The sequence below is a fragment of the Proteus sp. fly-1089 genome (genome assembly GCF_040138965.1).
Classification (GTDB): domain Bacteria; phylum Pseudomonadota; class Gammaproteobacteria; order Enterobacterales; family Enterobacteriaceae; genus Proteus; species Proteus vulgaris_B.
Genome location: NZ_JBEETS010000002.1, coordinates 539,670 through 597,340 on the forward strand (window position 1 = coordinate 539,670; position 57,671 = coordinate 597,340).

The window sequence follows — 57,671 nt, forward strand, 5'->3', positions numbered from 1 at the left end:
GCTTCTTCTTGCGCTAAACGTTGAGTTTCGGCTTCTTGAGCTAGACGCTCTTGTTCGATACGTTGTGCTTCTAAACGTTCTTGCTCTGCTTGGCGCTGGGCTTCGGCTTCTTGCGCTAGACGTTGAGCTTGTGCTTCTTGAACCAGACGCTCTTGTTCGATACGTTGTGCTTCTAAACGCTCTTGCTCTGCTTTCAGCTCCGCTTGGCGCTGGGCTTCGGCTTCTTGCGCAAGACGTTGAGCTTGTGCTTCTTGAACCAGACGTGCTTGTTCTGCATGCTCAGCTTCTAGACGCACTTGTTCTGCATCTATTTCTGCTTGGCGTTGTGCTTTTTCTTGTGCTAAACGTTGTTTTTCGGCTTCCTGTGCCAATCTATCTTGCACAACACGTTGCGCTTCTTGGCGCTCTACTTCTAAACGTTCTTGCTCCGCTTTTAGTTCTGCTTGGCGAACAGCTTCTTCTTGTGCTTCTTTTGCCAAACGTTCTTTTTCTAAACGCTCTTCTTCTAAGCGTTGCTGTTCTTTCTCTTGCTCAATATTTTCTTCTTTGTTACGCCCAAAACCGAGCCACGAGAAAAAACCTTTTTTTTCTTTTGCCATTAGCTACTAAACTCCTCGCACTAAATCATGGCGCGATTACATTGACGATATTGAAAATAATAATGAAGTCTATCATTTGATCATGGATAAACGCATCTTTTATACGAATTTTATGGTAAATTATTCCGGATTAAATCAAGGGAAGTCATCAAGATATCAATAGACACATATCCCTTATTCAAAAAGACACTCCAGAAATCACGTTTAAACGATATAAATCAAAATAATATGGCCAAAAAACCACAAAAAGCCCCAATGGGACAAATTAGAATAATTGGGGGTAAATGGCGTGGTCGTAAACTTCCTGTTCTCGATAGTCAAGGATTACGACCAACAACCGATAGAGTGAAAGAAACGCTCTTTAATTGGCTTATGCCCATCATCCAAGATGCTCGCTGTCTCGACTGCTTTGCAGGTAGTGGTGGCTTGGGAATTGAGGCCCTTTCTCGCTATGCTCGTGAAACGACTTTTATCGAATATGAGCGCCCTGTTGCTCAACAAATTACTGCAAATTTAGCCTTACTAAATGCTGATAATGGACATGTTATTCAAGACAGCGCATTATCCTTTCTCGCAAAACAAGGCACGCCTTATAATGTGGTTTTTTTAGATCCTCCTTTTCATAAAGGCATGTTGTCTGACACTGTCCAATTATTAGAAAATAACGGTTGGTTAGCACAAGATTGCTATATTTATATTGAGGAAGAAGTTAAAGCACAGACTTATACACTGCCAATCAATTGGACATTGCATAGAGAGAAGATCGCTGGGCAAGTTGCGTATCGCCTTTATATTCGCAGTTTATCTGCTTAATTTTTTATGGAGTTGTTATGTTAATCTTTTTTGGCCGACTTTTAATGGTCGGTGTTTGGGGCTTTCTATTTTTAAATATTATTTCCCCTTTTCCTAAGCCATTAAAATACTTTATGGATATTGCATTGATTTTTATGGTAATTATGCATGGTTTACAAATTGTCATGTATAAAGCAGGTCAACCTAAAGATCAAAAACCTTCCACTGGATTACAATTTCGTATTTTCTTCTTTGGTATTTTTGAATTATTAAAAATACAAAAAGAGCTACGAAAAGAATACGAAGAAAAACAGAAAAATAAAACGAAACAATAACTGTCATCTTCGTATATCCTCGCAATTATCTGGGGTTACCCATCAACCCCAGAGGTTGCCAATCTTATAAACACTTTCGCTTATTTATTATTTTGCTCATCGATTGGCATATCTGTTTCAAATTGTACAAAACGACTGCCCTGCATAAACAAACGTCCTTTCATTTCAGGTTCTATATTTTGATAAGATGATTTATCAATATTCAAGACCAAATCTTTACGTTCATCAGTGGTTAAACGAAAGGTTACTTGATAATAATAAATTGTTTCTGGGCCATTCACGTCATTTTCTCTTGAGCGTCGTTCATTTGCCGCAATTTCTTTTTTATCAATGACTTCAACCATATAAAGTTTTACAGGTGAGTTATCGTCACTTATTCGTTGTTTTCGCTGCTCAAAAAAACGATAAGTTGCCGATGCGATAATAATGATCAGTACTGCAATACCGATAATCGCTACTTTATTCATTACATTAATTCCTATCGTTATATGGATTAAAAAACAATGTGTTTTATATTATTTTAATAAGTCTGTCAGTTTCGTCATTAACCGCTATTCTTAAATTAAGCTTTCTGTTATGAATAATAAAACAGTTCTGAATATAAGGAAGATATTATGAGTTGGCCTTTTCTCGCAGTATTATTCTCAGGATGGCTTTATATTGATGCAGCATATCGTGGGCCGAATTGGCAACGATGGTTATTCCGTCCTATCACGCTACTTCTTTTGTTACTTTGGGCATGGCAAGTTCCTGAACACAATATTAATAGTTACCTGATTGTCGGTGCGTTATTAGCAACACTACTTTCTGATGTCCTAAGAATATTTGATGGTAAGTATTTACTACCGTCTTTCGCATTGATTTTTCTAAGCTACATACTTTATATGGTGAGTTTTTTACTACCATTACAGCTCTCGTTTTATCTTCCTTTGCTTGGATTCGTTATTCTTGCTTTCATTATCATTCTAGCTATTGTTTGGACTAAGCTCGATAAATTAGCCATTCCAGCCTCTCTAACTTTATTAGCTGCATTTGCTATGTTTTGGATTGCTGGTGAAAAATTTTTCTACTTAAGCAATGATTACAACTTATCAGTGATGATAGGTTCATTATTGTTAGTGATTGCTTACTCAATATGGCTAATCAACCGCTTCCGCTTCTCATTTTCGGCTTCTAAAGGGCTTGTCAGTGCCTGTTATTTTATTGGGCATTTCTTTATTGTTAGAGCCTTATTCCTTTAGTTTTCATCAACCCCTTGATTTAAATCTTTAAATCAAGGGGTTAGATTTCTAATTTAATTCGCACTTTTTGCCAATTATTTTCTGTCACATACCTTGACTCTGGACTCTACTCCAAGCTGTAAAGTGCTTATCAAATAAATGTCTTTAGAACTTTACTTCGTTGAACAAGGAGAGCCAGTTATGTCTAAACATGCTCATCAACACGATAATCATAAACATACCGATGCTTGTTGCTCAAGTTCTCAATGCTGTTCAGGCCACTCAGAGAATAGTACGCACTCACATACTGAAAGCGGGCATTCTCATACCAAGATAGATAAAAGTGATCCTGAATGCGAGGATGAGCATCACCACGGACACTCCCACGAACATGATCATAGCCATGATGGGCATAACCATGCTCATGGAAGCTGTGATATCAACGCCCCTGTTTCTAACATTGAGCCAGAAAAAGTTGCACAGCAACGCTTTAGCTGGAAAGTACAAGGAATGGATTGCCCAAGTTGCGCTCAAAAAATTGAAACCGCGGCACTCAAAGTCACAGGTGTAAAACAAGCAAAAGTGCTTTTTGCCACTGAAAAACTGGTTGTTGATGCGGATAGTGATTTACGTGCTGATGTCATTGCTGCAATTAACAGTGCAGGCTTTGAGCTTTTTGACCTCTCCTCACCCCAATCTCAAAAAGTCGCTAAACAAAGCTTCTTAAAAGAAAGTTCATTTGTCATTGTCTTGGCACTTTTAATGGTGATTAGCTGGGGTACTGAATTTATTGATCCTCAAGCAGGTCGCGCAGCCTTTATTGCAACAACCTTAATTGGTTTATTCCCCATTGTGAAAAAGTCCTTACAACTTATTCGCAGTGGCACACCATTTGCTATCGAAACATTAATGAGCGTTGCTGCAATTGGTGCACTATTTATTAATGCTACCGAAGAAGCAGCAATGGTTATTTTGCTGTTTATGATTGGCGAAATGTTAGAGTCTTACGCTGCAGGCCGAGCTCGTCGTGGTGTAAGTGCATTAATGGCACTAGTGCCAGAAGAAGCAACATTAGTCAAAGACGGCAAAAAACAAACAGTTCCTGTTGCGCAACTTCGCCCTGGCGATATTATCGAAATTGCCCCAGGTTCTCGGTTGCCAACGGATGCAGAATTAGTCAGTCCATTTGCAAGTTTTGATGAAAGTGCATTAACGGGTGAATCCGTACCAGTAGAGCGTTTACAAGGCGAAAAAGTGGCAGCTGGTTGTTTATCTGTTGATAGATCCGTCCAAATGAAAGTGGTATCTGAACAAGGGCAAAATGCTATTGACCGTATTTTGCAATTGATTGAAGAAGCTGAAGAGCGCAGAGCCCCAATTGAACGCTTTATTGACCGCTTTAGCCGTTACTATACACCTGCGATTATGCTGTTCTCTGCGCTGGTTATTATTGTTCCACCACTGTTGTTCTCACAACCTTGGGAAACATGGATTTATCGCGGCTTAACGCTATTACTGATTGGTTGTCCTTGTGCTTTAGTTATCTCAACACCCGCAGCAATTACTTCAGCATTAGCGGCAGCAACTAAGCGCGGAGCACTGATCAAAGGTGGCGCAGCATTAGAACAATTAGGTACAGTTAATACTGTCGCACTAGATAAAACTGGCACATTAACAGAAGGGAAACCTCAAGTTACTGATGTTGTAGCTGAAACCGGATTTAATGAAAAAGATATCCTAACTTTTGCATCATCCGTAGAAATTGGCTCTCATCACCCATTAGCAAAAGCTATTATCAATAAGGCGCAAGAAAACGGTGTACTTGTTGTTGAAGCTGAAGATCGCAAAGCTTTAGCGGGCAAAGGAATTGAAGGTTATTTAAATAGCCAACATATTCTAGTGAGTGCGCCTTCGCAGTTATCAGAAGCCACGTCACTCTCTTCTCAGTGGCAACAAGAAGTTGCACGTCTTGAAGACGAAGGCAAAACCGTTGTTGTTGTATTAAAAGAGAGTCAGCTTATTGGTGTTATTGCTATGCAAGATACCTTACGCAATGATGCTGTCGAATCAATGAAGTTATTGAAAGAGATGAATATCAATGCCGTAATGCTAACGGGTGATAATCCAAGAGCAGCCGCGGCTATTGCGAAAAAACTAGGTATGGATTTCCGAGCAGGATTACTACCTGAAGATAAAGTCACTTCAGTAATGGAAATCAGCAAAACACATAACACCATGATGGTGGGCGATGGTATCAATGACGCACCCGCAATGAAGGCGGCAACCATTGGTGTTGCAATGGGAAGCGGTACTGACGTTGCGCTTGAAACTGCTGATGCTGCTTTGACGCATAACCGTTTAACGGGCTTGCCTGAAATTATTAAACTATCTCGTGCTACTCGTAAAATTATTCGTGAAAATATTACAATAGCACTGGGCTTAAAAGCCATATTCTTAGTGACCAGCTTATTAGGTATAACTGGGCTTTGGGTTGCAGTTCTTGCAGATTCAGGCGCAACAGCACTTGTTACCGCTAATGCGGTAAGGCTGTTAAGAGTAAAAATTAACGCCTCAAATAAAGAGTAAGCTCGCTAAAATAACAAAACCCAAACCTCAGTTAATCTGGAGTTTGGGTTATTTTTTAGCGTGAAGTTAAGCAACATTTACGGCATAAATTACAGATTGCTCTCTTTTTTACGGATCAAATAGCGATAAGGTGCAGATTCAGTCTCTTGATTTAATAAATCATGTTCCATAAAACGGCAAAAGCCGGGAATATCACGCACTGTGGCAGGATCATCCGCAATCACTAAAAGTGTCTCACCTAATGCCATATTTCTTATGGTTTTACGCACTAACATTACTGGCTCAGGGCAACGTAGGCCTAGCGTATCTAATGTTTTAGTTGCATCGTCAAATTGAGCATTCATTCTATTAACCATTTTTCTTACACTGACAGATGCCATTATTATATCTCTCTTTCGTGTTCACATCACGGCACATTAAGCACAAAGGTATTCCCTCTAACCTTTGCTTTTGTTGCGCAACAGGCGTATTATGCGCATCCTCTCATTGAAGAGATAAATCACTGTTTTATTGGGTTCCCTCACCCCAATCACTAAAAAGGTACAATTTATGTATACGTTTACTCCCCGCCAAAAAGCGGTGGCGCTATTATGGCTTTCTTTGTTCCACATCCTGATAATTACATCCAGTAACTATCTTGTGCAGTTACCTATCTCCATTTTTGGTTTCCATACCACTTGGGGTGCCTTTACTTTTCCGTTTATTTTTCTGGCAACAGATTTAACGGTTCGTATTTATGGCGCACCACTTGCCAGACGCATTATTACCGCTGTTATGCTCCCTGCATTAGCGATTTCTTACCTGATCTCAACGCTCTTTTTCCAAGGAAGTTGGCAAGGCTTTGCCTCACTCACTGATTTCAACATCATGGTGGCAAGGATCGCAACAGCAAGCTTTATGGCTTATGTGTTAGGTCAAATAATGGATGTGTCTGTCTTTAATCGTTTAAGACAACAACAAAAATGGTGGGTTGCACCTAGTGCAGCCATGTTCTTTGGTAATTTACTCGACACTCTCGCCTTCTTCTTTATTGCCTTTTACCGTAGTACAGACGCATTTATGGCGGCGAATTGGGTAGAAATTGCATTGGTTGACTATGTGTTTAAATTGACCATTTGTATGCTGTTCTTCTTGCCTGCATATGGTGTTTTGTTGAATTTTATTTTGCGTCACTTTTTCGCACAAGAAAATCAAAAACAAGATTACGTGGAAGTTCACTAATAAATCCTCTCATTCTCTCTATTGAGAATGAGAGGATAAGTTAATCATCTGCTTATTTGATTTTTTAAATACAATCGACATTTTGTGTATGTATATCCCACCTTATAACCAATTGATGTAATAGCTTTTGCTAACAATGATGTTTGAGGTGTGAATGTTTTACTTTCACTGTCACAGGATAATGTCGCCGTTCTTGTTTTATTTACTTTACCTTTAAATCCAATCACTTTTGTATTCAAACGATCTGCCATATATTGCGCACTGGAATATCGTCCGCCCTTAGCACTATAACAAGATATCATTGTCAAAATGGAAGACGTATTAGATATTGTAGATATATGTTTATTTATTACGATAGCATGATCTTTCATCGAACCAGTTAAAACAGATCGCGGAGAATATTGAATATCTATTTTACTATTATTAATAGTAGTAGTTAACTTATCTAAATGAGCAAAAAATGGAGCGCCATGTCCTTGAACAGTTATTGATTCATAAAACCTTCTAATATAAATATTGACGAATACGCCAATATTATTTTTTATTTAAAATAATTTTTCATACAAAAAAAGCCTATTTTTCAATGAACGTACTATTTTTATTAAAATATTTATATTCTTAATTAATATCACAGCATATCAAGTATGATGGAGAGACAATAAGAGTATTATTGTCACTCACGCATTAATACATCACATACAGATTTTCTCTCGTTTCACCAATAAACAGTAGGAGTCTATTATGTTAAAAGTTATTCAATCTCCCTCTAAATATATTCAAGGGCCTGATGCGTTGTACCATATTGGTAAATATGCGAAACCTTTTGGCGATAGAGCACTGATTATTGCCGATAAATTTGTCATGGAGTTAGTCGGGAGTACCGTTAAAGACAGTCTGTCTCAATACGAAGTAAATGGGCATTTCGAACTGTTTAATGGTGAATGCACACACAACGAAATCAATCGGTTATCTGAACTCGCAAAAGCACAAGCCTCGCTTGTGATCATCGGCGTTGGTGGTGGTAAAACACTCGATACCGCCAAGGCTGTTGCTTATAAATGCCAGCTCCCTGTCGTGATATCCCCTACCATTGCCTCCACTGATGCGCCAACCAGTGCCCTTTCTGTCATTTATACAGAGCTCGGTGCATTCGATAGCTATCTATTTTACCCAACCAACCCTGATGTGGTTGTTATGGATACCAATGTTATCGCTTCTGCGCCTGCCCGTTTATTAGTTGCAGGTATGGGTGATGCTTTAGCAACTTACTTTGAAGCAAGAGCCTGTAGCAACGCACAAAAACAAACCATGGCAGGTGGTAAATCAACACTTGCAGCGCTTGCTTTAGCTGAACTTTGCTATAACACCCTTTTAGAGGATGGCTATAAAGCAAAACTTGCAGTAAGCCGAGGTGTTTGTACAACGGCAGTCGAAAATATTATCGAAGCCAATACATTTCTAAGTGGTATTGGTTTCGAAAGTGCAGGCCTTGCTGCTGCTCATGCTATTCATAATGGATTTACTGCGCTAGAAGAGTGTCACCATATGTATCATGGCGAAAAAGTTGCCTTTGGTACATTAGTGCAATTAGTGTTAGAAAATAGCCCATTAGAAGAGTTAGAAGAATTTCTCGACTTTTGTATTTTAGTGGGATTACCGGTCACTTTAGAAGAGTTGGGTATCAACGCAACAGGCGATGAATTAAATGAAAAAATTATGGCGGTTGCTGAGTTAAGTTGTGCTGAAGGTGAGACAATTTACAACATGCCATTTGATGTTGATTCAGATAAAGTTTACGCTGCAATTTTAACTGCCGACCAATTAGGACGGGAATGGCTTTATTAAAGCCTGAGTAAACAGGGAGTGTTTATCTCCCTGTTTGCATTTACAAAAAAGGGTGCTTTATGGTCAGTATCGTATTAGTTTCAAAGAGCCTTACGCTTGCCAATGGTATTAAAGAACTCGTTAATCAGACTGTAGATCGCCAAGTAAAAATTGCCATTGCGACCAATTATCAAACACCTTTAGATCTCACAAATGAAGTATCTCCAGAAACTATACTCACAGCAATCAAAAAGTGTTATAGCGAACAAGGTGTACTCGTTTTACTTGATACTTATCATTCAGCGCAAAATGCCGCACTTGCAATCGCGAATCTAGAGCATGCCATTGCAGCTAACGTCGCATTAAGCTCTGCCCCTATTGTTGAGGGAACACTAGCTGCAGCCAATAGCATTGCGCTCGGCGCTTCTCTTGAAGAAGCAGAAAAAGCAGCACATAAAACCATTACAATAAAGAAACTTCAATTAGGAGAAAATCTCCCTAACTTTAACATTCACCCCAAAAATACTAATTACGAACCTGTCAGAACTATAACCGCACCTGTTTGGCTATACCCTTATCATCGTTTCGTGATCCCTCGTAAAGAAATATCCGCTCACTTATTACTTGAAGAGCAAAAACGTCTCGTAAAAGCCATTGAGCGCTCCAAAAAGGATATAGACTGGTTAACCGAAGAAACCTATCGCAAGATTGGCGAGCAATATACTCATATTTTTTCTAGTCATCGTTTCTTATTAGAAAATGCAGAATTACAACTAACAGTGTGTAGCATGATAAGTAAACATCACTGTAATGCTGAGTTTGCCCTACAACAGACATTTATTGATTTAATAGATACTTATGCGCAAATGGATGATGATAATATGCGTGCCAGAGAAAGTGATTTAGATGATATTTTATCTCGATTACTGCGCTATTTGACGTCAGCACCACCACCAATGACGCCGCCTCCCTATCCAAATGCTATTCTAGTGACAAAACAACTTCATCCCTCCACATTAATTGCACTTGATACCCATAGAATTAAAGGAATTTTATTAAGCCATGGGAATCCACTATCTAACACAACTTTATTAGCAAATGCATTAGATATCCCCATTATTAATGAGGCCGGAAAACAGGCATTATCGCTGACTAATGGGCAAAATATCACACTTAAAAAAGTCCAAAATATTTGGCTTTACCAAAATACCTATATCTCTCATTAAAAAATAAAAATATTTAAATAACCTGTGCTCCACAATATCAGGTTATTTAATTTCCTTATTTTCTTATATTCTTATATTTCACATGTTTTTTTATTAAAAATAAAAAAAGGGAATAAAAGATCCTCTTTTACTCCCTAGTTGCTTGTTATCTTAGTAATCAATTACTTTTTTATTATCGGATAGGCAATACTTATAATGCTCTTGCCAATAAACTAATGGGGTGCTCACATTTTTTCGTTGTTGACATCTCAATTTGCCATTTACAGGTTTCGCAGTCTGTAATAACGATATCACATCCACTCTCTTCAATTTGACGGAATAAGCCCGCCCCAATACCTTGAGCAACATCGTAGTTTTCAGATTTAAAACCATAAGTTCCGGCGATACCACAGCATTGAGAATCAAGAACAATCACCTCAACACCAGGGATACGTTTAATTAAATCAATGGAATATGCCGTCCATCCCATTTTTTCCATATGACAAGGCGTGTGATATGCCACTTTTAACGGGGTATGTTTCAGTGGTAATTCACGGCCATCTTCCAGTAAGCGATAAATATAACGTGTCGCTAATTCGATATTTTCACGTACTTTTGATGTATCAACATCAAGGATATGTTCATACTCATCACGAATAGTGAAAGTACAGGTTGATGATGTTGCAACAACAGGAATATTGTTTTCAACAATTTTTTCTGTCAGAGATTCAAGGTTCACAGCGGCTTGTTTTTTGGCTTGTTTAACAAAACCATTCGCAATTAATGCAACACCACAGCATTTTTCACGTTTTAATAACTGAACACCAATATCCATTTTGTTGAATACTTTAACTAAATCTTTCCCTAATTGTGGGTGGTTATAGTTAGCATAACAACCATGGAAGAAAGCAACTTGATCTTTAAAGCGTGCCTGCTCTTCAACTTGTTTTTTCATCCATGTTCTAAATGTACCAAAAGAGTATTTTGGTAATTCACGACGATGGTCGATTTTAAGCGCTTTATCCAAGATTTTACGGACTGGTTTTAATCCGGTAATAGTATTTACTATCGGCGCCATTGGCGTGGATAATGTTCCCATTAAATCCGTATGACTTAAAATAGCATCACGAATTTTAGGTGTTTTGGTATTGTAGTTCAGTTTCGCTCGCGAAATGATATCACCAATTTTTACATCTGACGGACATGCGACTTCACAACGCTTACAGTTAGTGCAATATTTCAATGCTTCATCATAAAGCATCGGATCTTTTAAGCGTAAACGCTCACCATCAGGGCCTGCTTGTTTAGGACCAGGATAAAGTGGATTCACTTTTGCAACTGGGCAGTAAGTTGTACAAACTGTACACTTAATGCAAGCTTCAAAACTGTTATCTTGTAAACTCATTGTGCTGCCTCCACAACCGCAGATGTGGTCTGTTCTGATTTATGATGCTGTAAAATTTGTTGCGCGGCATAAAGAGCACTAATCATTGAAACACCAGCACCACAACCTTCATTTAGTGGATCAAATCCACCTAACACAGCACCCACAGCATAGACATTGTCTAATACTTCACCATATTTCATGGGCCTTAATTGGCTATCGGTATTAACACCAAAGCGCATATAGGGCTGTTTCGCAAAGACATTCTCTTGCGTCCACTCATTACGAGGTAATGCCTCTAACAAATCCAGCTCCATTAAAGGCTCATAAACACGATCGAACTCGGCAATTAAGCCATTATTGAAAAAACTACCCGTTGCTAATACCACATGCTCACTACGAATAGGAATATCAGTGTGATTTCTAGTGTGAACGCCTGTAACAGTGTTACCCACTAAGTCAACTTCCTCTGCGCGATCACCTGGCATAATTAAACCGCCCGCTTTTTGAAAACGCAGTTTTAATGCTTGATGTAGACGAATTCCTAATAGAGAAGGTGGCAATGTTGGTAATAGACAAATCGGTTTACCTACTAACTGTTGCAGTAATGTCACAGGCTCTTCAGCATCAAGCCCAATACATGCAGGTAAAATAATCGCCTCAGCACTGTCATCAACATGTTTTTTCAGTTCGTCAGCTAACGCTTGTGTGTTTTCAGGTTTATCTAAATAACGCGCAATATTAACTGCTCTAAATTCACTTGGATTATCACGCAATCTATCTAATAACGGTAAGTGGATATGATAAGGAATTGCTTCAACACCTTGCTCATTAAGCGTATTGCTTGCAAATTGAGGTTGAAAATCTAAGAAACCTTCAATTCCTACCACGGCCAACTTTTTCCATGGTAATGCTTTATCAATACCATGAATAGGAACTCGCTTTGGACTCATCCAACTCATACGAGAGCGCCCTACTGGCGTAATACGATAATGGTTTTCATCACCACTACCTTGATACTCAAGACCACTTGTACTTGCCAACAATGCCTGAGCTTGTTCAATTAAAGTTGAAACTTGAATTTCACCAATACGGCTATAAGGGTGTTTTGGCGCTAACTCTGCTAACGTTGCCAGAGCTTTTTTAGGCTGAGTCACCGCTGTTCCATCAGGAAGATGAGTTAATAAATCCAGTGAACCTGATGAAAAATGCAACGCACTTTGACCATTACTAATGATTGCACAAGACTTACCGGCTTCGGCAAGACGAATACCCGCAGTTAACCCTGCCAGTCCGCTACCTATAATGATGACGTCAAATTTCATTATCTGCCTCCGCTGAAGCTGTTTTTTCAATCATATCTGCATCTAAACCACATAAACCTTGATAAACCCAACTGGTAAACTCACTTTCACGTAATGCATTGCCCCAAGCAATTGGTCGAATACCTTTCCAACGCTCATTCAAGAAATGAGCAAGTTGCTGCTCTGATTCGTGAGGAGTAGTAACTTGTAAACGGTTTAATAATCCAGCAGCACGACAAGCACAAAGTTCACCTTGGCAAGTTCCCATACCCACACGAGTACGACGACGCAAATCAAGTAAGTTATTAACTGTTAAAGAGTTAACCGCATAGCGAACTTCGGCCGCTGTTACCGCTTCACATTCGCATACTAAGCTTTTATCAATACGTTCATTGCTCAGTAATTTATTCGCTAAATCACCATGGCGATAAACCGCTGAACCACGAATTGGTGCAGGTAATGAAACAACGCTACGTAATGCTTGCTCCGCAGATTGGCGAGAGCCAGGTAATGCCTCTTCTGCAGTGGTACATTTCGCAGAGACATTTAATTTCTCACATATTTTATCTGTCGCCCATTCGGCCATTAAACGGTAAGTCATTAATTTACCGCCCGTAATGGTAATAAAGCCCTCTAATCCATCACGTTGCGCATGGTCGAGTAAAACAATACCACGGCTAACATTACGGCCTGATGGATCATCATCACTTGCCACTAAAGGGCGTACACCAGCATAAGCACGTAGAATTCGAGTTTGAGCCAGTTTTGGCGCTAACATTGAACCTTCACGAATAAGAATATCGACTTCTTCAGGAGTGACATACATATTGTCAATTTCATCGTAAGGTACACGTGTTGAAGTTGTACCAATTAATGAAATCGTATCGCCAGGTACTAAAATATCGGCATCTGCAGGTTTACGACAACGATTGATCACCATATTGTTAATGCGATGACCTAAAATCAGTAATGCACCTTTTGCTGGGAACATTCGAACTTTTAATTCACCGTATTCAGCAATTTTTTGTCCCCAAATACCGCCAGCATTCGCCACAATTTGTGCGCGAATTTCATACATTCTTTTCGTTTGATGATCGTAAACTTTGACACCTTTAACACGGTCACCTTCACGAATAAGGCCAACGACTTCATGATAAGTCAGGACTTGTGCGCCATGTTCGCGAGCATCTAACATATTTGCCGCGGTTAAACGAAAAGGATCGACTGTGCCATCAGGTACTTTAACTGCACCGATTAAATTCGGGTTAACAGAAGGCTCTAAGCGAATAGCTTCTTCGGGTGAAATCGCTTGAGCATCAATACCTGCTGCTTGGCAAGATTGAATAAAAGTCTGTTGAAACTCTAAAGAATCTTCAGGTAGGGTAATAAAAAGGCCATCCGTCTTTTCTACACAATGACGAGCGACCCGTTTTAAGATCATATTCTCTTCAATACACTCACGCGCTGACTCAGGATCGGTTACTGCATAACGCGCACCACTGTGTAACAACCCATGATTTCGACCGGTTGCACCGGTTGCAATATCGTGTCTTTCTAGCAGAACGCAACGTAATCCACGGCGTGCACAGTCTCTTGCCATGCCTGCACCGGTTGCTCCTCCGCCAATAATAATGACATCTGTTTCTGTCACTGGTGAACCGCTCATCATAGAGATGCCCTCTCACATTACATTCAGCAAACGCTTAATTATTCTTTAGCGTTAATTATAGTGTATAAGATACACAAAAAGTGTGGTTAATGTTTGATAATGAGCAAAAACGAAAGAGAAACGCTCACGAGTGAAAAATTAAAACCACATATGTGATACTAATCACAAATTATTTAACAAAAAGTATTTGATAAAGTTAACATATCACTCAAAATTGCACATCTTGAAAAATTATTCGACAACTGAGTAATACCTCACAGTAAATTTGATTGTATAAGTTTACTATTAAGTTCGTTAAAGAAAATTTTTTGATAATTTCACTGTTCGTTTTGTCATTATTTAATATCAACATATTAAAATAAAAGCCATCGGAGGCTAATATGTTAAGTCTGTTTAGACCTGCGCCACATAAAGCGCGTTTGCCAAAAGAGCAGATAGATCCTGTCTATCGTCGCCTACGTTGGCAGATCTTTATGGGGATTTTCTTCGGTTATGCTGCTTATTATTTAGTAAGAAAAAACTTTGCGTTAGCAATGCCTTACCTCGTAGAAGAAGGGTTTTCTAAAGGTGACCTAGGTTTTGCTTTATCAGGGATCTCGATTGCTTACGGTTTCTCTAAGTTTATCATGGGCTCATTCTCTGACCGTGCTAACCCTCGTTATTTCTTACCAGCAGGTCTTATTTTAGCGTCTCTAGTGATGCTATTTATGGGCTTTGTACCATGGGCAACTTCGAGCATTATGATAATGTTCGTTCTGTTGTTCCTTTGTGGTTGGTTCCAAGGTATGGGTTGGCCTCCTTGTGGACGTACCATGGTGCACTGGTGGTCACAGAAAGAACGTGGCGGTATCGTTTCGATTTGGAACTGTGCACATAACGTTGGCGGTGGCTTACCTCCATTACTGTTCTTATTAGGTATGGCGTGGTTTAACGACTGGAAAGCAGCGTTATATATGCCAGCATTTGCCGCGATCTTAGTTGCTATGATTGCATTCGCATTAATGCGCGATACCCCTCAATCATGTGGTTTACCTTCAATTGAAGAGTACAAAAACGACTATCCACCTGATTATAAAGAAACTGACGAACAAGAACTGACTGCAAAAGAAATCTTTATGAAGTATGTGTTCCCTAACAAACTTCTGTGGATGATTGCGATTGCGAACGTGTTCGTTTACTTGCTGCGCTACGGCGTGCTGGACTGGTCACCGACTTATCTGCGTGAAGTAAAACACTTTGCAATGGATAAATCATCATGGGCTTACTTCTTATACGAATACGCAGGTATTCCGGGCACACTGCTGTGTGGTTGGATGTCGGATAAAGTGTTTAAAGGTAACCGTGGTGCGACAGGTGTATTCTTCATGACCTTAGTAACTATCGCAACTATCGTATTCTGGATGAACCCAGCGGGTAACCCGAATGTTGATATGGCGTGTATGTTAATCATCGGTTTCTTAATCTACGGCCCTGTTATGTTGATTGGTCTACATGCCCTTGAGCTCGCACCGAAAAAAGCAGCAGGTACAGCAGCAGGCTTTACTGGACTATTCGGTTACTTAGGTGGTTCTGTTGCAGCGAGTGCTATCGTAGGTTACACCGTTGACTACTTCGGCTGGGATGGCGGCTTTATGGTCATGATCGGCGGTAGTGCACTGTCTGTTGTGTTATTACTTATCGTGATGGTTACTGAAACCAAACACAAACGTGAAATGCTTCAGAAGTACGAATAATCGCTAACTGATTATTTATGAAATTGATTAAATCTCATCTCTAAAAACCAAGCCACATCCGTTATTTGATGTGGCTTTTTTATTGCCAACTGTACATAACATTATTGTACGTAGAATTAAAATGGAGCAGCTTTATGAGTACATCTTTTAGACTAAAACCGTTAGTTGCAGGCGTTCTTTTAACTCTATCTTTAAGTGCAATCGCACAAGCGGCAAGTGATAAAGTCGTTATCGCTCACCGTGGTGCAAGTGGTTACTTGCCTGAACATACGCTTCCTGCTAAAGCATTAGCGTATGCGCAAGGTGCAGATTATCTAGAACAAGACTTGGTGATGACCAAAGATAATGAATTGGTTGTCTTACATGACCACTATCTTGATCGTGTAACAGATGTGGCTGAGCGTTACCCTGATAGAGCAAGAAAAGACGGTCGCTACTATGCTATCGACTTTACGCTTGAAGAGATCAAAGGACTGAAATTTACCGAAGGCTTCGATATCGTTGACGGTAAAAAAGTCCAAAGTTATCCAAATCGTTTCCCGATGGGGAAATCTGATTTTCGTGTGCATACCTTCCAAGAAGAAATTGAATTTATTCAAGGTTTAAATAAATCTACGGGTCAAGACATTGGTATTTACCCTGAAATTAAAGCCCCTTGGTTCCATGAACAAGAAGGTAAAGACATTACCACTAAAGTACTGGAAGTGCTTAAACAGTACGGTTATACGAAAAAAACCGATAATGTTTATCTGCAATCATTCGATGCTAACGACCTAAAACGCATCAAAACAGAATTGATGCCAAAAATGGGCATGGACTTAAAACTTGTTCAGTTAATTGCTTATACCGACTGGAATGAGACTTATGAGAAACAGCCCGACGGCACATGGACAAACTACAGCTATGAATGGATGTTTAAGCCGGGTGCAATGAAAGAGATTGCCACTTATGCTGATGGAATTGGTCCTGATTACCATATGTTAGTGGAAGAAAACTCAACGCCAGAAAAAATCACCTTAACCGGTATGTCTGCTGATGCCCATGCTAATAAACTGACCATTCATCCATTTACTGTTCGTATTGATAAACTTCCTAAATACGCAAAAGATGGTGACCAGCTTTACGACATTATTTATAACCAAGCAGGCGCTGAAGGTGTCTTTACAGACTTCCCTGATTTAGGGGTTAAGTTCTTACAAAAACAAGCCAAATAATTCATCGTATTTTATTTGCGTCCTAAATAATTCAAGGTGCAGCTAGGCGACAAGTGAACGAAACGCTAGGAGCATACATGAGTATGTGACTAGCGCGAGTAAACGGCGTCAACAACGCTGCAACTTGAAGTATGACAAGTATTTTACTCTTTCTTTTGAAAGAGTAGGCTATTTGCGCCCTTTCTGATTGTATATTTCTTCATCTTTCTTTAAGTTACTCTAATAATTTAATTAAAAAACCAAAATAACTTTTTGAGTTAGCTATTATCATTTCTTAAATATTGATTAAAAGAAGGGATCACAATGACAATAATGGCCATTATTTTACTCGTTCTTATCGTTCTTTTTATTAGTTGGGGTATTTCAATTTATAATCGTCTTATTGCGACGCGTAACCAAGTCAGTAATCAATTTGCGAATATTGACGTTATTTTAAAACAACGAGCAGACCAAATTCCTCAATTAATGGCTGTAGCTGAAAAAGCCATGGAGCACGAAAAAAGTGTATTTATTGCATTAAGCGACGCAAGACAACGCTACTTTAAAGCACAAAATATTAATGAAAAAATCAGCGCATCAAATGAGATGAATACCGCATTGCGTGGCATGATTGCCCTTGCTGAAAATTATCCTACGTTAATTTCAGGTGAACAATTAGCATTACTTCAAACGGGTGTTAGTGATGTAGAAAATAAAATTGCTCAACGCCGTGAAGGCTTTAATGATGCAACTACCAACTACAACACCGCAATAGAGATGTTTCCTGATAGCTTAATTGCTGGCCTTTTCCGCTTTGAACGTATGCAATTGCTAGAAATACCAAAAGAAGAAATGAAATTTGATGGTATTCATTTTAAATGACAGCAATTTAAATAACCGCATTAAGGATAGGTTACAGTGTTAATTTATTTTTTTATCGGCTGTGCTGTAGGCGTATTAATCTATTTTTTACGCAGCAAACGTACTCAAAAAAAGAAGAACAGTTTGAGTATTATTCCTTTTTTAGGGATCGCTTTTGCTGCCGGGAAATACCTGTTTTTTTCGCGAGAAGCCAACTTATATCCTAGTGGCGAAGACTCCGTTGTTAATCTTATTTCTGGTATTGCGTTCTCTGTTATTTTGCTATTTGCCTATGGCATTTCAACCCATATTGCTAATATCGGTGAAAAAGCGATAAAGAATTATCATCAATTGCAAAATGAAGGAAACTCTAAATTTTCGGCACTGATAAACACTGTATTTATTAGCCTTTTATTGTTGAGTTTAAGCTTCAGCTTGTTTATTGACCAAAGATTATTCTTTTTAAGTTTCGTTTTAATGTTCGTTTACCAAATCGTCAAAAGAACACCTGAAAAACGTTTTTTACGCTTTCAAAAAATTCTAGCAACATCAAAGATCCGCTCTTTGGCCATTGGGCTTGTTGAAATTGAAGGTAAGATAACCGCAGGGAAAATCTTAAGTAGTCGATTAGGCCAAAAAGAGTGTTATGGCTACTTCTATTATGAATATGATATATCCACAGACAAAGAAGGCAAAAAAAGCTATCACCAAACACTCTGTGAAAAGAAGATCCATAATTTCACGATGAGCGATGATACGGGATCAATCCAAGTGCTCGCAGAAGATACTCCTTTTGTTCACCTTGGTATCAAGCCTCATCAGGATCTTGAATATAATAATAAACGTTTTAAAGAGTACATCTTAGGAGCAAACACAACGTATTTATTAATTGGTCATGCAGAGTCTATCAATGGCGAAGTGGTTATCACACGTAAAGCACCTCATTACCTACTGGGTTTATCGCCACAAGATTATGTTGTTAGTTGGAACAAAGCGCGCCCTTTTCGTCGCAACGCGACCACTATCGTTATCATTGCTCTTTTTGTTATCCTTTCCATTCTAGTGATACCAATGGATTATCAAAACGGCATACTAACGCTTTATTTTAATAATACTTCTCTTCCTTGGTAATTAATTATATGGAATGGCTTATTTTCATCATTTTTATTCTCACTTTGGTTTATTTCTTAATACGCCAATTAGTGATGATTTATAACAACATGGTGATGTTAAAGAATAATTGTTATAAAGCCTTTGCAAATATTGATGTTTTATTAAAAAAACAAGCTGATTTGATCCCCATGCTGATAGTGATTACACAAAAAGCGATGGAGCATGAGAAGGCCTTATTTGAAAAATTAGCTGAAAATAGAGATCACTATTTACGCGCAGATGTATTAGACCAAAAAGTTGATTTAGCTAATCAGTTATTACCTCAAATAAAAAAATCACTCATCATTGCTGAAAATTACCCTGAGCTTATCAGTGGAAAAAACTTACACCTATTACAAATACAAGCGAAAGAACTAGAAGAATGCATAGCTGACAGACGAGAATTCTTCAATCAATCCGTGACTCTCTATAATACTGAAATACATATTTTCCCTAATGTGTTATTTACATTTATTTTTAAATTTAAAGATATCCCTCTTTTTTACCCTAGTAGGGAGGTAATATCATGATAGAAATTCCTTTTTCTTTTTTTGGCATAACGGATTGGTTTCTAAGCTTTGATGAACCTATTTCGATTATTATGTTTGCCACATTTGGCGTGCTGTTTTCTATGGCCATTATTTTGCCATTAATAAGTATCACTCCTTTAAAAAAATATATGTCACAAATTGCTGGTGGACTATTTAGCTCAATCTTCGTCAGCTTAATGGTCTTAATTAGCTTTAATTTAATGCTAGGCGTTAATTCTTCATTAAAACTACTTTTAATTTGGTGGGTTATTTTATTTTCGTGCATTACGTTTTGGTTTATTAATTATCGCTATATGAAAGACGTAACAGGAGATAAGTTTGCAAAGTTTCAAGAAAAGGCACTTGAAGCAGAAGAAAAACGAAGACAAAGCCGAAAATCTAAAAAATAAAAAGAGAGCCTTGGCTCTCTTTTTTAATCTTCATCGATAGGTGAGCTTATGCTCTGTAAACAGGGAATGCAATCACATCACTAAGACGATCGACACCAAGCGCCAACATAATGAGACGATCAACACCCAAAGCAACACCAGAACACTCTGGTAATCCTGCTTCAAGGGCAGCTAAAAAGCGCTCATCAATAGGTTGCTCAGGTAATCCCATTGCCACTCGCTGGCGATTATCACGTTCAAAGCGATGGCGTTGTTCTTGCGCATCCGTTAGCTCACGGAATCCATTTGCTAACTCCACACCTTTAAAATAGACTTCAAAGCGCTCTGCAACACGGTGATCTTCTGAACTAATCTCAGCCAATGACGCTTGTGACGCAGGGAAATGATAGATAAAGGTTGGTTTTTCTAAACCGATATGTGGCTCAACTCCAGAGACAAATAACAACTGAAGCAGTGTATCTTTATCTTCCTCAGTATCTGCAATATTTGATAAATCTAGTTTTGCTGCCACTTCTCGTAATTTTTCTTTATCAACTGATAAAGGATCGATATCAAGATAGCGCAAGAATGCTTGTTGATAAGAGAGTGATTCTGACGCTTCACAATCTAACACTTCTTGCAATAAATCATCGACTTCATTCATCAACCGGTACATATCAAAACAAGGACGATACCATTCTAGCATCGTAAATTCCGGATTATGATATCTACCGGCTTCCTCATTACGGAAGCAACGCCCCATTTGATAAATAGGCCCACTGTTTGCCGCTAATAAACGCTTCATGTGATATTCAGGGCTTGTCATCAAATAAAGTTTTAGCCCTTGTGAAGCACCTGGCCCGACAAATTGAGTTTCAAATGGGAAAAGATGAACATCGGTAACGGTAGCCTGACTCATCATAGGTGTTTCAACTTCTAACACACCACGATCAGCGAAAAAACGCCTAATATTACTGACTATTTTCGCCTTTTTCAGTAAGTTGGCGATTGAGGCGCTTGGCTGCCAATCCGCGATATCACTCATGAACAAAAAACTCCAACAGAAAACAAAGCGTGCAGTTTACTCGCATCCTCCTCAACAGACAAATTTCTCCCTAATAAAGAGGCGTTTCATTTTATGTTTATTCATTGTCTTTATGGTTTTTTAAGTAAAAAAACATAAGACAAATAAATGTAATTCTACAAAACATCTACTTTAAGGTACTTTTTATCGTCGAAATAAACATCAATCCAATGCACCAGAGGCAACTCTTTAGCTATTATTTTATAATAAAAGTAAATTGTAATAATTCTTTTTCTCAATTGAGAATAACAATAATCTAACACAATGCTTATATTTTAATAGCCAATCTCATTTTAACTTCAACGTTAACTTTCTATTTAAATTTGCGTATTTTGACGAGCATTAAAAACCTTTAGAAATATTATTAATATTTTATTAACAATTAACAAGACAAACCGATTTGTTTTAGATAAATAGTAAAAAATTTATTTTAATTTTCAGAATGACTTTTTATTAATTTTAATTATCCAAATGAAAGGTAAAAACATTTACTCTTTAAAATCAACAAATAACAAAAAAACCTTGTCATTTTTAATTAAAGTTATCTATACTTTAAAAACGGATTATTCATTACTATTTATAATTTTCAATTTAAAAAAATATATTCTATTTTATCTTCAAGTTTCTCTGGGCTCTTATTATCAAAACCCAGAATTCTTGGCGTGGATCACACTTTTTTTGCGAAATACGGGAAAACCATCATTCATATCAAATTTCGGTGCCCTACATTTCGTTATACTAAAATTACAGTCAATGATAATAAAGATGTTATCAAGCGCAGTCACAAGGCAGTGAAACAATTTCGTTACGGATAGCTTAAAAAAATAGCATTACAAATTAATAATGTCAGTGAATTGAATTCTAGACAATTATTCCAATTTTCACTTGAACAATGGAGAAGCGCAGTGCAAACCTTTAATGCCGATATAGCGATAATCGGAGCCGGGGGCGCAGGCTTACGAGCAGCAATAGCTGCCGCGGAAGCGAATCCTCAACTGAAAATTGCTCTGATCTCAAAAGTTTACCCAATGCGTAGCCACACCGTGGCAGCAGAAGGTGGATCAGCAGCAGTGACTCAGGCTCACGACTCCTATGATTTCCACTTCAATGATACCGTTTCAGGCGGTGACTGGTTGTGTGAACAGGATGTCGTAGATTACTTCGTTGAGCATTGTCCAACAGAGATGACTCAACTAGAACTCTGGGGCTGTCCTTGGAGCCGTAAAGAAGACGGGTCAGTCAACGTCCGACGTTTTGGTGGGATGAAGATCGAACGGACCTGGTTCGCAGCCGATAAAACCGGCTTCCATATGCTACATACCCTGTTCCAAACATCCTTAAAATATCCACAGATTCAACGTTTTGACGAACACTTTGTTCTCGATATCCTTGTTGATGAAGGTCACGCTCGTGGTCTTGTTGCTATCAATATGATGGAAGGTACGAAAGTTCAAATTCGTGCAAATGCTGTCATTATGGCAACGGGTGGTGCTGGACGTGTTTATCGTTACAATACCAATGGTGGTATTGTTACGGGTGATGGTATGGGTATCGCTTTACGCCATGGCGTTCCACTGCGTGATATGGAATTTGTTCAATATCACCCAACCGGCTTACCAGGCTCAGGTATTCTGATGACTGAAGGTTGTCGTGGTGAAGGTGGTATTCTGGTCAATAAAGATGGCTATCGTTATCTGCAAGATTACGGCCTAGGACCAGAAACACCATTAGGTAAACCAGAAAATAAATACATGGAATTAGGCCCTCGCGATAAAGTCTCTCAAGCATTCTGGCATGAGTGGCGTGCTGGCCGTACTATCAAAACTCACCGTGGTGATGTTGTTTATCTTGACTTACGTCATCTGGGTGCGAAGAAACTTCATGAACGTCTGCCATTTATTTGTGAACTGGCAAAAGCGTATGTGGGTGTTGACCCAGTTAATGAACCAATCCCTGTTCGCCCTACTGCTCACTACACTATGGGTGGTATCGAAACCAACCAACAAACAGAAACGCGTATTAAAGGTCTGTTTGCAGTAGGTGAATGTTCATCTGTTGGCTTACACGGCGCTAACCGTTTAGGCTCTAACTCACTGGCAGAACTAGTTGTATTTGGTCGTCTTGCAGGTGAAGAAGCGGTTCGTTGTGCACAAGAAGCAGCACCTGCTAACGCATCAGCATTAGATGCTCGTACTCGTGACATTGAAGATGGCCTGAAAAAACTAATGAACCAAAAAGGTTCTGAAAGCTGGTCACAAATTCGCGATGAAATGGGTGAATCAATGGAAGAAGGTTGCGGTATCTACCGTACACCTGAGTTAATGCAAAAAACCGTTGATAAACTGGCTGAATTAAAAGAACGTTTCAAACGTGTTGAAATTAAAGACACCAGTAGTGTCTTTAATACAGATTTACTGTACAAAATTGAGCTTGGCTTTGGTTTAGATGTCGCTGAATGTATGGCTCATTCTGCAATCAATCGTAAAGAGTCTCGTGGTGCACACCAACGTCTTGACGAAGGTTGTACTGAGCGTGATGACGTGAACTTCCTGAAACATACTCTGGCGTTCTATAACCCAGAAGGTGCCCCTCGTTTAGAATATAGCGATGTGAAGATCACTAAGTCTGCTCCTGCTAAACGTGTCTATGGTGGTGAAGCGACTGCACAAGACAAGCAGAATAAGGAGAAAGCGAATGGCTGATGACATGAAGCACATTAAAATGGAAGTCATGCGCTATAACCCAGAAACTGACGAAGCACCTCATTTCGTCACTTATGATGTTCCTTATGATGAGCAAACCTCATTACTGGATGCATTGGGTTATATTAAAGACAATTTAGCGCCTGATCTTTCTTACCGTTGGTCTTGCCGTATGGCGATTTGTGGCTCTTGCGGCATGATGGTCAATAAAGTGCCTAAATTGGCTTGTAAAACCTTTATTCGTGAATATCCAGACGGCGTAAGAGTTGAAGCACTAGGTAACTTCCCAGTTGAGCGCGACCTCGTTGTTGATATGACTCACTTTATCGAAAGCTTAGAAGCGATTAAACCTTATATCATCGGTAATGATCGTAAGCCTTCAGAAGGTCCGAATAAACAGACTCCTGCTCAAATGGCAAAATACCACCAGTTCTCTGGTTGTATCAACTGTGGTCTTTGCTATGCAGCATGTCCTCAGTTTGGTTTGAACCCAGAGTTTATTGGCCCAGCAGCGATTACGTTAGCTCAACGTTATAACACAGATAGTCGCGACCATGGGGCAAAAGAGCGTATGCCTCAGTTAAATGGTGAGAACGGTGTCTGGTCTTGTACCTTTGTTGGCTACTGTTCTGAAGTCTGTCCAAAACATGTGGACCCTGCTGCTGCTATTCAGCAAGGTAAAGCAGCCAGCGCGCAAGACTTTGTCATTGCGATGCTGAAACCACGTTAAGGAGGAAACAAGACATGACAACAAAACGTAAGCCTTATGTTCGTGGCATGCAACCAAACTGGTGGACGAAACTCGGTTTCTATCGTTTCTATATCACCCGTGAAGGTACTTGTCTTCCACAACTTTGGTTCAGTCTGGTTGTACTGTTTGGTGTATTTGCACTGAAAAATGGACCAGAAAGTTGGGCAGGTTTCGTTGGATTCCTGAGCAACCCAATTGTAATGCTGATTAACATTGTGACTCTTATTGCAACAGTATTCCACACTGCAACTTGGTTTAAGCTTGCACCAAAAGCTGTGGTTATCGTTGTTAAAGATGAAAAAATGCCTCAAGAACCTATTGTTCGTGGTTTTTGGGCTGTCACTATCGTTGTTACTGCCGCTATTCTGGCAGTGGCGTTAATGTAACCCAGGAGGAAATAATGAATCAGAATCAACTTCCTAAGCGCTCTGATGAACCTATTTTCTGGGGATTATTTGGTGCAGGTGGTATGTGGAGTGCGATTGTTTCTCCAGCAATCATCATCCTGCTCGGTATCCTAATCCCTATGGGTATTGCGCCAGAAGCATTTACTTATGAACGTATTATGGCATTTAGCCAAAGCATTATTGGCCGTCTGTTCTTACTATTGATGATCATTCTGCCAGTTTGGTGTGCATTACACCGTATTCACCATACTTTGCATGATTTTAAAGTGCATGTACCTGCAAGCAAATGGGTATTTTATGGTGGTGCTGCTATTATCAGTGTTCTCGCTATCATTGGCGTATTTACACTGTAATTGATTAGTACGTAAGATAAAAAGCCACTCAATGTGAACTGCACCCCAAAAGTTGGACACCAACTTTGGGGTGTTTTTTTATGGGTAAAATTCAGGTTTAACTGGCTAGATCTCATTTTATATTTACTAGGATTTGGTCTTTTTAACTCAGTCTTAATTCGTTAGGTATTGAAATACATTATATATTCTTCTATCCCTCCGAAATCCTTAGCCACACAATAGGCTATATCACAGTTATATCACCACAATACCGTAGGCAAAAATTTTTTAATTACATCTATCTTATTAAAGCATGCTTTAATAACTTAAATCTTATTAAAAAATTTTTTAATAAGTTATGTGTTATTAAAGTATACTTTAATAACACTAACCACAATAAAAGGATTTTTTAATGAAACGCACATCAGGACAATTTATCGAAACGCATAGCTATGATGAAACAGTTAAAGCTTTTATACCAGCGCCTTTACCACCCAAGATAGATCCCACATCATATTTAGAATCAAATAAAAAAGCTGAAAATTCTTTAGCAAAACTATCTGGTATGTCTGGACTCGTTGCTTCTAGTCAATGGCTAGTATATAGCGCTATTCGTAAAGAAGCTCTACTAACTTCGCAGTTGGAAGGTACACAAGCAACGTTAACTGATATCTTTGATGAAGAAGCAGGACTTACTGTTGTAAATATTGATGATGTTGAAGAAGTGACTAATTATCTGCAATCATATAAATTTGTTAATAATGAGCTTAACTCACCATCAGGTTTACCTGTTTGTATCCGCCTACTTAAACAAGCCCATCGGATCCTATTATCAAGTTCTCGTGGCGCAACAAAACAACCTGGAGAAATAAGGACAACACAGAACTGGATTGGAGGAACTAGACCCGGTAATGCTTCTTATGTCCCTCCTCCACCAGAAAAAGTGGATGATTTACTGTCTGATCTGGAAAAATTTATTCATAATTCTTCTCCATCATTACCGCCATTAGTGCGTATTGCATTAGTACATGCTCAGTTTGAAACTATTCACCCATTCCTTGATGGTAACGGACGCATTGGCCGCTTGTTAATTGCCATGCTTCTTGAAGAATGGCAATTACTGAAAGAACCTCTTTTGTATGTATCAGGCTATTTAAAAAGGCATCAGCAATACTACTATCAGTGCTTAACAGATATCAGAAACGATGGTAATTGGGAAAAATGGGTAACATTTTTTCTTGAAGCCGTATGTTTTTCAGCAGATGAAGCACAACAAAATATTATAAAAATTGCGACATTATTTGCTAATGATAGAAAAAAGCTCCTCTCAATGCATTCAACATCCGTGCATACTATTCGCCTATTTGAATATTTGCCAACAATGCCAAAACTCACTGTAGAGCGAGCCGTTGAGCTTCTTGATGTGACTTATCCAACAGCAAATACCGCAGTGAAAAATCTGGTTGAAGCAGAAATTTTGACTGAAACATCAGGTAAAGCACGACATAGAAGTTATACCTATAATCGCTATGTGGAACTTCTTCGAGATTAATAAATATTGTGGCTATATTTAACAGTGATACATCTTATTTTCGGCCAAAAGCCACTCAATGAGTGGCTTTTTTTATATCGGATATTCAGGGTTTAACTCGCTAGTTTCAGCCCAATAATACCGAAAATAATCATCGCTAAACTCAACAAGCGATAGATATTCGCAGACTCACCAAAGACCAAAATACCAAAGATTGCAGTACCGACAGCACCAATACCCGTCCAAATTGCATAAGCAGTACCCGCAGGTAAACCTTTCATGGCATAAGATAACATTCCCATGCTCACAACCATGGCACTAATCGTGATAATACTTGGCGTTAAGCGTGTAAAACCGTGTGTATATTTAAGACCAACGGCCCAAACGATTTCCAATAAACCCGCAACAAAAAGAATAATCCAAGACATAACGTCCCCTATCGATAAATTGGGGTCGTCCCCTGAATACAAAGACAAAAAGCTGGGTCGTCCCAGCTTTTAAAAGATGAAGGTGTAGAGCATATTGATCTTTTCTGCTTGTTTTATAGCAAGAAAAGATCAATTCGACCTAGTATAAGAAAAAGAAATTAATCATGCAATAGCATAAAATTAACTCAATTTTTTTTAGGTGCGCCGTCTTCACCATAAAGAAAAGCAGAGACATCATCTTCCACTTCTCCCATTGCCATCAAGGCATCCAGAGTCTCTTTTGCTTCTTCTTCATTGACGATACTCATGGCAAAACCCACGTGTACTAATACCCACTTTCCAATCATCGTATGAGGCTCTCCCTCACAGACTAGTGCAATATTCACTTCACGTTTTACACCACAAACATCGACCATTGCATTTTCAGTGATTGTTTTTCCTACTTCAACAACCTGACCTGGAATACCAAGACACATAACAACCCCTATTCGATCTCTATTTGCTTTATTCGCATTGCATCATCATTCTCAACACGCATATTTTGGCTACCACAAGACGGGCACCCCGCGTTAAACGTTGAAACCGTCACGACTTGATGACAATCCCAGCACCACGCTTTTGCAGGAATAACTTCTATATGTAATTCACAGCCTTGTGCAATAGTGTCTCTGCAAACAATATCAAAACAAAACTCAAGCGCACTCACTTCAACACAAGATAATGCACCAATTTCCATCCATACGCTTTTTACTTTTTTTGCATTATTTAATTTTGCCTGAGAATCTATTATCTCAAATGCACTTTGGCAAAGTGTGATTTCATGCATGTCGATACCTTATTGAAGCAGGATAAATAATAGCAACTATAGTATCAGTACATAGTTGCTTTATTATTGATCTTAAAACAACAATTCAGCACCGGTTTCAAAAGCTGCTTTACGACGACGCTCTTTCACCATATCTTCAAGTGCGTCTCTATCAATACACACTAAAGCATGTGTTGGGCAAACTTCAATACATGCAGGCCCCGCTTCTCGGTGATGGCATAAATCACATTTATTTGCTTCAGCCTTAAATGCATCAATAGTATTGAGCGCAGTTAATTTGCGCATAATAGGGCGTGAAACCACCTCCATAGTGCCATAAGGGCAAGCCAACACACAGGTTTTACAGCCGATACATTTATCCTGATCGACATAGTAATAATCTTTATTATGAATAATGGCACCATTCGGGCACACATTTGCACAAGGGGCATCTTCACATTGGTGACAGACAACTGCTGTACTAATTGAGAATCCTTTAACCACATGAATTCGTGGTTGAAAATTTTGCTCACTAATTTGCTCAATAGCTAAATTATCTTGATCAGCTTGTTGATGTGAAACCACACAAGCTACCTCACAAGTATGGCAACCAATACATTTTTTAGGGTCTGCAATGATGAAACGGTTCATCATATTCTCCTGCTTTTTGTTATATATAGCTGTTATATATAGCCGTTATATATGGCGATAAATGCAACGAGTTATTCTAATTAAGAGTAATAATTAGAGTATCTATAGAATGAATCTAGCACGGTTCATGCCAATATATTTTTGATATAACTATTCCTTATTTTTCAATTAAATAATTTTTAAATAAAAATGATTATTAATTAATAAATAAGTCACTTCGTCAAATTATTCGACATTTTTGACGATAAATTAAAACGCTATATAACAAACTATATAACAGTTTGATAAGTTTATATTTTTAAGTTTCATTACAGATACAAAAATAGCGGGTTGGATCAAAAATGATTCAGTCATTGATATAAATTTATTATAAACCTACTACAATATAGCTAATTTTTTAGGGCAATCGGTGGTGTCATGAAATTAAGCAGTAACAATGCTGAAACTATGGAGAGCCTTCGTAATGAGCGTAACCAATATCGAATATTGGTTGATATCACAAACTCTGTATTAGCTCATCTAGACATGGATGGTCTTATTTCTGAAGTCTCTAAAGAAATACATCGTTTTTTTGGACTAAATCATATTAGTCTAATGTTATGCCGTACTTCATCACAAAATAGTCATGAAGGTATTCTTTATTCTAGCCGTTATCAGACTGGAAAATCAGTCATCCGTCAACAACGTAAGTTTAGTAGCGCGAATAACAAAGCAGAAGAAATTATTAATCAAAACAAACCTGTCTTAATTGATATTAATAATGAAGATCAAGAAGATGTTTTGATTAAACGTCTAGTTAAGCAAAATATGCAGACGGCTTTGTTATTGCCACTGGCTTTTAATCATAAACCACTAGGTTTATTAATTTTAGCACATGAAATCGGTAGTGTTTTTACCGACGATACCTGCCAATTGCTACAACAGATTGCGGCTCGTATTGGTATCGCTATTGAAAACGCAGCCGCATATGAAGAAATAACGCATCTAAAAGACAGTTTAAAGAATGAGAATATTTGGCTTAATGAGCAAATAGATAAAAATGGGTGCTTTAGTGAGATTATTTACCAAAGCGACGCTATGCATAATGTGCTCGAACAAATTGAATTAGTGGCACAAAGTGATAGCACTGTACTTATTTTAGGTGAAACAGGTACAGGTAAAGAATTAATTGCACGAGCGATTCATCGTCTTAGTCAGCGCAAAGATAAGTCGATGATAAAGATGAACTGTGCTGCTGTACCTTCTGGCCTATTAGAAAGCGATCTTTTTGGCCATGACAAAGGCGCATTTACGGGTGCAACCAATACACATATTGGTCGATTTGAAATGGCGGATAAAAGCACTCTATTTCTTGATGAAATTGGTGATATGCCAATTGAATTACAACCTAAACTGCTTCGTGTTCTTCAAGAGCGAGAAATAGAAAGACTGGGTGGTAATAAAGTTATTCCTGTTGATGTTAGGCTGATTGCAGCAACCAATAAAGATCTTCATGAATTAACAGATGAAGGTGAATTTAGAGAAGATCTCTATTATCGCCTTAATGTCTTCCCTATTATTATTCCGCCGTTAAGAGAACGACCAGAAGATATTCCACTTTTGGTTAAACATTTTACACAAAAAATTGCCCGTAGAATGGATAGAAAAATAGATTGTATTCCGGCCAATGCATTGGAACAATTAACACTTTATCCATGGCCAGGTAATGTCCGTGAGCTTGAAAATATTATTGAGCGTGCTGTTATTTTAACTCGAGGTTCAACATTAAACCTTCAATTAAAAGAGCTTCACATTAATAAGCCCTCTCGTTTAAAACAGGTACTGACTCAACCATCATCAATTGAAAAACGCATGCAAACTAATGCGCCAGAAAGTGATGATGAGGAGCGAGAAAGGATAATTCAAGCGTTAAGAGAAACCAATGGTGTTGTTGCTGGAGCCAGAGGTGCAGCTTTAAAACTAGGATTAAAACGAACAACGTTATTATCACGGATGCAACGTTTAGGTATTTCAATTCCAGAAATACTTTAATCTTGAAATAATTTCTTATTTATATAAAGAGAGTGTAATAATTTTATTACACTCTCTTTTTTTATTCATTTGAAACTTATTAATCTCTATCTATAATAAAAGTGATTATATCTTACTTATTATTCCTCTAATTAATTATTAATAATATAAATCATAAATGGAGCATATTATATATGAACAGCCTGCTTACAAATAAAATTAATGAGATAAAAAAAGAATATAAAAATAATAAATATGTCTTTATTCCTCAAAATGTTGTTATTGATTTAATAAAACAATTAGGTGCTGAAGAAAAAGATATTAATACTCTGATAGAGTACGGCGATTATTTAGCACAAGATCCCACCCTTTCGTTTCGTCACTCTCGAACAGGGCGCTACCTTTTTGATAATGACATAGAAACTATCTCCAGATTAGAGTACCAACCTTTTGTTCTCACTGAGGAAGATGGATTTATTCGTGAAGACAGTGGTGCACAAAGACATTTTAGAGCACTTGATGATCGCTGGCAGAGCAATACAGCCTATCAAGCCTTATTAAAGTTAAAAATGCTATTAATTCAAGGCAATACATTTACTCCTCGCCACTTAACAGATCAACAATCGCCAAAATCAATATCGACTGTTTTTCATTTAAGATTAATTGCTCAACCGGATTCTTTAAGCGAACTTTCAATTGAAGGAGTGCATAAGGATGGAGTTGACCACACCATGATTGTTACGATGAATAAGCATAATGTTAAGGACAATACAGGTGCTTTACGTGTTCATTCACCACAAGAAGCCATAGGAACACCTTGGCAAGAAATTAATCCTGAAAATGTGCTGTATGAACACAATAATGCACAATATCTTGATGTTTTATTAATTGCAGATAATGAGTTAAATCATAGCGGTACACCTATTTTTACTCATGATAATAAAAATCAGGCTTACCAAGATTTTATGGTTTTATTATCTCGTTATCCTACCGTTGATGCTCACCCGTCACATAAATTTGATTCAATGAATGCACACCCTGATTTACCCTTAACGCTTTATTTAAATCAGTCAGTTGCTTAGTCATAAAGCGTTATTATATAAATTAAAATCGTTGAGCTCGGCTAAGTAATAAATCAATAATCAAGACAAGGTTCGATTCAAAAGATGAGCTTTCGATAGTATCACAATGATAATTCACTGCATCGTCATAAATGGGAAAATGAATATCAGCAAGTTCTGCCAATGGATTGGCACTTGCACGAGTAAATGCAACAATCTTCATACCAATACTTTTTGCTATTCTCACCTTTTCAACTACTTGCTCTGTCTCTCCACTACGAGATATCGCAATAAAAACGGTATAGCGTGAAGCATTATTAATAAAGATATTCTTACTGTCGCTCAATCCTGAGAGAAATGCATCCTTGCCAATCAGTTGTAATCGCTTACTGATATATTCTGAGAATATATGAGAAAATCCTGCACCATAAATAAAAAATGAATTCTTACTGTTAATTAAATTAACAAAAGCGTGTCTTTTTTCATCTGAAATTAACGTGAAGGTTTTTAAATAATTTGCCAAAAACTGATCAAAAAGAGGCTCCGTTACCTCGTTTTCATCACTTTTTAATTGATGAGATTTTTCAGCCGTGGATAACAACTGCTTGCAATAATAAACCAACTCGCTATAACCAGAAAAACCTAATTTCTGGCAAAGTCGCATAATGGTCGTTGTCGAAACAAAATTGGCTTGTGCTAGTGCTCTGATCGTAAGTTTTCCAACTTGTGCTGGGTTATCAATTAAATAAGAGAGAATACGATATTCTGCGCGTGTTAATTCTGTTGCTCTTGAGAGTAAAGATGATAATCGTGCCGACATACCGGTTACCTTCATTGATACATCGTCCTTACCAACATAAAAGGAAAATGCTGTTCTGGTGATAGAACAGCATTTTTATTCAATTACTCGTTAACAGCAAGTGTTGAGATCAAACACGCTTGCCCTTTACATAAGCTTTACGTAATTCAGGCCAATATTCACGATTTGCTTCGATCATATCATCAAGGATCTTCTTCGCGTGGATCACACTTGGAACTGTTTTATTCAGTGTGAACGCCTCTAGTGCTTTTTCATAGCTACCTTCTAATGTTGCTTCCACCAATAATTGCTCTGATGCCAGTTGTTGTTCCAGTAAAGTCCGATGGAAACGAGGAATATCGCCGACACGAATAGGCTCAGGACCATGAGACGTAATATAAGCGGGTACTTCAACCATCGCATCATAAGGCAAATCAGAAATTGCGCCTTTATTTTCAACAATCACCAAGTGACGCTGACGTAAATCAAAAGCTAAAGAGCAAGCAACATCAACAATAAAGGCACCATGAACACCGACATGGAATGCATCTGGTAAAATCCCCGTCTCTTTATATTCTCGAGCAGCTTCAAACAGGCGTTTTTCACGACCATCCATCACTTCGTTTGCACGAGTGTAGTCAGGATCTTGATGTTCCACGATATAATTTGGCATCAAGTAGTACTGTAAATATGGGTTTGGAATATATTCAGGGAATGCTTCCATTAATGGCTGAATATGACGCCACGTTTTTACCCATGATGGATCAGAATGTTGTGGGTCAGTTTGTGCCGCATCTTCTGTTAAAAGACCAAATTTAGCGATATGTTCACGTAATTCAGGCAGTTTTTCTTCGCCTTTTACGCGCACTGAAGTAAACCAACCAAAGTGATTTAAGCCAAAATAATCCACATCTAAATCATGACGATCCACTTTTAATACAGCTGCCATATTACGCATTGCCGCAACAGGCATATCACAGATATTCAATACTCGAGCATTAGGACGTAAACGACGCACACCTTCAGCAACAATCGCCGCTGGATTAGAATAGTTTACAATCCATGCTTTAGGAGAAGCATGTTGTTCAACTAAATCAATTAGCTCAACCATTGGTAAAATAGTGCGTAAGCCATAAGCAAGTCCTCCGGGTCCACAGGTTTCTTGCCCAACAACACCATGACGTAATGGAATTTTTTCATCCTGTTCACGCATTTTGTATTGACCCACACGCATTTGGGCAAATACAAAGTGGGCACCATCAAATGCTGTTTCTGGATCTGTCGTCACCGTAAATTTAATGGTATCACTATGATCACGGATTACTTTTTCAACCACGGGTGCAATAGTATCTTGGCGATCTTTATCAATGTCGTATAAACGAATTTCACTCAGTGGAAAATCCTCTAAACGTACCATTAAACTTTTTACAATTCCCGGTGTATAGGTGCTTCCGCCGCCTGCAATACTTAAGATAAAAGGTGATTTCGTCATCTTACTTTCTCCTATTAAAGTGCGGCTTCGACCGCTTCACGCATTTTTTTTACATGTAATCCATAAACCACTTGAACATTATTACCGTGGCGAACAACGCCTTTAGCTCCGGTTTTTTTCAGTAGATCTTCATGAATTGCATCGACATTTTTAACAATGACTCGTAAGCGTGTATAACAATTATCAACGACTTCAATATTGTCACGCCCACCTAGCCCTTCAATAATGTTTTCACCTAAGCTATTAATTATTTTAGTGTTTTGTTCCTCGTCAGTGACTACTTCTGCTTTTTTCTTATAGTCTTCTTTGCTGTATAGACGCGTTTCTTCATCATCATCCTCTCGCCCAGGAGTTTTAAGATCTAGTTTTAAAATCAAGGTTCTAAAGATAACGAAATAGAGAACTGACATAATCAAACCCACCACGATATACATTGGCCAATTTGATTTTTCAGTCCCTAACGGCAAGTTATATAAAATAAAGTCAATGACACCATTTGCACCAATCGCATGAACTCCTAATAGGTAGAACAGCATCATGCCAATACCCGTCAATACGGCGTGAACTAAAAATAGAACAGGAGCAACAAAAAGGAAGGAAAACTCAAGAGGCTCTGTCACCCCTAGCAAGAAAGAAGTTGCAGCCGCAGGAATTAAAATCGCCTTTGCTATCTGCTTTTTCTCTTTTTTAGCTACAGAGATCATGGCTACAGCTGCTGCTGTTAGACCGAACATTTTAGCAATACCACGAGCATCCCAAATTACAGTACTACTGAGTTGTTTCACGTCAGGACAAGCCATTTCAGCAAAATAGATATTTCTTGCACCTTGGTAAGTTGTGCCACAAACATCAGCAACACCGCCTAGTTCGGTATACAAGAATGGGGTATAGACTAAATGGTGTAATCCTGTTGGGATAAGAATGCGTTCTAAGAATCCATAAATCAGCGCACCAAAAGCACCAGAGTCATGAATAACAAGTGCCATTTTAGTAATACCTGCCTGAGCAAAAGGCCAGATTTCACACATTAAAACGGCCAATGCAATGGTGAAGGGAATAGCAATAATGGCGACAAAACAATGACCAGAATAGATAGCCATAATGCCACTAAATTGACGACCTGAATAACGATTATAAAGCCATCCAGATATTGCCCCTGTTAAAATACCGGCAAATACCCCCATCTCAAGGACTTGAACACCTAACACCATGCCTTGACCTGCGGCTCGCATCTCTTCTGCGCTAACCAACTTCCCTTGCAGTGTTAGCGTAATATTCATCGCATTCGTGAAAATAACAAACACGACTAAGCCAATTAGCCCTGCATAACCTTTATCTTTTTTTGCTAAGCCAACAGGAATACCTACAGCAAAAATCAGCGCCAAATTGACTAAAATAGCAACCGATGATTTTGCGAGTAATTGTCCAATACTTTGAATAACCGGGTGATTTAAAAACGGAATATATTCCGCAAGATTGCCATTACCAAAGACGTTACCTAAAGCGATATATAAACCGATAATAGGCAATATCAAGACGGGTCCATATAAGGATTTACCAAACGCTTGTAGGGCATTAATGAGTTTTTTCATACAGTATCTCGTTGTTGTTTTCTTACACTCATTTCCATGACAGCATCCTGCGCTGGCCTTAAATAAAAAGCAATTTATCCACTTGATTTAGAAACGGATTACGTCAAAAGTAACATGTTACTTTTTTTATTGTGAGCCAACGCATGGTGAATATTCAGACAGATAAAAAGAGGGTTTAACGATAAGCTGTAGAAAAAAGAGCTTGTGACAATAAAAAATTATAAAAAAAACCGAGCTTACTGACACAAGGTCAATAAACTCGGTCTTAAGGCAGAAAAGTAATATTAATCAGATAAAATTAGCCCTCGGCGGCTTCTCTTAAACGACGTTTAATATTGCTATATTCCGTTTTCACATAGTGTTCTGCCTGAGCCTGTTCCTTGATTGGCTCAACACATACTGCACAATATTTATACTCAGGTGTTTTGGTTATTGGGCTTAAGTTTTCCGCAACGAGTTCGTTACAAGCACCAATCCACCACTGGTAAGTCATATATACCGCGCCTTTATTCGGTCTATCACTGACTGCAGCACGCGTAATCACTTTACCTTGACGAGAGCGTATCCAAACTAGCTCTTGATCTTTAATTCCTAGTTGTTTGGCATCTTCAGTGTTTAACTGAACATAACCCGGCTCATCAGCTAATGCCGCCAATGCTTTACAGTTACCCGTCATCGAACGGCAAGAGTAGTGCCCAACTTCACGGACTGTTGCCAGCACCATTGGGAATTCATCAGAAAGTTTGTCAATTGGTGGTGCCCACTCACAAGTAAAGAATTGACCTTTACCATTAGGGGTATCAAAGTTACCACCATCATACAAATATTGTGTACCCGGACTATCCTCTGTTGGGCAAGGCCATTGAATATAAGCCAAGTCCGCCATTTTTTCGTAAGTTGCACCATAATAAATTGGGCATAACTCACGCAACTCATCCCAAATCTCTTTGGTATTGTTGTAATGCATTGGATAACCCATTGCGGTTGCCATCAGACTGATGATTTGCCAGTCTGTTTTCACATCACCAACAGGTTCAACCGCTTTATAGAAACGTTGGAAACCACGGTCTGCTGCAGTGTAAACACCTTCATGTTCACCCCATGATGTTGCAGGGAAGATAACGTCAGCAATCGCTGCCGTTTTGGTCATAAAGATATCTTGGACTATCAGCAGTTCCAGTTTTTCAAAAGTTCTACGGATGGTTGCTAAATCAGGCTCAGTTTGCAGTGGATCTTCACCCATTACATAGTGAGCTTTTAATAAGCCGTGATCGATATTATGAGGAACTTCACTCAATGCATAGCCCACTTCTTCAGGCATAGATTCAATGCCCCAGAACTTAGCAAACTTCTCACGTGCTTTTTCGTCGGTAACGTATTGATAACCTGGTAGTGTGTTAGGTAATGCTCCCATATCACACGCGCCTTGTACGTTATTTTGACCACGAACGGGGCCAACTCCGACATATTTTTTACCTAAATTACCGGTTAATAATGCCAAACTAGTCAATGAACGGACAGTTTCAACACCTTGGTAGAATTGAGTAACACCCATCCCCCAAAGAATTGTTGCTGTTTCTGCTTTTGCGTACATACGCGCAGCTTCACGAATGATTTGAGCACTTAAACCTGTTGTTTCTTCAACCGATTCAGGTGTATAGCTTTCAACTAATTTACAATATTCTTCAAACTGCTCAGTATGATTTTCAATAAAGGATTTATCATGCAATCCTTCTTCAATAATCACATGTGCAATTGCATTTAATAGCGCAATGTTAGAACCATTTTTTAAGCCTAAGTGTAAATCAGCTAAGCGTGCTGTTTCGATGTAACGAGGGTCACATACAATAATTTTGGCACCCTTTTCTTTCGCCTTAACAATACGGCGAGCAACAATAGGATGCGAGTCTGCGGCGTTATAGCCGAAGACAAATAGACATTTGGTATCCTCAATCTCGACGATTGAGTTGCTCATAGCACCATTACCGACCGAACGCTGCAGACCTGCAACCGAAGGGCCGTGTCAGACACGAGCACAGCAGTCTATATTATTATTTCCGATAACCGCACGAGCAAATTTCTGCATAACGAAGTTAGCTTCGTTACCCGGACCTCGTGATGAGCCGGTTGTCATAATAGATTTAGCACCGTATTTCTCTTTGATAGCAAGCAGTTTGCTACTGGCAAACTCAATCGCTTCTTCCCAAGAAACCGATTCTAATTTTCCGCCTCTTTCTCGACGGATCATCGGTGTTTTAAGACGTGGAGTCAGTATCTTAGTATCATGGATAAAATCCCATCCATAATACCCTTTCAGACACAGCTCACCTTGGTTTGTTAAACCATTGGCTCCTTCAGCGCCAATGATTTTACCGTTTTCCACCTTCAGGTAGATTTTGCATCCTGAGGCGCAATACGGACAGACCGTGATGACTTTTTTCATCAACATTGCTCCTGTGTTCATCAACTTTCAGGTTATTACCTGATCTTCTCCTTTATCTATGCAGAGAGTGTGCCAAATAAGCATATTTTTTTAGCTTTTTGTAATGCAATGAAAAATAAAGGGAAATAAATATGAATAAATCAATGAACAAGTAACGAATAATGAAATAGTGAGGAGTCATCGACACTAATGACGATATTTATGTCGACTTTCATTTCTATCAATATACGTTATACATAAGGAGTTATAGCGAAAAAACATCTTTCATTTGATAAGAAATAACAATTGAGCAAATACGCTTTCTTATCTGCCTTTATCGAGGCCTTGCCGTATATAATGATGACAACATCCTAATATCTCTACCAATATTTCTATTTACTAGAACTATTCAAAATTAATAATTTTGATATTAATGTTATTCAAATAAAAAATTTTTAAACTTCAATAAAAAAAAGCACATAATACTGAACCTGAAAACAACTTCGCGGTCATAAAGACCTCTACACCATACATTTTGATAATAATTGAACATGCAAAAATTAAAGTTTTTAAGGTTTTCGAAAGAAAATATTGCCCTTTTTTTAGCTATCTATCTTGGTTTTTTTCTTAATATTTCCGTTTACATTGGCCGATACGGCACACAGAACACAAACAACCCCCTCATTGATGCATTATATATTCTAGGTGAAATTGCCGTTAATATTGCTTTTACTTTCTTCTTATTACGACTTATTTCTTTTTTTGGCTCTCTATTTTTTAAAGTAGTCGCCTCTTTTATTCTCGTTGTCAGTGTCTGTGCGAGTTACTATATTTCTTTTTATGACGTCGTCATTGGATACGGTATTATCATTTCAACACTCACCACAGATACCGATTTATCTAAAGAGCTGGTCAGCCCAAATGTGATTATTTGGATTATTGGCTTATCTATTTTGCCCTTAGCGCTTATTTGGCTATGTAAGAAACCAGAAAAAAATCTCACTACACAACAAAAGAAAAAAATCTGGATAAAAAATACCGTAAAAATGCTAGTGATTGCACTGGCTGTTTTTGCCTATTTAAAAACACTCGATTCAAGGCAAAAAGCCTATGAAATAAAAAATAATTTGGATCTACCAAGTTATAGTGGTGGCTTAAGTTATGCGTATTTGCCAACAAACTGGATTATTCCACTCTTTCAATATGCTATAACGCAATATGACGATACCTTTAATAACCAAAATATTTTTAATCCAGCCGATCATTTCACCTATCAACCATCAAAAGCTAATGAAGATGTATATGTTGTCTTTATTATTGGTGAGACCGCAAGATGGGATCATATGGGATTACTGGGTTATGAAAGACAAACAAATCCTCTATTAAGCCAAGAAAAAAACTTAGTTGCGTTTAAAGGTATTTCTTGTGATACCGCAACCAAACTTTCGCTAAAATGTATGTTTGTTCGTGAAAATGGGACCGAAAGTAACGACCAGCGTACATTAAAAGAGAACAATATTTTCTCAGTTCTGAAACAGTTAGGAATGACATCAGAACTTTTTTCAATGCAAAGTGAGCTGTGGTTTTACAATAAACTTGATTTAAACAACTATGCAATGAAAGAGATGATGACCGCGAAAAACAGCAACTTCGGTAAAGAGCTAGATGACACCTTATTAATTGCTGAAACGGCGAATGCCGTCGCTAATTATCCTAAAGGGAACCATTTAGTGATTCTACATACGAAAGGTTCTCACTTTATGTATTCTCAGCGTTATCCTGAGTCATTCAAAAAATATCAACCTGAATGTTTAAATGTGGATGATGAATGTACTAAAGAACAATTAGTGAATGCTTATGATAACTCGATTCTTTATACCGACTATTTTATTGATGGCATACTCGACACATTACGCGATAAGAAAGCCATTGTGTTTTATACCTCCGATCACGGTGAATCTATTTCAGAGAAAGGTGGCTTACACGGCACACCAAAAGAAATTGCACCACCAGAACAATTTAAGGTGCCTTTCTTAGTTTGGATGTCGGATAGTTATTTAGCTGAGCCTGAAAATAAACAGTTATTTGATAATCTAAAACGTAATCAAGATGCAGAGCGCACGTTCTATCATCACAATATTTTTGATTCGATGTTAGGTTGCTTAGGTTATTCATCGTCAGATGGTGGTATTAATAATCAAAATAACCTCTGTTTTGGTGATATGCCATCAACCCAAAATTAAATTTTCGTAATAACCAATAGACAAAACCCCATGCTTGATATTGAGCATGGGGTTTTTATTATCATAAGTATATATATTGTTTTATTTTTCTATATTTAAATCTTTCATTTTTAACTGTACAACTCCATCCCAGTTGTCAATATAATATTGACATTCATAACATCCTAATTCTGCGGCCTTCTTATAATAAAACCTTGCTTTTTCAAAATCTAACGGTATATCACGCCCTAAAAAATACTCAGTACCTACTGCTTGATAACCGCCATAATAACCCGCATCACCTGCTTGATGAAATAATTCCATTGCCTTTTTAATATTATTGTTTTTATCATACATATAACCTAAATTTACAGCTGATGGCCCCATGTAATCATCTTGTCGATCAATAGAGCGTTGGTAATATTTTTCAGCTTCAACATTATTACCACTTTGCTGATAAATAACTGAAACCATCCAATTAGCTTCACTATTACCATCATCAGCAAGTTTTATTAAACTATAAAATTCATCTTTTGTATTTGGCATTTTTATGTTGGACGATGCTAGAAAATCGGGATCATGTGAATAAACTTTATCAGGAACAAGAATATCAGCCATTGTGTTTCCACTTAACATAATTGCCGTACTAAAAAAAATGATTTTAATCCATCTATTTTTCATAACCATATATCATCACTATTAAGTAAGGTATTATTCTTTTGAGAAGAAATATGTGTATTAAATACGATATCGGAAATTTCAGTATGACGGCCATCATTCCATATAACAGTGCTTGTTAATAAAATTTGATTTCCATTTTCATCTATAACGCCATTTTTCTTATAATTTAAATCTATTGATTCTATACCTGAGCACTCAATCTTAATCAATTCATCAGCATCTGTTTTTCCATCAATATTTTTATCTATCCATAGATTTAAAGAAGACCAGATTATGTCGCTCTTATCAATTCTATTATCTTGATTGCTATCATATTGAGATAATGCTTCAAACCCGTGCTTTGCATAACCCTCTGATATATTAGAAGTATTATTACCAAACATTTCATTCCCATTATCTATAACACCATTTTTATTTTTATCAAATACAAGGAATGCACTATTATTATCTATCCATCCTGTCGATTCTTTTACTTCATCATTATTATGATCAAAATGAATACTCTCATCATCAGGTAATGTAAAAATCCCACTCTCTGTTAATGCAATAACTAATGGTGTTTCAGTTTCTTTCTGCTCATCAATATATTCTTGCATTTTTTCAATAATTTTATCTGGTGTATCACCAATTAATTGTAGAATATAATCTGGGTTGTGTTCTCCATTTTCAGTTAACGCTAATATATAGTTCACAAAATCAATACAATTATTATTAAATAGGTTATAGTTACTCTCAAAATGGGTATAATCACCTGACTTCATCTTTGATATTGCATTATTAATTCTACCAATAATTTCATTGGTATATAAAGGTAATGTAACGCTTGTCACTTTATTGGGATCATACCCTTTAGAATCATGAAAGGTTAAATTATCTGAACCACCTTCCATTTTAGATCCCCCCATTCCCCAACCAATTGACTCTCCTTTAAATTCAATCCAAGCATGACCAAACTTTGATTTTGTTGATTGGTTATTTATATCTGTATATACAGTATGTGATGGTGCTATTTTTACAGTAATTGTTTCTCGAATAGTGTAGTTTTTTCCTATTATTTCATTTCTTTCTATAAGACCAAAATCCTTTCCAACATTATTACCCATTTGATAATCCATTATAAAAATAGTGATATAAAAACATGACACTATAATTTATAGATTTATTTTTATATAAAAATAAAACCGCACTTAACATTTAATTTAAGTGCGGTTCATTTTATTTTTTTAATACATTTTTAATTATTGATTAAAACTTGCTTCAGTATAAAGTGGAGTAGATTGAATATCTTTTATTGTTTTCGCGCCACCTAACATCATATTAATTCTTAATTCTTTATTTAAATGTTGGATAACTGAATTCACACCTTCAGCACCACCTAAATTTAAACCATAAAGAATTGGACGACCTACTGCAACAACGTCTGCGCCACTTGCTAATGCTTTAAATACATGAGAGCCACGACGAACACCACTGTCAAAGACAATAGGAACACGTTTGTTCACGACTTTTGCAATGGCAGGTAACATATCAATGGTTGCAGGTGCGCTGTCTAATTGACGACCACCATGGTTAGAAACCCAAATTGCATCTGCACCTGCTTTAATGGCTGTATCTGCATCTTCAGGTGATTCGATACCTTTTACAATTACAGGTAAGCCAGACATTTTTTTCACATACTGAATATCTGCTGGTGTGAAAGCTTGTTTTGCTTGAGCATAAATTTCACTGATACCCGCACCTTTACCTGTCTTAGATTTGTCATCGCTAATTTTTGCGAATGCTTCTAAGTTGGCAAAACCTAATGGGAATTGGAAATTATTTTTCACATCATCTTCACGATACCCACCAACCGAAGAGTCGATAGTCATGATGATACCTTTAGCGCCATACTGTTTCGCTTGAGATAAAATATATTCGTTAAAGGCATCATTTTTGCTCATATAGAGCTGGAAGAAGAACGGATAACCTGGTTGAGCATCAGCCACTTCTTTGATGGTTTTATTTCCATAAGTACTTAATGAGAAAATAGAACCCGCTTTCGCCATACCTCTTGCTGTGGCAACTTCGCCTTGTTGATGAGCAAGCCCTTGAGCCGCCATCGGCGCCTGAATAATAGGCGTATCTAATTTAATACCTAGAAATTCTGTTTTTAGATTTATGTCAGAAAATTCGATGCCTTGTAATGAACGAGGCATAATATATTTTTTATCAAAAGCAGTCGTATTTGAACGTAAATTATTTTCGTCTTCTGCACCACCACGAATATAACCAAAAGCCCCTTTTTCCATATTCGCCTGAACTTGTGCTTCCATGGCTTTTAAGTTAACTATTTTAATTGGGCCTTCTGCTGTACTTGCTTTATATTCAGCTGCTTGTGCAACACCTACGCTTAATGCCATTGCAATAGCGGTTGTTTTTAATAGCTTATTTTTCATTTCTGATCCATTTGTTAATTTAATTAGGGGCTTATATCTATAATTTAATAAATTTTTATTTTCATTAAATTATACTTACCGAAAAATAATATAAGCCCTATTTTTAGGAAAAACTTAAATTAATCGATTACTTTTTTGTTAATGCATTATAACTTGTCATAAGGTTACGATAGTCTGGAATATGGTTAGCAAACAGTGTACCTAATCCTTCGACATCATTACGCCAATCACGGTGTAATTCACAAGCCAAACCAAACCAGTTAATCAATTGAGCACCCGCTTTTGACATTCTGTCCCACGCTGAATCACGTGCGATTGAATTGAAAGTCCCTGAAGCATCTGTGACAACAAATACTTCAAAACCTTCTTCAAGTGCTGATAATGCAGGGAATGCGACACAAACCTCAGTCACAACACCAGCAATAATTAGTTGTTTTTTACCTGTTGCTTTAACTGCTTTTACAAAATCTTCATTATCCCAAGCATTAATTTGTCCGGGGCGAGCTATATAAGGTGCATCAGGGAACATCTCAACAAGTTGAGGCATTAAAGGGCCATTAGGGCCATTTTCAAATGAGGTAGTCAAAATGGTAGGCAAATTAAAGTATTTAGCAGCATTGGCTAATGCTAATACATTATTATTGAATTTATCTGGCTCGATATCTCTCACTAAAGAGAGTAATCCGGCTTGATGGTCTACCAACAAAACAGCGGCATTATTTTTATCAATACGATGATATTTAAAGCTCATAATAATCTCCGATAATATAATAGAGGTAAGACTCAATTAAATCATAGCACCAAATTTATATGACGATATTCAGATCCTTTTAAATTTACATTTAAATGTACTTATTAATAATAAACAATCTATTGCAAACTTAAAATTTAATTGAATATCACGATACTTAATTAACTGCTTATTTGTTTATATAAATTTATTCGTTTCGTTGAAAAGAATTATAAGTGCAATCATTCTTAAATGAATCTAAAGATTATTGCTCTAACCGTTCAAAAAATTTGTTGATGTTGTAGGACAGGAAAAAGAAATAAAAAAACCCCCGCGGGCGGGGGTGAGATAAGCGCAACTAAAAGGTCTCTAACTTACTATCAGGAGATGGATCTCATTAATGACGATTACGGACAATTTGATAGCGACGAGTTAAGTACTCAACAGGTACGCTCCAAATATGGACTAATCGACAGAATGGGAATAATAAGAAAATCGTCATTCCTAAGAAAATATGCAGTTTAAATACCCATGCAACACCTTCAAGATTTGCTGAAGCACCACCATGGAATGTCACAATAGATTGTGCCCATGCCACCAGCTTCATCATTTCACTACCATCCATATGTTGTGCTGAGAATGGAATTGTTAGTAGACCTAATGCCACTTGAATAACCAGCAGCGTTAAAATCATAATGTCACCAAATGAAGATGTGGCTCTCACTCGTGGATTGGTTAAACGGCGTTTTAATAACATCACGCCCCCCACCAGCATTAACACACCACAAGTACCTCCCCCCACCATCGCCATAATTTGTTTATATTCAATAGGCAGGAATGATTCATACATCCAGTGTGGCGTTAACATACCTAAAAAATGCCCTGCAAAAATACCGATGATCCCAACGTGGAATAAATTAGAAGCCAATCGCATATTTTTCTTGTCTAGCATCTGGCTAGAGCCTGCACGCCAAGTGTATTGACCGTAATCATAGCGTAACCAGCTACCGATAATAAAAACGGCACCAGCAATATAGGGATAGATATCAAAAAATAACATATTGATGTAATTCATTTTTGTGCTCCCGTATTCAACGAATTCCCCACATTGAGATATTGAACTGCGGTTTCTTGTGCAAAACGACGCTGATGTTGGCTAATATTGCTACTGCCACATTGTGTACCTTCTCCAAGAAACGTCACTTGTTCTTCTTCCCATACTGCATCTAACGCCGCTGGGGTATCATCTAAAGGCTCTTTTTCTACTTGAGCAGTGAGTTGTGATGCTTCTAGCCCGCTTTGTGAAAGACAAAGCAATACATCAAAGAGAGCGTGATAATCACTGCCTCGCTGTTTTAAACGTTCACCTAACAGTGCCAAAATAGGAGCAATATTGTTTAGCCCTTCAATACACTCGGTTGTAGGTAAAAGTGTTAAATACTCAAGGTAAGTAGGCAAATAGTCAGGGAGTTCACGGCTACTTAATGTGATCCCCGCTTGTTGATATTGATTTAACAGATCAACCATTGCCTGACCACGATCGCGAGATTCACCATGAACATGTTCAAATAACAACAGTGACCGAGCTCGACCTCTATCAAAAAGCTCACTGTAGTTAGATTGCGCATCTAATAACTCTTGTTGCGTTAAAGCGTGAATAAACGCCATCAATTTTGCAACTTGAGTCACAGGAAGCTCATCGGCCTCCTGTAATGCATCAATAAGCTCGCCACGGTTATCCCACAACTCTTGTGTGGGATAATCTAAAAGATGAGAAATAACTTTCAGAGAAATCATTATATTTTCTCCTCTGAACGACGTTCATCCTGAGGTGTTCTTGAAGTGATATCAATCGCATCGATGCGATGACTATTAAACAAATTAAATTTGCTATCACTGCCATGGCAACCATCACCAAAGCTAAAACCACAACCATTACGTTCTGGAAAAGCCTCTCTTGCAAGTTCTCGATGACTTGATGGAATAACAAAGCGATCTTCATAATTTGCAATAGCAAGATAACGATACATCTCTTGTGCTTGTGCTTCAGTTAAACCGACTTGCTCTAACGCACTTAAATCAGTTTTTCCTTCTACGGTTTCAGCACGTTTGTAATGACGCATCGCTAACATTCGTTTTAGTGCTAATAATACTGGTGCAGTATCCCCAGCCGTCAGTAAATTGGCTAAATACTGAACTGGAATACGCAAGCTTTCTACATCAGGCAGAACGCCTGTATGTGGTAACACCCCTGCATCAGCAGCAGATTGAATTGGTGACAAAGGTGGTACATACCAAACCATTGGTAAGGTGCGGTATTCTGGATGCAATGGCAATGCGAGCTTCCAATCCACTGCCATTTTGTAGACAGGTGAACGCTGTGCTGCATCAATCACACTTAATGGAATACCTTGTTCTTCAGCCGCTTTGATAACTTCTGGATCAAAAGGATCTAAGAAGATATCTAACTGGCTTTGGTATAAATCTTTTTCATTATCCGCACTGGCAGCTTGTGAGATTTTATCTGCGTCATACAGCATTACACCCAGATAACGAATACGCCCTACACAAGTTTCTGAACACAGTGTTGGCTGACCGGCTTCAATACGTGGATAGCAGAAAATACATTTTTCTGACTTACCACTTTTCCAGTTGAAGTAGATTTTTTTGTATGGGCACCCAGTTAAACACATGCGCCACCCACGGCATTTATCTTGGTCGATAAGCACAATGCCATCTTCAGCGCGTTTATAAATCGCACCACTTGGGCAGGTCGCCACACAAGCAGGATTTAGGCAGTGTTCACATAAACGTGGTAAATACATCATGAATGTATTTTCAAACTGTCCATACATCTCTTTTTGCATGTTGGCGAAGTTTTTATCCGCAGCTCGTTTGCTAAATTCGCCACCTAAATCATCTTCCCAGTTTGGACCTCTTTCGATTTTAGTCATGCGTTGACCAGTGATCAGCGAGCGAGGACGTGCTGTCGGCAATGAGCCTTCTGGTGCATTTTTCAAATGCTCATAGTCGTAATCAAATGGCTCATAATAATCATCTAATGCAGGGACATCAGGGTTGGCAAAAATCTTAGATAACAGACCAACACGGTTACCCATTCTTGGCACTAATTTACCTTTGATATTTTTGATCCAGCCACCTTTCCACTTTTCTTGGTCTTCCCAATTTTGTGGGTACCCTGTACCTGGTTTTGTTTCAACGTTATTGAACCATGCGTATTCAACACCTTCACGGCTAGTCCATACGTTTTTACAGGTTACTGAACAGGTATGGCAACCGATACATTTGTCGAGGTTGAGTACCATACCGACTTGTGAACGAATTTTCATTATGCTTTCTCCTGTCCATTCAGGGTCTGTTGATAAGCATCACCTTCACCATCAAGCCAATCAATCTGTTTCATCTTACGCACCACAACAAACTCATCACGGTTAGAGCCAACAGTACCGTAGTAGTTAAAGCTATAAGCTAATTGAGCGTATCCACCAATCATATGGGTTGGTTTAGGGCAAACACGCGTCACAGAGTTGTGAATACCACCACGCATTCCTGTCACTTCTGAGCCGGGTAGGTTTATTTGACGCTCTTGTGCGTGATACATATAAATCATGCCATCAGGAATACGTTGACTGACAATGGCTCTTGCCGTTAACGCACCATTACTGTTGTACGCTTCAACCCAATCGTTATCGCTAACTCCCATCTCTTTAGCATCATCTTCACTTAGCCACACTACGGGGCCACCACGACCTAGTGTTAACATTAGTAAATTATCGCTATAAGTTGAGTGAATACCCCATTTTTGGTGAGGAGTCAGGAAGTTCAGCGCTTTTTCAGGGAAACCATTTGGTTTTTTACCCTTAACCGCATCAATCGCTTTGGTATCAATTGGTGGACGATAAACCACTAAGCTTTCACCGTAAGCACGCATCCACTCGTGATCTTGATACAACTGCTGGCGACCACTTAACGTACGCCAAGGGATCATCTCGTGAACGTTGGTATAACAAGCGTTATAAGAGACATGCTCATCTTCAAGACCAGACCATGTAGGGCTTGAGATAATCTTACGAGGTTGAGCAACGATATCGCGGAAACGAATTTTTTCGTCTTCTTTCACTTTGGCTAAATGCGTGTGATCACGTCCAGTCACTTTACTTAGTGCATCCCACGCTTTTACAGCCACTTGACCATTAGTTTCAGGCGCTAAAGAGAGGATAACTTCAGCAGCATCAATTGCCGTTTCAATCGCTGGACGCCCTTTTGCTGCGCCATCATGACGAACACGATTGAGTTTTTTCAGGAAATCGACTTCTGTTTGTGTATTCCAACTGATCCCTTTACCGCCATTACCCAATTTATCCATCAGAGGGCCAAGTGAGGTAAAGCGAGCATAAGTATTTGGATAATCACGCTCAACAGGAATAAGGTGTGGTGCTGTTTTACCCGGAATAAGGTCACATTCACCTTTTTTCCAATCTTTTACATCGAAAGGCTGTGCCATTTCAGCAGCAGAGTCATGTTGAATAGGTAATGTCACTAAATCGGTTTCAACCCCTAAATGGCCTACACACAATTTAGAGAAGGTTTTAGCGATACCTTTATAGATTTCCCAGTCTGTTTTAGACTCCCAAGCAGGATCAACGGCTGCCGTTAATGGGTGAATAAATGGATGCATATCCGAAGTATTCATATCGTCTTTTTCATACCATGTTGCGGTTGGTAAAACGATATCTGAGAAAAGACAGGTACTTGACATGCGGAAGTCTAAAGTCACCACTAAATCAACTTTACCTTCACCACCTTTATCTTGCCATTCCACTTCTTGTGGCTTAACTTGACCTTGCTCGCCTAAATCTTTACCTTGTAACCCGTTCTCTGTACCTAGCAGGTATTTCAGTAAATACTCATGTCCCTTACCCGCCGAACCTAATAAGTTAGAACGCCAAATAAATAAATTACGAGGGAAGTTTTGTGGGTTATCAGGTTGCTCTGAAGCAAAACGGATTTCACCTGATTTCAATGCATTAACGGTATAATCAGTGGCACTAACGCCTGCCTCTTGGGCTTTTTTCGCAATAGTCAGAGGGTTTAAGTTTAATTGAGGCGCCGATGGTAACCACCCCATACGTTCTGAACGCACGTTCATATCAACCAAGCTACCACTAAAGCGTGATTTATCCGCTAATGGTGATAATAACTCCGTTGGTGATACGGTCTCGTAACGCCACTGACTGGAGTGATTATAAAAGAACGATGTACTGTTCATATGACGAGGTGGACGTTGCCAATCAAGACCAAAGGCTAAAGGCAACCAACCTGTTTGTGGACGTAATTTTTCTTGTCCAACATAGTGTGCCCAACCGCCACCGCTTTGCCCGACACAACCGCAGAAAATCAGCATGTTGATAATACCGCGATAGGTCATATCCATGTGATACCAGTGGTTAATACCTGCACCCACAATCACCATAGAACGACCATGCGTTTTTTCTGCATTATCTGCAAATTCACGCGCAATACGGGTGATATCTTGACGGTTTACGCCTGTAACTTTTTCTGCCCATGCTGGTGAATATGCTTTGATTTCATCATAATTTGATGCGCAGTTTTCATCATTTAAGCCACGATCAATACCGTAGTTTGCTAATAACAAGTCATAGACAGTTGTAACGTATTTTTCTTCGCCATTCGCAAGTGTAATACGCTTAGCTGGCAGTTTATGAACGAGAACATCATCAAGGGCAACACCTTCAAAGTATTCACTCTTAATGCCACCAAAGTAAGGAAATGCAACATCAACAACATCATCGTGGCTCTCTAGAAGCCCCAATTGTAAAGTGACTTCTTCGCCACTTTTACCGTCTTTAGGCTCTAGATTCCATTTAGCAGCCCCTTCCCAACGAAAGCCCATTGAACCCTGAGGAGCAACCAGTTGCTGTGTTTTTTCATCAATAGCAATGGTTTTCCACTCTGGGTTTTTCTCCTGATCAAGATTGTTCACTAAATCAGAAGCACGTAGCATGCGACCCGCAACTAAATTGCCAGAATCATGTTTATCTAACATCACTAACATTGGCATGTCAGTGTAAGTGCGCACGTAGTTACTAAAGTATTCAGTTTGGCGTTTAACGTGGAATTCGTTAAGAATAACGTGTCCCATCGCCATTGCCATTGCGCTGTCAGTACCTTGTTTTGGATTTAACCATTGGTCACACAGTTTAGCGATTTCAGCGTAATCCGGTGTAACCGCAACGGTTTTTGTTCCTTTGTAGCGAACTTCTGTAAAGAAGTGGGCATCTGGAGTACGTGTTTGCGGTACGTTAGAGCCCCATGCAATCAGATAAGAAGAGTTATACCAGTCCGCTGATTCAGGAACGTCTGTTTGCTCACCCCATGTCATTGGTGATGCGGGTGGTAAATCGCAATACCAATCGTAAAAACTTAAACATGCCCCGCCAATAAGGGATAAATAACGCGCACCCGCAGCGTATGACACCATCGACATTGCCGGAATTGGCGAAAAGCCGATAATACGATCAGGACCATATTCTTTAGCTGTAAATACGTTAGAAGCGGCAATAATTTCATTCACTTCAGACCATGAAGAGCGAACAAAACCACCACGACCACGTGCTTGTTTATAGCTTTTCGTTTTTTCTGGCGAGCTGATAATTGAAGCCCAAGCATCGACAGGATCACTGTGTTGTGCTTTCGCTTCACGCCATAATTTAATTAAGCGTTTACGCACCATAGGATATTTAACGCGGTTTGCGCTGTATAAATACCATGAATAGCTTGCACCACGAGGGCAACCTCGAGGTTCATGATCGGGTAAATCAGGGCGTGTACGTGGGTAATCCGTTTGTTGGGTTTCCCAAGTTACTAACCCATTTTTGACATAAATTTTCCAGCTACATGAGCCTGTACAGTTAACACCATGAGTAGAACGGACAATTTTGTCATGTTGCCAGCGACTACGATAACCATCTTCCCAGTCACGATTAACATTTAATTCTTGGCCATGATCCTTTGAAAAGGTATCGCCAAGTTGTTTAAAATAGCGGAATCTATCGAGAAACTTACTCATCAGATACTCTCCCAATGCGCGCGAGCGCTCTCACATTGCGTATAATTCGTCATTATTGTTTATTGTGTTTACGTCCATAGACCAACCAAGTGATCAAGACGCAGGCGATATAAAATAGAACAAAGATTTTCATGGCTCCGGCAGGTGAGCCAGTCATTGCAAGTGATGTGCCAAAGGCTTTAGGAATAAAGAAGCCCCCAATTGCACCAATTGCAGAGATAAAACCAAGCGCAGCCGCACTTTCTGTTACCGCTTCTTTTTGAGCGGCTTCATCGGAAGCACCTTGTGCTTTCATACGGTCAACAGTAATTTTTCTAAACACCACTGCAATCATTTGGAATGTAGAACCACTACCTAAACCTGCGGTTAAAAACAGCACCATAAAGACGCCATAAAACGCGATAAATGAGCCACCAGCACCGTTTTCAGGTAGTGTTAAGAAAAGTAGAGCAGAGAAAATTGCCATGATGATAAAGTTAATCAGCGTGACTCTAATCCCCCCAAATTTATCAGACAAAGCGCCACCGACAGGGCGAGCTAAGGCACCTAATAAAGGTCCAAAGAAGGCATAATGTAAAATAATGATATCTGGGAATTGGGTTTTAGATAACATCGCAAAACCCGCTGAAAAACCGATAAATGAACCAAAAGAACACAGGTATAAAATACTTAATAACCAGAGGTGACCACGTTTTAAAACGGGTAATTGCTGGCTTAAAGAGGCTTTATTCGCCGCAAGGTCGTTCATACCAAACCATGCCGCAAATGTCAGAATAAGTAAGAAAGGAACCCAAATCCACGCGGCATTTTCTAACCATAAACGTGAACCATCTGGCTGAACAACACCCGGACCACTAAACATTGCAAAAACGCCAACACCAATCACTAATGGTGCGACTAACTGCATAACACTGACACCCAGATTACCTAATCCACCATTTAATCCTAATGCACCACCTTGACGTGCTTTAGGAAAGAAAAAGCTGATATTTGCCATACTGGATGCAAAGTTTGCCCCAGCAAACCCACATAATAGAGAAATGACAATAAAGGTTGAATAGGTCGTTGTCGTGTCTTGCACTGCAAAACCCAGCCAAATACAAGGAATAATCAGAAATACCGTGCTGATTGCTGTCCAGCGACGACCACCAAAGATAGGAATAACAAAAGAGTAAGGAACGCGCAAAATAGCGCCAGATACCGAAGGTAATGCTGTCAGCATAAACAACTGATCTGTGGTAAAGTTAAAACCTACTTTATTCAAATTTACTGCAACGGCACTAAAAAGCATCCATACACAGAACGATAAAAGTAAACAAGGAACAGAAATCCATAAATTGCGTGAAGCGATCTTTTGACCAGTCTTTTCCCAAAAAGCTTTATCTTCAGGATGCCAATCTTCGATCACCCCTTTTCTCATTTTTTCTGGGTGTTGAGTGAGTGCCATAACAACCTCGATTAACGGTTAGATTGGCACCTTTTTACGATTAGATTTGTTAATAAGTCATGATCTGCATCAAGCAAGGTTTTGTTTGATTTTTAGACTGATTGTATTATTCACACCTAAGTATTAATAGGGTTAGTCTTAATTTTTCATTTTAAATTAACAAGTTAAATAAAAAACACTATACTTTGTAAGTGAAATTACACCTACTGGCTATTTAGGGGTAATACTTTAGTAGTATGTGACATTTGATGAGTTTTTAAGGCAATATAGCGCCAGAATAAATTTGGAAAAATAACGATGAGTACTCATAAAGTCCAATGGCACTACCGTTTTTCAATTATTAATCAAATTGCGATATTAATGTTACTTTTCACTCTATTGGGTGTGGTAGGCATGGCGATTTCTAACCATATTATTTTGAGTGTACAAGGTAATGCTCATGCGATTAATAAGTCTGGATCGCTACGAATGCAAAGCTATCGCTTACTATCTGCTTTACCCCTAGATGAACAACATCGTTATTACCTTCATGAATTAGAAACCGATTTAGACAGCAATGAGTTACTTCAAGTCCTGAGTAATGCATCGTTACAATCACAATATGCTCAATTAAATACATACTGGAAGGAAACCTTAAAACCAACCTTGCTCTATGCACAACAACGAGATGATGCAAAACAAGAAGTCGCCTTGTTTGTTTCTCAATTAGACAAATTAGTCTTAAGCATAGATCAGTTAACAGAACAAAAAATAAGGTTGGTAGCTTATACGCAGCTGATTTTCACTGCACTCACACTGTTATTGTTATTTGGCTCTGTTTGGCATTTCCGCCGCCGTTTACTTCACCCTTGGCAGCAATTAATGGCAATGGCGAACTCAATTGGTCATGGTAATTTTTCTGCCCGCTTTCACCAACGCACACATCACGATGAAATCGCCACACTCGGTATTGCACTTAATACTATGTCAGAAGAGCTTTCTACACTTTATAGCGAGCTAGAAAAAAGAGTGGTTGAGAAAACTCACGATTTACAACAAAAGAATAAAGTACTCTCTTACCTCTATCATTCAAGTCAACAATTGCATTCACCCACGCCTCTTTGCGCTCGATTAAGACAAATATTATTTGAGCTTCAACAAATTATTCCTGATGCTTATTTGCAAATACGTTTATATGAAGATAATCACCACACGTTGTTTAATGAAATTAGTTTAGCGCCAAAATCTCGCCCTGAGCATTGCCCTGATAGAGAGTGCGAACGTTGTGAAGAAACTTCTTTTACCGAAACACCACTACATAGTGAACTACTGCATTGGGAACTCGCCGATCAGATCCATCGTTATGGATTGTTTGTTATGCAATTACCTGAAAATATGGTGTTGAGTGATGAGCAAAAAAATCTCATGTTATTACTCACAAAACAAATTTCGGCAATGCTGGCAATGGAACAACAAAACGAGCAACAGCAACAGCTACTATTGATGGATGAGCGCTCAGCGATTGCACGTGAATTGCATGACTCAATTGCACAATCGTTATCATGTTTAAAAATGCAGGTTAGCTATTTGCAAATGCAGTCTGAGACCCTTCCAGATAATTGCCAAAAATTACTTAAAGAGATGCGTGAAGAACTGAATGTCGCATATCGACAATTAAGAGAATTATTAACGACATTTCGTTTAAAACTCACAGAGCCTGGATTGCTTGCTGCACTAGAAAGCACACTCAATGAATTTAATCAACGCCTTGGTTTTGCTATTAATTTTGATTATCAGCTACCAGCAAAATGTGTCAATTCACATCAAAGCATCCATGTTGTTCAAATTGTACGTGAAGCATTAAATAATATTTTGCAACATGCCAATGCAAACTGGGCTGAAGTCTCTTTAAGCCTTAATAATGGGCAAGTAGAACTAAAAATTAATGATAATGGTGAAGGAATTAGCCCTAACCCTGAAAAATTAAATCATTATGGTCTTATTATTATGCGAGAGCGCGCAAATAGCCTAAATGGTTCTTATACTATAAAAGTACGTGAACAGGGCGGTACTCAAGTGTTTGTTAAATTTCCATTAATAACTACTCATAAAGATCCTGTCCAAAATGGAGCAAGTCGTAATGAATAATATGGTTCCACCCACAGAAAAAGCGACAATTTTACTGATTGATGATCATCCAATGTTACGCAATGGCGTAAAACAACTCTTAAGTCTTGATGCAACATTAACTGTCGTTGGGGAAGCGGGTGATGGGCTACAAGGTGTAAAATTAGCAGAGGAACTCGATCCCGATTTAATCTTACTCGATCTAAATATGCCAGGAATGAACGGCTTTGAAACACTCGATCAACTGCGATTAAAATCATTGTCAGGCAGGATCGTGGTTTTTAGTGTCTCAAATTACAGTGATGACTTAGTAACAGCACTAAAACGTGGTGCTGATGGTTATCTTCTAAAAGATATGGAACCTGAAGAATTACTTGCGGCACTTAAACAGGCGGCCGCCGGAAAAATGGTTGTCAGCCCTGCATTAACGCCTATTTTAGCTGAATCATTACGTGAAGATCGTTCTGAAGGTGAGCGTGATATTGAACAGCTCACCCCGCGTGAACGTGATATTTTAAAACTAATAGCACAAGGGCTATCCAATAAAATGATCGCACGTAAACTTGATATCACAGAAAGTACGGTCAAAGTACACGTTAAACACTTACTGAAAAAAATGAAGCTAAAATCTCGCGTTGAAGTTGCCGTTTGGGTTCATCAACAACGTGTCGATTAATCAAAATTAGGCACAATGGGCTGATGAGTTCTCATTAGCTCAACTAACTCTTTCGCCCCTTTTTGTAACGACTCCCCTTTTAACCACATGGCATGAATAGGCAATCGCAATTCATTTTTCGTATTTTTAAACTGAAGTTGCTTTAATTTACCTTTTTGTAATTGAGTATAAATCAACGAATATGGCAAATTACCCCATCCCATTCCTGCTTCAACCATGCCTAATGCCATTTGAAAACTATCCGTTTGCCAATAATTTGTCGCCACTAATGAGCGCTCATCCCTCAACTCTTTAGTGTGACTTGCGATCATAATTTGGCGAACATTTACTAAATCCTCAATAAATACGCCAGATGGGTGTGCTAATGCAATATGACTTGCAGAGATCGTTGCCACTAATGATTCAGAGCCGAGATATTGAAATTGCTCATCACCATTCACATACAAGCCCCCATAAACTAGGCTCAATTGAATTTTATGCGAATGCAACATCTCAATAATGTCATCTTGTGCCGCGGTTATCACATTCACATTAAGTAATGGATAACGTTGCGTTAATTCAGATAACGCAGGTAATAAATAATCAGGATTAATATCAGCTGCAACACCAATATTTAAGACACTTTCGAGATCCATTGAAAGCTCTTGAGCATGCACTTGTAATAATTTTAATTGCTCTGCGATCATTCTGGCATGAGGTTCAAGTGCTTTGGCTTTTTCGGTTGGCTGAGGCTCTCGTGATGATCGCTCAAAAAGTGCATAACCTAATTCAGCTTCCATATTGGCAATCGCCATACTGACTGCGGAAGGAACGCGTTTTAATGAACGAGCTGCCGCAGAAAAAGATCCCTTATCCATCACGGCTAAAAATATCGCAATATGTTCACTTGAAAACTGCATGTTCACTCCTGATGTTTCAGTTAAATTGATACTAGCTGACTTTTTCTGTCATTCTTGCTGATTTATCTTACGATGCTTAACAACACTAATCCACAGAAAAAAGAGAGCACAATGCAAGGTATCAAACGAAAAATTGTCTACGTGACAGCTTATGAGATTTTTGGGTGGGTTATTTCATCCGTTGGACTTGCTCTTTTGGCCGATAGCTCAACAGCAGTAACTGGCCCATTAGCACTTGTGATAACAACAATCGCGGTGAGTTGGAATTTTATTTATAACTGTATGTTTGAATTTTGGGAAAGTCGGCAGATTTCAAGAATTCGAACTTTTAGGCGTCGTATTGTACATGCAATTGGATTTCAGCTAACACTAGTACTCTATTTAATTCCGTTAATTGCATGGTGGCTTAATGTTTCGTTATGGCAAGCGTTAGTGATGGATTTTGCGCTGATCATCATTATCCCTTGTTATACTTTCGTTTATAACTGGATATTTGACAAAGTATTTGGTTTACCGAAATCTGCATTACCTGAAAATGCGCCTGTAGCCTAAACGACAAGCGAATTAAGAAGAGTGATCTGCAATTAAGATCACTCTTTAACAGGATAGATATCTTCTAAGGCAAATTGCTCAATACCGCCCTCTAACTCACAACGACCTAAACCCATGTTTTTATCATCAGCCGTTGTTCTTTTGAGTAACTTACCTGTTACTTGAGAAAGCTGAGTATCTAATTCAACAACACGATAATATTCTTTCATATAGCTTTCTTCACCTAGCGCCATATAAACTAAAAATTCATCACCTATTTTAATGTTCATCTCGTTTCTACTTACTCTTAAGAATTAATCTAATAATTATCAATTAGTTTAGTCTAACGAAAGGTAATAAGAGAAAAATTGACTCACTCGATATTACATTAAGTTAATTTATTAACTTCCAACTCATCATCATGATGCTGATCAGAATAAAAGACAGTGTTAAGTATTGGAAAAAACGCTCTGATAAATATGCTAAAAGATAGCGTGCTAGCGGAATAGAAAGTAATGAGCCTAAACAGAGAATAAGTGCGGTATGTACGTCGGTATAGCCACCAGCACTATAAGCGATAGCGGAGCCCCCCGAAAGAATGGTTGTAATAAAAATAGAGGTACCAATCGCCTCTTTAATCCCCATTTGTGCAAAACGCATTAATACAGGCAATACGACTAATCCCCCCCCTACTCCCGTTGCTCCAAGCACAAACCCTGCACTCATTCCTGGTACAAATAAGGAAGAAAAAGTAACAGATGAAGATGGT

The 57,671-nt window shown here is 38.4% G+C and carries 51 protein-coding genes and 1 pseudogene (1 of these 52 only partly in view); 24 read left to right on the forward strand and 28 right to left on the reverse strand.

Translation table 11 applies throughout. The annotated features are described in order from the left end of the window. Positions 1-599: pseudogene (locus tag ABN080_RS08900) on the reverse strand (signal recognition particle-docking protein FtsY); the annotation flags it as partial. Between the two features lie 228 nt (positions 600-827). Between ABN080_RS08900 and rsmD the strand changes: the two are divergent. Both rsmD and ABN080_RS08910 read left to right on the forward strand, forming a co-directional pair. After that, the gene (gene rsmD / locus ABN080_RS08905) at positions 828-1,412 is read left to right on the forward strand and encodes a 16S rRNA (guanine(966)-N(2))-methyltransferase (RefSeq protein WP_196554867.1); all 585 of its coding nucleotides are present in this window, start codon (positions 828-830) and stop codon (positions 1,410-1,412) included. A gap of 17 nt (positions 1,413-1,429) precedes the next feature. Then, a complete protein-coding gene (locus ABN080_RS08910; protein ID WP_072069814.1) occupies positions 1,430-1,726 on the forward strand; it encodes a DUF1145 family protein in 297 nt (98 codons plus the stop codon). Positions 1,727-1,806: 80 nt separating this feature from the next. Here the strand turns inward: ABN080_RS08910 and ABN080_RS08915 are convergent, their stop codons facing one another. Further along, positions 1,807-2,193, reverse strand: coding sequence for a DUF2500 family protein (locus ABN080_RS08915; RefSeq protein ID WP_349440853.1), 387 nt, complete (start codon positions 2,191-2,193; stop codon positions 1,807-1,809). A 147-nt stretch (positions 2,194-2,340) separates the two neighbouring features. Between ABN080_RS08915 and ABN080_RS08920 the strand changes: the two genes are divergently transcribed. Beyond that, positions 2,341-2,967: a lysoplasmalogenase gene (locus ABN080_RS08920; RefSeq protein ID WP_349439269.1), complete on the forward strand. Its 627-nt coding sequence runs from the start codon at positions 2,341-2,343 to the stop codon at positions 2,965-2,967. A gap of 180 nt (positions 2,968-3,147) precedes the next feature. Next, positions 3,148-5,532: a zinc/cadmium/mercury/lead-transporting ATPase gene (locus ABN080_RS08925; RefSeq protein WP_349440854.1), complete on the forward strand. Its 2,385-nt coding sequence runs from the start codon at positions 3,148-3,150 to the stop codon at positions 5,530-5,532. 89 nt (positions 5,533-5,621) lie between these two features. Here the strand turns inward: ABN080_RS08925 and tusA are convergent, their stop codons facing one another. Next, entirely contained in the window at positions 5,622-5,876 is a 255-nt protein-coding gene (tusA, locus tag ABN080_RS08930) for a sulfurtransferase TusA (RefSeq protein ID WP_069368408.1), read from the reverse strand. 205 nt (positions 5,877-6,081) lie between these two features. On the opposite strand from tusA, the gene ABN080_RS08935 reads away from it, so the two are divergent. Continuing rightward, positions 6,082-6,753: a 7-cyano-7-deazaguanine/7-aminomethyl-7-deazaguanine transporter gene (locus ABN080_RS08935; protein ID WP_349440855.1), complete on the forward strand. Its 672-nt coding sequence runs from the start codon at positions 6,082-6,084 to the stop codon at positions 6,751-6,753. A gap of 44 nt (positions 6,754-6,797) precedes the next feature. Here the strand turns inward: ABN080_RS08935 and ABN080_RS18235 are convergent, their stop codons facing one another. After that, positions 6,798-7,298 (reverse strand): hypothetical protein, encoded by a 501-nt coding sequence (locus tag ABN080_RS18235; protein WP_502935111.1) that lies wholly within the window; start codon positions 7,296-7,298, stop codon positions 6,798-6,800. Between the two features lie 196 nt (positions 7,299-7,494). On the opposite strand from ABN080_RS18235, the gene ABN080_RS08945 reads away from it, so the two are divergent. Beyond that, the gene (locus ABN080_RS08945; RefSeq protein ID WP_349439270.1) at positions 7,495-8,598 is read left to right on the forward strand and encodes a glycerol dehydrogenase; all 1,104 of its coding nucleotides are present in this window, start codon (positions 7,495-7,497) and stop codon (positions 8,596-8,598) included. A 59-nt stretch (positions 8,599-8,657) separates the two neighbouring features. Next, complete coding sequence (locus ABN080_RS08950; RefSeq protein ID WP_349440857.1) at positions 8,658-9,803, forward strand: phosphoenolpyruvate-utilizing N-terminal domain-containing protein; 1,146 nt, start codon at positions 8,658-8,660, stop codon at positions 9,801-9,803. Between the two features lie 190 nt (positions 9,804-9,993). Here the strand turns inward: ABN080_RS08950 and glpC are convergent, their stop codons facing one another. From glpC to glpA, 3 genes are read right to left on the reverse strand one after another with little or no spacing between them, the layout of a single operon-like run. Next, on the reverse strand, positions 9,994-11,187 hold the full coding sequence (gene glpC / locus ABN080_RS08955; protein ID WP_349440858.1) for an anaerobic glycerol-3-phosphate dehydrogenase subunit GlpC: 1,194 nt from the start codon (positions 11,185-11,187) through the stop codon (positions 9,994-9,996). Further along, positions 11,184-12,491 (reverse strand): glycerol-3-phosphate dehydrogenase subunit GlpB, encoded by a 1,308-nt coding sequence (glpB, locus tag ABN080_RS08960; protein ID WP_349440859.1) that lies wholly within the window; start codon positions 12,489-12,491, stop codon positions 11,184-11,186. Before glpB ends, glpC begins: the two co-directional genes overlap by 4 nt. Further along, complete coding sequence (gene glpA, locus ABN080_RS08965; protein ID WP_176694719.1) at positions 12,481-14,139, reverse strand: anaerobic glycerol-3-phosphate dehydrogenase subunit A; 1,659 nt, start codon at positions 14,137-14,139, stop codon at positions 12,481-12,483. The genes glpB and glpA overlap by 11 nt, the downstream gene beginning before the upstream one ends. A 380-nt stretch (positions 14,140-14,519) precedes the next feature. Between glpA and glpT the strand changes: the two genes are divergently transcribed. The 6 genes from glpT to ABN080_RS08995 all read left to right on the forward strand — a co-directional run bounded on the left by glpT (position 14,520) and on the right by ABN080_RS08995 (position 20,018). Next, positions 14,520-15,872: a glycerol-3-phosphate transporter gene (glpT, locus tag ABN080_RS08970; protein WP_349439272.1), complete on the forward strand. Its 1,353-nt coding sequence runs from the start codon at positions 14,520-14,522 to the stop codon at positions 15,870-15,872. 134 nt (positions 15,873-16,006) lie between these two features. After that, entirely contained in the window at positions 16,007-17,086 is a 1,080-nt protein-coding gene (glpQ, locus tag ABN080_RS08975) for a glycerophosphodiester phosphodiesterase (protein WP_072069825.1), read from the forward strand. Between the two features lie 303 nt (positions 17,087-17,389). Next, a complete protein-coding gene (locus ABN080_RS08980; protein WP_072069826.1) occupies positions 17,390-17,947 on the forward strand; it encodes a LemA family protein in 558 nt (185 codons plus the stop codon). 36 nt (positions 17,948-17,983) lie between these two features. Next, positions 17,984-19,057 carry a hypothetical protein gene (locus ABN080_RS08985; protein ID WP_349440860.1) on the forward strand — a complete coding sequence of 358 codons (1,074 nt, stop codon included), beginning with the start codon at positions 17,984-17,986 and terminating at the stop codon, positions 19,055-19,057. Positions 19,058-19,065: 8 nt separating this feature from the next. Next, positions 19,066-19,608 (forward strand): LemA family protein, encoded by a 543-nt coding sequence (locus tag ABN080_RS08990; protein ID WP_349439273.1) that lies wholly within the window; start codon positions 19,066-19,068, stop codon positions 19,606-19,608. Further along, positions 19,605-20,018: a hypothetical protein gene (locus ABN080_RS08995; protein ID WP_196554878.1), complete on the forward strand. Its 414-nt coding sequence runs from the start codon at positions 19,605-19,607 to the stop codon at positions 20,016-20,018. Before ABN080_RS08990 ends, ABN080_RS08995 begins: the two co-directional genes overlap by 4 nt. A 46-nt stretch (positions 20,019-20,064) precedes the next feature. Here ABN080_RS08995 and epmA read toward each other — a convergent pair whose 3' ends face one another. Continuing rightward, a complete protein-coding gene (gene epmA / locus ABN080_RS09000) occupies positions 20,065-21,042 on the reverse strand; it encodes an elongation factor P--(R)-beta-lysine ligase (RefSeq protein WP_196554879.1) in 978 nt (325 codons plus the stop codon). 944 nt (positions 21,043-21,986) lie between these two features. On the opposite strand from epmA, the gene frdA reads away from it, so the two are divergent. From frdA to ABN080_RS09025, 5 genes are all read left to right on the forward strand, one after another. Continuing rightward, on the forward strand, positions 21,987-23,783 hold the full coding sequence (gene frdA / locus ABN080_RS09005; protein ID WP_349440861.1) for a fumarate reductase (quinol) flavoprotein subunit: 1,797 nt from the start codon (positions 21,987-21,989) through the stop codon (positions 23,781-23,783). Further along, positions 23,776-24,513, forward strand: a complete 738-nt coding sequence (locus tag ABN080_RS09010; protein ID WP_109409210.1) for a succinate dehydrogenase/fumarate reductase iron-sulfur subunit — start codon at positions 23,776-23,778, stop codon at positions 24,511-24,513. Before frdA ends, ABN080_RS09010 begins: the two co-directional genes overlap by 8 nt. Positions 24,514-24,527: 14 nt before the next feature. Further along, a complete protein-coding gene (gene frdC, locus ABN080_RS09015; RefSeq protein ID WP_036933153.1) occupies positions 24,528-24,920 on the forward strand; it encodes a fumarate reductase subunit FrdC in 393 nt (130 codons plus the stop codon). A 14-nt stretch (positions 24,921-24,934) separates the two neighbouring features. Then, complete coding sequence (frdD, locus tag ABN080_RS09020) at positions 24,935-25,294, forward strand: fumarate reductase subunit FrdD (RefSeq protein WP_023583699.1); 360 nt, start codon at positions 24,935-24,937, stop codon at positions 25,292-25,294. A gap of 391 nt (positions 25,295-25,685) precedes the next feature. Next, positions 25,686-26,825 (forward strand): Fic family protein, encoded by a 1,140-nt coding sequence (locus ABN080_RS09025; protein WP_349440862.1) that lies wholly within the window; start codon positions 25,686-25,688, stop codon positions 26,823-26,825. 92 nt (positions 26,826-26,917) lie between these two features. Here ABN080_RS09025 and sugE read toward each other — a convergent pair whose 3' ends face one another. The 4 genes from sugE to hydN all read right to left on the reverse strand — a co-directional run bounded on the left by sugE (position 26,918) and on the right by hydN (position 28,688). Next, positions 26,918-27,232: a quaternary ammonium compound efflux SMR transporter SugE gene (gene sugE / locus ABN080_RS09030; protein ID WP_072069833.1), complete on the reverse strand. Its 315-nt coding sequence runs from the start codon at positions 27,230-27,232 to the stop codon at positions 26,918-26,920. A gap of 185 nt (positions 27,233-27,417) precedes the next feature. Next, positions 27,418-27,708: a hydrogenase maturation factor HybG gene (hybG, locus tag ABN080_RS09035; protein WP_072069834.1), complete on the reverse strand. Its 291-nt coding sequence runs from the start codon at positions 27,706-27,708 to the stop codon at positions 27,418-27,420. 8 nt (positions 27,709-27,716) lie between these two features. Continuing rightward, on the reverse strand, positions 27,717-28,058 hold the full coding sequence (gene hypA, locus ABN080_RS09040; protein WP_109409209.1) for a hydrogenase maturation nickel metallochaperone HypA: 342 nt from the start codon (positions 28,056-28,058) through the stop codon (positions 27,717-27,719). 72 nt (positions 28,059-28,130) lie between these two features. Beyond that, the gene (hydN, locus tag ABN080_RS09045; protein ID WP_349439274.1) at positions 28,131-28,688 is read right to left on the reverse strand and encodes an electron transport protein HydN; all 558 of its coding nucleotides are present in this window, start codon (positions 28,686-28,688) and stop codon (positions 28,131-28,133) included. A 417-nt stretch (positions 28,689-29,105) separates the two neighbouring features. Here hydN and ABN080_RS09050 point away from each other — a divergent pair, with 417 nt between their 5' ends. Next, positions 29,106-30,719, forward strand: coding sequence for a sigma 54-interacting transcriptional regulator (locus tag ABN080_RS09050; protein ID WP_349440863.1), 1,614 nt, complete (start codon positions 29,106-29,108; stop codon positions 30,717-30,719). Between the two features lie 173 nt (positions 30,720-30,892). Next, positions 30,893-31,780: a 2OG-Fe dioxygenase family protein gene (locus tag ABN080_RS09055; RefSeq protein WP_196554882.1), complete on the forward strand. Its 888-nt coding sequence runs from the start codon at positions 30,893-30,895 to the stop codon at positions 31,778-31,780. Between the two features lie 22 nt (positions 31,781-31,802). Here the strand turns inward: ABN080_RS09055 and ABN080_RS09060 are convergent, their stop codons facing one another. The 4 genes from ABN080_RS09060 to fdhF form a co-directional block, all read right to left on the reverse strand. Beyond that, a complete protein-coding gene (locus tag ABN080_RS09060; RefSeq protein ID WP_072069839.1) occupies positions 31,803-32,579 on the reverse strand; it encodes a MurR/RpiR family transcriptional regulator in 777 nt (258 codons plus the stop codon). 109 nt (positions 32,580-32,688) lie between these two features. Next, the gene (locus ABN080_RS09065; protein WP_115350573.1) at positions 32,689-34,050 is read right to left on the reverse strand and encodes a 6-phospho-alpha-glucosidase; all 1,362 of its coding nucleotides are present in this window, start codon (positions 34,048-34,050) and stop codon (positions 32,689-32,691) included. Positions 34,051-34,064: 14 nt separating this feature from the next. Next, a complete protein-coding gene (locus ABN080_RS09070) occupies positions 34,065-35,642 on the reverse strand; it encodes a PTS transporter subunit EIIC (protein ID WP_349440864.1) in 1,578 nt (525 codons plus the stop codon). 298 nt (positions 35,643-35,940) lie between these two features. Continuing rightward, complete coding sequence (gene fdhF / locus ABN080_RS09075) at positions 35,941-38,085, reverse strand: formate dehydrogenase subunit alpha (protein WP_340894930.1); 2,145 nt, start codon at positions 38,083-38,085, stop codon at positions 35,941-35,943. 530 nt (positions 38,086-38,615) lie between these two features. Here fdhF and eptB point away from each other — a divergent pair. After that, complete coding sequence (gene eptB / locus ABN080_RS09080) at positions 38,616-40,307, forward strand: kdo(2)-lipid A phosphoethanolamine 7''-transferase (RefSeq protein ID WP_349440865.1); 1,692 nt, start codon at positions 38,616-38,618, stop codon at positions 40,305-40,307. A gap of 81 nt (positions 40,308-40,388) precedes the next feature. Here the strand turns inward: eptB and ABN080_RS09085 are convergent, their stop codons facing one another. From ABN080_RS09085 to ABN080_RS09125, 9 genes are all read right to left on the reverse strand, one after another. Next, positions 40,389-40,904 (reverse strand): tetratricopeptide repeat protein, encoded by a 516-nt coding sequence (locus tag ABN080_RS09085; RefSeq protein WP_349440866.1) that lies wholly within the window; start codon positions 40,902-40,904, stop codon positions 40,389-40,391. 59 nt (positions 40,905-40,963) lie between these two features. Continuing rightward, positions 40,964-42,070: an SPM autocatalytic domain-containing protein gene (locus ABN080_RS09090; RefSeq protein ID WP_349440867.1), complete on the reverse strand. Its 1,107-nt coding sequence runs from the start codon at positions 42,068-42,070 to the stop codon at positions 40,964-40,966. A gap of 135 nt (positions 42,071-42,205) precedes the next feature. Next, the gene (locus ABN080_RS09095; protein WP_349440868.1) at positions 42,206-43,402 is read right to left on the reverse strand and encodes a lactate oxidase; all 1,197 of its coding nucleotides are present in this window, start codon (positions 43,400-43,402) and stop codon (positions 42,206-42,208) included. A 127-nt stretch (positions 43,403-43,529) separates the two neighbouring features. Next, positions 43,530-44,153, reverse strand: a complete 624-nt coding sequence (ycaC, locus tag ABN080_RS09100; RefSeq protein WP_072069846.1) for an isochorismate family cysteine hydrolase YcaC — start codon at positions 44,151-44,153, stop codon at positions 43,530-43,532. A 376-nt stretch (positions 44,154-44,529) separates the two neighbouring features. Beyond that, on the reverse strand, positions 44,530-45,207 hold the full coding sequence (narI, locus tag ABN080_RS09105; protein WP_109409196.1) for a respiratory nitrate reductase subunit gamma: 678 nt from the start codon (positions 45,205-45,207) through the stop codon (positions 44,530-44,532). Beyond that, positions 45,204-45,929 carry a nitrate reductase molybdenum cofactor assembly chaperone gene (gene narJ / locus ABN080_RS09110; protein WP_072069848.1) on the reverse strand — a complete coding sequence of 242 codons (726 nt, stop codon included), beginning with the start codon at positions 45,927-45,929 and terminating at the stop codon, positions 45,204-45,206. Before narJ ends, narI begins: the two co-directional genes overlap by 4 nt. After that, positions 45,929-47,482, reverse strand: a complete 1,554-nt coding sequence (gene narH, locus ABN080_RS09115) for a nitrate reductase subunit beta (RefSeq protein WP_072069849.1) — start codon at positions 47,480-47,482, stop codon at positions 45,929-45,931. The genes narJ and narH overlap by 1 nt, the downstream gene beginning before the upstream one ends. Next, complete coding sequence (locus tag ABN080_RS09120; RefSeq protein ID WP_349440869.1) at positions 47,482-51,243, reverse strand: nitrate reductase subunit alpha; 3,762 nt, start codon at positions 51,241-51,243, stop codon at positions 47,482-47,484. The genes narH and ABN080_RS09120 overlap by 1 nt, the downstream gene beginning before the upstream one ends. A 52-nt stretch (positions 51,244-51,295) precedes the next feature. Continuing rightward, complete coding sequence (locus tag ABN080_RS09125) at positions 51,296-52,690, reverse strand: NarK family nitrate/nitrite MFS transporter (RefSeq protein ID WP_072069851.1); 1,395 nt, start codon at positions 52,688-52,690, stop codon at positions 51,296-51,298. 297 nt (positions 52,691-52,987) lie between these two features. Between ABN080_RS09125 and narX the strand changes: the two genes are divergently transcribed. Both narX and narL read left to right on the forward strand, forming a co-directional pair. Further along, positions 52,988-54,817, forward strand: a complete 1,830-nt coding sequence (gene narX / locus ABN080_RS09130; protein WP_196554889.1) for a nitrate/nitrite two-component system sensor histidine kinase NarX — start codon at positions 52,988-52,990, stop codon at positions 54,815-54,817. 1 nt (position 54,818) lies between these two features. Further along, the gene (narL, locus tag ABN080_RS09135; RefSeq protein WP_082151816.1) at positions 54,819-55,472 is read left to right on the forward strand and encodes a two-component system response regulator NarL; all 654 of its coding nucleotides are present in this window, start codon (positions 54,819-54,821) and stop codon (positions 55,470-55,472) included. Here narL and ABN080_RS09140 read toward each other — a convergent pair. Next, the gene (locus ABN080_RS09140; RefSeq protein ID WP_340894911.1) at positions 55,469-56,371 is read right to left on the reverse strand and encodes a LysR family transcriptional regulator; all 903 of its coding nucleotides are present in this window, start codon (positions 56,369-56,371) and stop codon (positions 55,469-55,471) included. The genes narL and ABN080_RS09140 overlap by 4 nt on opposite strands. Before the next feature lie 111 nt (positions 56,372-56,482). Here ABN080_RS09140 and ABN080_RS09145 point away from each other — a divergent pair, with 111 nt between their 5' ends. Further along, positions 56,483-56,923 (forward strand): PACE efflux transporter, encoded by a 441-nt coding sequence (locus ABN080_RS09145; protein ID WP_196554891.1) that lies wholly within the window; start codon positions 56,483-56,485, stop codon positions 56,921-56,923. A 38-nt stretch (positions 56,924-56,961) separates the two neighbouring features. Here the strand turns inward: ABN080_RS09145 and ABN080_RS09150 are convergent, their stop codons facing one another. Further along, complete coding sequence (locus ABN080_RS09150; protein WP_072069856.1) at positions 56,962-57,192, reverse strand: hypothetical protein; 231 nt, start codon at positions 57,190-57,192, stop codon at positions 56,962-56,964. A 103-nt stretch (positions 57,193-57,295) separates the two neighbouring features. Beyond that, positions 57,296-57,671, reverse strand: the final stretch of a protein-coding gene (locus ABN080_RS09155; RefSeq protein ID WP_349440870.1) for a sulfite exporter TauE/SafE family protein. It continues 422 nt past the right edge of the window; 376 of the gene's 798 nt are visible here — the last part of the coding sequence; its start codon lies off the right edge, out of view; its stop codon occupies positions 57,296-57,298.

What these genes read in the sequence shown, in the direction of transcription:
- ABN080_RS09010 (WP_109409210.1), top strand. Translation starts at nt 23,776, where the DNA reads ATGGCTGATGACATGAAGCACATTAAAATGGAAGTCATGCGCTATAAC.
- tusA (WP_069368408.1), bottom strand. Translation starts at nt 5,876, where the DNA reads ATGAATGCTCAATTTGACGATGCAACTAAAACATTAGATACGCTAGGC.
- ABN080_RS09055 (WP_196554882.1), top strand. Translation starts at nt 30,893, where the DNA reads ATGAACAGCCTGCTTACAAATAAAATTAATGAGATAAAAAAAGAATAT.
- ABN080_RS09120 (WP_349440869.1), bottom strand. Translation starts at nt 51,243, where the DNA reads ATGAGTAAGTTTCTCGATAGATTCCGCTATTTTAAACAACTTGGCGAT.
- ABN080_RS08920 (WP_349439269.1), top strand. Translation starts at nt 2,341, where the DNA reads ATGAGTTGGCCTTTTCTCGCAGTATTATTCTCAGGATGGCTTTATATT.
- ABN080_RS08925 (WP_349440854.1), top strand. Translation starts at nt 3,148, where the DNA reads ATGTCTAAACATGCTCATCAACACGATAATCATAAACATACCGATGCT.
- rsmD (WP_196554867.1), top strand. Translation starts at nt 828, where the DNA reads ATGGCCAAAAAACCACAAAAAGCCCCAATGGGACAAATTAGAATAATT.
- glpT (WP_349439272.1), top strand. Translation starts at nt 14,520, where the DNA reads ATGTTAAGTCTGTTTAGACCTGCGCCACATAAAGCGCGTTTGCCAAAA.
- ABN080_RS09095 (WP_349440868.1), bottom strand. Translation starts at nt 43,402, where the DNA reads ATGAAAAATAAGCTATTAAAAACAACCGCTATTGCAATGGCATTAAGC.
- glpA (WP_176694719.1), bottom strand. Translation starts at nt 14,139, where the DNA reads ATGATGAGCGGTTCACCAGTGACAGAAACAGATGTCATTATTATTGGC.
- ABN080_RS08915 (WP_349440853.1), bottom strand. Translation starts at nt 2,193, where the DNA reads ATGAATAAAGTAGCGATTATCGGTATTGCAGTACTGATCATTATTATC.
- ABN080_RS09085 (WP_349440866.1), bottom strand. Translation starts at nt 40,904, where the DNA reads ATGGCTGATATTCTTGTTCCTGATAAAGTTTATTCACATGATCCCGAT.
- glpQ (WP_072069825.1), top strand. Translation starts at nt 16,007, where the DNA reads ATGAGTACATCTTTTAGACTAAAACCGTTAGTTGCAGGCGTTCTTTTA.
- ABN080_RS09090 (WP_349440867.1), bottom strand. Translation starts at nt 42,070, where the DNA reads ATGGGTAATAATGTTGGAAAGGATTTTGGTCTTATAGAAAGAAATGAA.
- ABN080_RS08980 (WP_072069826.1), top strand. Translation starts at nt 17,390, where the DNA reads ATGACAATAATGGCCATTATTTTACTCGTTCTTATCGTTCTTTTTATT.
- ABN080_RS09070 (WP_349440864.1), bottom strand. Translation starts at nt 35,642, where the DNA reads ATGAAAAAACTCATTAATGCCCTACAAGCGTTTGGTAAATCCTTATAT.
- narH (WP_072069849.1), bottom strand. Translation starts at nt 47,482, where the DNA reads ATGAAAATTCGTTCACAAGTCGGTATGGTACTCAACCTCGACAAATGT.
- narX (WP_196554889.1), top strand. Translation starts at nt 52,988, where the DNA reads ATGAGTACTCATAAAGTCCAATGGCACTACCGTTTTTCAATTATTAAT.
- ABN080_RS08995 (WP_196554878.1), top strand. Translation starts at nt 19,605, where the DNA reads ATGATAGAAATTCCTTTTTCTTTTTTTGGCATAACGGATTGGTTTCTA.
- narJ (WP_072069848.1), bottom strand. Translation starts at nt 45,929, where the DNA reads ATGATTTCTCTGAAAGTTATTTCTCATCTTTTAGATTATCCCACACAA.
- frdC (WP_036933153.1), top strand. Translation starts at nt 24,528, where the DNA reads ATGACAACAAAACGTAAGCCTTATGTTCGTGGCATGCAACCAAACTGG.
- ABN080_RS09150 (WP_072069856.1), bottom strand. Translation starts at nt 57,192, where the DNA reads ATGAACATTAAAATAGGTGATGAATTTTTAGTTTATATGGCGCTAGGT.
- ABN080_RS08950 (WP_349440857.1), top strand. Translation starts at nt 8,658, where the DNA reads ATGGTCAGTATCGTATTAGTTTCAAAGAGCCTTACGCTTGCCAATGGT.
- narI (WP_109409196.1), bottom strand. Translation starts at nt 45,207, where the DNA reads ATGAATTACATCAATATGTTATTTTTTGATATCTATCCCTATATTGCT.
- glpB (WP_349440859.1), bottom strand. Translation starts at nt 12,491, where the DNA reads ATGAAATTTGACGTCATCATTATAGGTAGCGGACTGGCAGGGTTAACT.
- frdD (WP_023583699.1), top strand. Translation starts at nt 24,935, where the DNA reads ATGAATCAGAATCAACTTCCTAAGCGCTCTGATGAACCTATTTTCTGG.
- hybG (WP_072069834.1), bottom strand. Translation starts at nt 27,708, where the DNA reads ATGTGTCTTGGTATTCCAGGTCAGGTTGTTGAAGTAGGAAAAACAATC.
- ABN080_RS09025 (WP_349440862.1), top strand. Translation starts at nt 25,686, where the DNA reads ATGAAACGCACATCAGGACAATTTATCGAAACGCATAGCTATGATGAA.
- ABN080_RS08910 (WP_072069814.1), top strand. Translation starts at nt 1,430, where the DNA reads ATGTTAATCTTTTTTGGCCGACTTTTAATGGTCGGTGTTTGGGGCTTT.
- ABN080_RS09140 (WP_340894911.1), bottom strand. Translation starts at nt 56,371, where the DNA reads ATGCAGTTTTCAAGTGAACATATTGCGATATTTTTAGCCGTGATGGAT.
- ABN080_RS09145 (WP_196554891.1), top strand. Translation starts at nt 56,483, where the DNA reads ATGCAAGGTATCAAACGAAAAATTGTCTACGTGACAGCTTATGAGATT.
- ABN080_RS09050 (WP_349440863.1), top strand. Translation starts at nt 29,106, where the DNA reads ATGAAATTAAGCAGTAACAATGCTGAAACTATGGAGAGCCTTCGTAAT.
- ABN080_RS08935 (WP_349440855.1), top strand. Translation starts at nt 6,082, where the DNA reads ATGTATACGTTTACTCCCCGCCAAAAAGCGGTGGCGCTATTATGGCTT.
- glpC (WP_349440858.1), bottom strand. Translation starts at nt 11,187, where the DNA reads ATGAGTTTACAAGATAACAGTTTTGAAGCTTGCATTAAGTGTACAGTT.
- ABN080_RS09125 (WP_072069851.1), bottom strand. Translation starts at nt 52,690, where the DNA reads ATGGCACTCACTCAACACCCAGAAAAAATGAGAAAAGGGGTGATCGAA.
- sugE (WP_072069833.1), bottom strand. Translation starts at nt 27,232, where the DNA reads ATGTCTTGGATTATTCTTTTTGTTGCGGGTTTATTGGAAATCGTTTGG.
- ABN080_RS09065 (WP_115350573.1), bottom strand. Translation starts at nt 34,050, where the DNA reads ATGACGAAATCACCTTTTATCTTAAGTATTGCAGGCGGCGGAAGCACC.
- hydN (WP_349439274.1), bottom strand. Translation starts at nt 28,688, where the DNA reads ATGAACCGTTTCATCATTGCAGACCCTAAAAAATGTATTGGTTGCCAT.
- ABN080_RS08990 (WP_349439273.1), top strand. Translation starts at nt 19,066, where the DNA reads ATGGAATGGCTTATTTTCATCATTTTTATTCTCACTTTGGTTTATTTC.
- narL (WP_082151816.1), top strand. Translation starts at nt 54,819, where the DNA reads ATGGTTCCACCCACAGAAAAAGCGACAATTTTACTGATTGATGATCAT.
- hypA (WP_109409209.1), bottom strand. Translation starts at nt 28,058, where the DNA reads ATGCATGAAATCACACTTTGCCAAAGTGCATTTGAGATAATAGATTCT.
- ABN080_RS08945 (WP_349439270.1), top strand. Translation starts at nt 7,495, where the DNA reads ATGTTAAAAGTTATTCAATCTCCCTCTAAATATATTCAAGGGCCTGAT.
- eptB (WP_349440865.1), top strand. Translation starts at nt 38,616, where the DNA reads ATGCAAAAATTAAAGTTTTTAAGGTTTTCGAAAGAAAATATTGCCCTT.
- ABN080_RS09060 (WP_072069839.1), bottom strand. Translation starts at nt 32,579, where the DNA reads ATGTCGGCACGATTATCATCTTTACTCTCAAGAGCAACAGAATTAACA.
- ycaC (WP_072069846.1), bottom strand. Translation starts at nt 44,153, where the DNA reads ATGAGCTTTAAATATCATCGTATTGATAAAAATAATGCCGCTGTTTTG.
- epmA (WP_196554879.1), bottom strand. Translation starts at nt 21,042, where the DNA reads ATGAGTGATATCGCGGATTGGCAGCCAAGCGCCTCAATCGCCAACTTA.